This window comes from Mesorhizobium sp. M1307 (genome assembly GCF_040318155.1).
In the GTDB taxonomy this organism is placed as follows: Bacteria; Pseudomonadota; Alphaproteobacteria; order Rhizobiales; family Rhizobiaceae; genus Mesorhizobium.
The window spans coordinates 219,780-277,450 of record NZ_JAMYLR010000003.1; the positions used below are offsets into that span (position 1 = coordinate 219,780).

The following is a 57,671-nucleotide window of genomic DNA, read 5'->3' on the forward strand; positions in this document are numbered from 1 at the left end:
CGGCTGCGTGCCGAGCCCGAGGAAGCTTAAGCCGGCTTCGGTCAGCAGTGCCCAGGCCAGCGCCAGCGTCACCTGAACCGTCAGCGGCGCCACCAGATTGAGCAGCAGATGCCGTGTTACGATATAGCCCGCACTGCTGCCGAACGTGCGGGCCGCGTCGACGAACTCGCGCGCCTTGAGCGACAGAGCCGGACCTCGCACGACGCGCGTGAAGATCGGTGTGTAGACGATGGCGATGGCAATGACGCTGGTCGAGGTTCCCGGTCCCGCAACCGCGACGATCAACAGCGCCAGCAGGATCGCCGGGAACGCCAGCACAACGTCCATGATGCGCATCACCAGGCCGTCCCAGCGGCGCCCGAACCAGGCTGCCGCCAGCCCGAGCACGGTGCCGGCCAGTGTCGCGACGGCGACCGAAAAGAAGGCCACGATGAAGGACTGGCCGATCCCGGTCATCAGCCGACTTGCGACATCGCGGCCGAACAGGTCCGTGCCCATCCAGTAGGTGCCGTCAGGCGCATGCAGTCGCTCGACCCGGTGCTGCGTCAGCGGATTGTGCGGCGTCAGCCCCAGCATGCCAAGCACGGCAAGCAGCAGATAAAGCGCAACGATCGCACCGCCGATGCGGCCGCTGGGATGCGCAAATATAGCCCGCAATGTCGCCATCAGTGCTCGCTTAGCCGGATACGCGGGTCGAGCGCGACATAGGCAAGGTCGACGAGGAGATTGACGATCATGAAGTTGAAGGCGATGAACAGCACGCTCCCCTGCACCAGCGCGTAGTCGCGCTGCAGGATGGCATCCAGCACCATGCGGCCGAGACCGGGCAGCGCATAAATCTGCTCGACGATGACAGCTCCGCCCAGGAGGTAGCCGAACTCTATGCCGCTCAGCGTCACGACCGGGATGAGCGCGTTGGGCAAGGCATGCCGCCAGATGACGCCGCGCGCCGAAACGCCCTTGCTGCGCGCCGTCCTGACATAGTCGTCGCTGAGCACATCGAGCATCGCCGAACGCGATATGCGGGTCACCGAAGCCGCGAAGGCAAATCCAAGCGTGACCGCAGGCAGCAACAGCTGGCCGAGATTGCGCAGCGGATCCTGCCACAGCGGCGAAAACTCGCCCATCGCCGGCAAAACGCCAAACCCCGCCGACAGTGTGTAGATGATCAGCAGGGCAAGGACGAAGTTCGGCGTCGACTGCCCGATCATTGCGACAACGCGCACGCCGAGGTCGGACAGCTTTTCGTTATGGGTGGCGGCAAAGATCCCCGCCGGCATACCGACAAGCAGGGCGATGACCATCGACAGCAGGGCGAGTTCCAACGTTAGCGGGAAACGCTCGAGGATGACGTCGAGCACCGGCCTGCCATAGGTGGACGAAATGCCGAGATTACCTTGGAAAAGACCAAGCAGCCAGCGCCAGTATTGGATGAACCAGGGCTGGTCGATGCCGAAATAAGCTGCAAGCGCATCGCGCTGCTGCGGCGTCAGCAGGCCGGCTTCGGTCCCCAGCATTGCCGTGATCGAATCGCCCGGAACCATCCGGATCGCCAGGAACACCACGATGGACACGCCAAGCAGGACGAGAGGGAAGGTCGCGAGTCGCCGCATCAGATAGTTCACGCGAAGAATATCCTCTCGTCCGGCATCAAAGCAGCTACTGGATCGTCACCTTGGCGAGGCTGAACAGCGAGCCTGTCGGCACCGGTTCGAATCCTGCGATATTCTTCTGCTGTGCCGTGTAGCTGTAGGACGTGTAGAGCCAGATCCAGGGCGACATCTCAGTGATGTGCTTCTCGAAGTCGGCGAAGATCGCTTTGCGCGCTGCCGGGTCGGTCTCGGTGCGGCCCTTCTGCATAAGACTGTCCAGCGTGTCGTCGATATAGTTCGCCACCTTCTGCAGATTGCCCGTCTTGGTCCAGTAGCGGTTGTACATAGTGTAGGGATCGGCCCTGCCGCCGTTCAGCGCGACGGCCATGTCGAAATCGCCCTTCAGCCAGGCGTCGACATAGACGTTGAGCTCCATCATCTTGATGTCGAGCTTGACGCCGATTTCTGCGAGTTGCGATTGGATGACCTGGGCTTCCGCCGCTGCCGTCGGCGGCTCGCCGGTGGCGCCGATCACGGTCGCCGAAAAGCCGTCGGCATAGCCGGCTTCGGCCATCAACTGCTTGGCCTTCTCAATGTCGCGCTTATAGCAGAACAACTGCTTCGGATCGGTCGCCAGTGCCGGGATGGTCAGCGGGCCGGTGACCTTGCCTTCGCCGAGCGAGGCGGTGTCCAGCACTTCCTGCCGGTCGATGGCGCAGGAAATCGCCTGACGCACCTTGAGTTCGGTCATCGGCTTGCGGGAGGGATTGAGCTGCAGCACGTGATAGGCAAGCACCGGCTCACGGTTCAACTGCAGGCTGGCTTCCTTGGGCACCAGCGTGGCGACAAGCGGATCGTTGAGCAGGGCAAAATCGATCTGCTTGGTGCGCATCGCCGCTAGGATCGCCGTCTCGTCCGGCAGCACGCTGATTTCGATGCCGTCGACGCCGGTCGCGCCGCCTGCCCAGTCCTTGTTGGCGACAAGCACTTCCTTGGAATTCGGATCCCATTTTTCGAGCTTGAACGGACCCGAGCCGATCGTTGTCGTGCCGATCGAGCCGGCCGCGATTTCGCTTGCCGGGACGATCGCCGCATTGACGTCGCTCATCGCCGTCAGGATCGGCACGTCCGGCTGCGAGAGGTGGAACACGACGGTGGCGGGATCGGGCGTGTCGATGCTGGCGATCGAGAGAAAGTTGGCGCGCGCCGCAGCACCCGTCTTCTCGTCAAGTATGCGCTCGAACGATGCCTTGACGTCGGCCGAGGTCACGGCGGCGCCGTTCTGGAATTTTGCTTTCGGATTGAGCTTGAAGCTCAGCTCCTTGCCGTCCGGCGAGAACTGCCATGAATCGGCAATCGCGGGCGTGATTTGCAGGTTTGCGTCGAGCCGCACCAGCGGTTCGTAGATCAGCTCCAGCAGCCGCAGTGAGGAGAATGCCGTCTGCTTGTGCGGATCAAGACCGGTGGCGTCCTGCGACCACGCCATATGCAGCGTCGCCGCACTCGCCTGCACCGGTAGCGCGGCGATGGCAACCATTGCCGCGAGCGTCATGCCGGAAAGCAGTTTCTTGCCAATGTGCCGTACCATTGTCGTTCTCCCATTATTGTTAAACCAGATGCCTTGCAGTTCCCCGGACCGCTTCAAAGGGACACACGCCCCGGAACATGGGCCCAGTATCCATGCGGTCTTACACCGTCTTTTCGCCTATCGCCTTGCGCAGGAAACCTCCCGCGTTGGCAAGCGCCTTACGTGCTTCTTCGACACCCATGCCGGTGATCGTCACCAGGATTGCCAGTTTTACATCATTGCCGGTCTGGTCGAGTGCCTGTCGTGCCTGCTGTGCCGCGCAGCCGGTCGTCTGCATCACGATCCTGACCGCCCTTGCTACAAGCTTCTTGTTGCTTGGATTGAGGTCAACCATCAGGTTCTGATAGCTCTTGCCGATGCGGATCATGCTGGCGGTGGACAGCATATTGAGCACCAGCTTTTGCGCGGTTCCCGATTTCAGCCGGGTCGAGCCGGTGAGGACCTCCGGGCCAACCACCGGAGAGATGCCAATATCGGCAATGCCGGCAATGGTCGATCGAGGATTGCAGGACAACGCCACGGTGGTAGCTCCCACTTCCTTGGCATAGGTCAGGCCGCCGATGACATAAGGTGTGCGTCCGCTGACCGCGATGCCGACCACCACGTCGCCAGCGGTCAGCTTGATGTCCTGCAGCGCCTTTATTCCCTGTTTCGGATCGTCCTCGGCGCCTTCCGCAGAGTGCACCAGCGCGTCGACGCCGCCAGCGATCAGGCCCACCACCATGTCCTCGGGTACGCCGAAGGTCGGCGGACATTCCGAGGCGTCGAGGACGCCGAGCCGGCCGCTGGTGCCAGCCCCCATATAGACAAGGCGTGCACCGTTCTGGAACGCGCTCACGATCCGGTCCACGGCCGCAGCAATATCGGGAATGACCTTCTCGACGGCTGCCGCAACGCCTTTGTCCTCGTCATTGATCTTGCGCAGCACCTCGAGGGTCGGCAACAGATCGATGTCCATGGTTTTCGGGTTCCGGTCCTCGGAAACCAGCCGCTCCAGCTCCGACATCAACCCTTGTTCGACCACTTCGCTTACTTTCAAGTGCGACTGCGAGCAGGACTGTGATGCCCGCGGCAAGCGGCGTCCAGTGCCTGCACCTGGCCGTCGGCTCCGTACCGGCTGCGCCGGTTCTGTTTCGTTAACTTTTTAGAATTCGATATTCCCTCTGTCAACGGAAAGTAGGAATATTATATTCCTTGCCGAAGGCCATCACTGGCGGCAGAGGGATTTTCTGGCCAGGATTATGGCTCCCGAAACCGCATCGCCGTCGGCCGGCTTCAGCCGTCGGCGGACGTCGGGAGCGAGCCATGGCTCAAGCGGGCTGGACAACCCTCCGAGCAACGTAACCCGCGGCGCGCCTTTTTCGAACAGCACCCGCACGAAGGTGTCGATCTGCTCGGCAGCGCCTTGCACGATCCGCCGACCGGCCGGATCGCCCTGGTCGGCATGGCGGATCACCATCGGCGCCATGGCGGCATAGTCCGTCGCGCTGGCGCGGTCCATCCAGGCCACCGCCTCGAACGGATCGTCCTTGAAGCGCTGCATCACCTCGGCCAGCAGCGCCGTCCGCTCATGCCGGCCGTCATGGGCTCGCAAGGCAAGCTGCACTGCCTTCAGTCCAAGATCGGCGCCGCTGCCCTCGTCGGAAATCGGAAAACCGTAGCCGCCGACGCGCAGGTCGCGCCCTTCGACAAAGCCGAGCCCGATCGAACCGGTCCCGGCTATGACGATGGCGCCGTCTTGACCCGAATGCGCGCCAAGGCAAGCCGCGACGCCGTCGCTGACGAAGTCGATGCTCGCAAAGGGTTGTTCGATGCCATGAAACGCCTCGAGCGCACCCTTACGGCCGATGCCGGCAACACCGATACCCGCGCGGATCCTGGCGATTTCCGCCGCCGCGAACCCTGCCTCTTCGATCGCCGCGCCAAAGGCTTTGGCAATCGAGGCCCAGGCCACCTCTATACCGAGTCGCGTTGTCGCCGGGCCCGACAGGCCTTGCCCGAGCACGGTTCCTGTCTCGTCTTCGATACGCGCCCGGCAGCCGGTTCCGCCGCCATCGACGCCCAGGAAATAATGCGGAGACGCCCCACCGGCACTCATTGCCTTATTCGTTCGATCTGGGCGCCGCACAGCCGGAGCTTGCGGTCCAACTGCTCGTACCCGCGGTCGAGATGATAGACGCGATTGATCGTCGTCTCGCCCTCCGACACCAGCGCTGCCAGCACCAGCGAGACGGAGGCGCGCAGGTCGGTCGCCATCACTTGCGCGCCCTTCAGCTTCTCGCCTCCGCGCACCAGCGCCATGGTGCCTTGCAGCTTGATATTGGCGCCGAGCCGCATCAGTTCAGGCACATGCATGAAGCGGTTCTCGAAGATCGTCTCGCGCAACAGCGAAGCGCCCTCGGCACAGCACATCAACGCCATGAACTGCGCCTGGAGACGGTCGGAAAGCCCGGATAGGGCTCCGTCGTCACGTCGACCGCCTTGAGCGGCCCGTCTCTCGATACGATCAGCCCGCGGTCGCCCGGCCATATTTTCACACCGGCTGCTTCGAGCAGCTGGACGACGGATGCCATGTGCTCGAGCCGCGCGTGGGTCAGCTCGAGCTGACCGCCGGTGATGGCCGCTGCGACGGCATAGGTGCCGGCCTCTATCCGGTCCGGGATGATGTCGTGCGTGGCGGCGCGCCAGTCTGTGCTGCCCCCGATCAGGATGCGGTGCGTGCCGGCGCCCTCGATCCGCGCGCCCATGTCGTTCAGGCAGGCGGCAAGATCGGCCACCTCCGGCTCGCGGGCCGCGTTGAGGATCTCGGTCTCGCCGTTTGCCGTCGTCGCCGCCATCATCGCCGTTTCGGTCGCGCCGACCGACGGCGAGCTCAAAACGATGCGCGCGCCTTTCAGTCCGCCCGGCGCAGACGCGACGATCAGTCCGTTTTCGATCGCGATATCGGCGCCAAGTGCGGCAAGTGCGGCGACATGCATGTCGACCGGCCGTGCGCCGATCGCGCAGCCGCCAGGCAGCGAGACCCGGGCATGGCCGAAGCGGGCAAGCAGTGGACCGAGAACCAGCACCGTCGCGCGCATGCGCCTGACGGTATCGTAGCTTGTCTCCCTGGAAGCGGCAGCACTGGTATCGATTGTGGCGGCATGCTCCGATCTGGTGACTTCGGCCCCATGAAGGCCGACGACGCCAAGCATGTTGTCGACATCCGTCACCTCAGGCAGGTTGGTCAGCTGCAGCGGATAGGGGCTGAGCAACGCCGCCGCTATTTGCGGCAAGGCCGCGTTCTTTGCGCCGGAGATCGTCACCGCGCCCTCAAGCCTGTGCCCGCCGACGATCCGCAATTTGTCCATGGCTCTGACCTAATCCCGAGCTGTCGGCGAGTCTACGATCTTTCATGTCCGAATCGTCGACATGCCCGAAGGCTGGGCCGCAACCGCACCAGTCGAGATTTGATGGTTCATTCTTGGCTGTCAATCAGAGACGGAATAATTTATTCCTTGGCTTGGCATTGTCGATGACAGGCAATGGAGGAACGCATGTCCGTCCTGAAGAAGATCGAGGCCAAGCTCGAAGTCATGGCGCCCGGCGACCGCGAGATCGGTCGGTATATCGTCGATAATCCCGACCAGATGCTCCGCCTGTCGACGGCGGCGCTTGCCGCCGAGATCGGCCGCAGCCAGTCGAGCGTCGTCAAGTTCAGCCAGAAGCTCGGCTATTCCAGCTATCAGGAGCTTAAGCTCGCCGTCAGTGAGGCCAAGTCGCAGGAATGGCACGTGCCGGCCGGCATGATCCACGGTTCGATCGAGGTCGACGACAGCTATCTGGTCATCTTGCGCAAGCTGATCGGCAGCAAGCTCTTGTCGATGCAACAGACCGTCGCGGCCAACACCGAGCAGGAAATCGGCAAGGCCCTCGAAGCGTTGAACGGTGCGCGCCGCATTCATTTGGCCGGCGTCGGCGCATCCTCGCTGGTGGCGCGCGATTTTTCCTACAAGCTGATGAAGCTCGGCCGCAACGTGCTGCACGACAGCGACAGCCATGTGCAAATGGCCAATGTCTCGACGCTTGGACGAGGTGACGTGCTGTTCGCGCTCTCCTATTCCGGGGCGAGCATCGAAACCCTGCGGATAGCTGAACTTGCCCGCAAACGTGGCACCACCGTTATCGCCGTCACCGGACTTCGCGACAATCCGCTGAGCCGGGTTGCCGACATTCGCCTGCACACGATCGCCGATGAAGAGCGCGCGCGCTCGTCATCGATAACTGCGCGTGATGCACAACTGACGCTGACCGACCTGCTGTTCATCCTGCTCGTGCAGAAGCAGCCTGACGCCAACGAATACGTCCACAACAGCGAATTGGCCGTCTCGGTGCTGAAGGCTTAGCGCTCTTCGCCGTCTCGCGTTAAGGCCTCAGTTCCTCCCTGGCGCTCCACGCCGACAAGAGCAACTTTCGTCCTCCTTGGTGAAATAGCTTTCTTCAATGTGCTCGCCCGCTTTCCTCGTCCGGCTGGCAGGGAGTCGCGGGAGCGCCGATTGATCAAATGCCGCCGGTCGAAACAAATGTTGACAATATCATCTGTTGTTGCGAAAGCGTTCAGCCTCGAATTTGACGGCCGGGTGAGACAATGGACGACCTTGGAGCACAGGAACAAGCGGTTCTCGACCTCATTGCCGCGAACCCATTCGCCGGCCAGCAGGACATAGCAACGGTGCTCGGCATCGCCCGCTCGACGGTTGCGGCCCACATCGTGCAACTCGTCAACAAGGGATACATTCTCGGCCGTGGTTACGTCTTGCCGACGTCCAAGCGCATGGTCTGCGTCGGCGGCGCGGTGCTCGACCGCAAATACCACGCCAAGAAGGATCTGATTTTCGAGACGTCGAACCCGGTCGACGGCTATCGCAGCTTCGGCGGGGTTGCCCGCAACGTCGCCGAAAACCTTGCCCGCCTCGGCGTCGACATAAGCTTCGTCTCGATCGTCGGCGACGATGAAACCGGCCGCTCACTGGTGCGGCATCTGCGCGACCTCGGCGCCGATGTCAGCCAGGTCATCACCACCACGGAACGGCCGACGGCGGAATACGCGGCCATCCTCGACCGCAACAACGACCTCGTGCTCGGCATTGCCGACATGGAGATCTTCGATCTGTTTTCGTCGTCCTATCTCGACCGCTTCTGGCCGCATCTGGCTTCGGCGACATGGGTGTTCATCGACTGCAATCTGCCGGCCGCGACCCTCGCGGCACTGATGTCGCGCAAGCAGGGTGCGCGCTTCAAGCTCGCAGTCGACACGGTATCGGCGCCGAAATCAGCGCGCCTGCCGAAGGACCTGACCGGCATCGATCTTCTGTTCACCAATCATGACGAGGCCAATACGATGCTCGGCATGACGGATGCCGACAGGCGGCTGACGCCGGAGGAAGCAGCGGCAGCGCTGCGCGCGGCCGGCGCCGGCGAGGTGATCGTGACCGTGGGCGCGCATGGATTTGCCGTTGCGACCGAGAGCGGTGTGACGACCATGCACTCCGTCCCGGCGCAGCCCGTCGATATCACCGGCGCCGGTGACGCGATGATCGCCGGCACACTGTACAAGGTGCTTTCGGGTGAGCCGGTCGCTCATGCCGTGCGCACCGGCGCGCTGCTTGCCACACTGACCACCGAGAGCGAATCCAGCGTCCATCCCGATCTGTCGCCGCGCTTCCTTGCCGCCGGCACGTACCGCATTCCTGCCTGAAAGCGAGATGATATGAAACCTTTCCTTGTCCACCTGAACGATGAAGTCGCTGCTGCGCTTGATGAAGGCCGCGCGGTGGTGGCATTGGAATCAACGATTATCACCCACGGCATGCCATATCCGGCCAATCTGGAAACTGCCCGTGGTGTCGAGACCGTAGTGCGTGAAAACGGCGCCGTGCCCGCCACGATCGCAGTGGTCGCCGGCAAGATCAAGGTTGGCCTCGACGACCGTGAACTGGAAGAGCTGGCAGCGGCAAAGGGCGTGGTCAAGGCTTCCGGGCGCGATCTCGCCGCCATCATGGTGCGCGGCGGCTCGGCCGGAACCACCGTCTCGGCGACGATGCGGATCGCCGCTTTAGCCGGGATCGGCATTTTTGCGACCGGCGGCGTGGGCGGCGTGCATCGCGGCGCCGAAGCCACTTTCGATATCTCCGCCGACCTGACCGAACTCGGCCAAACCGGCACGACCGTCGTCTGCGCCGGAGTTAAGTCGATCCTCGATATTGCGAAGACGCTGGAATATCTGGAAACTCAGCGCGTGCCGGTGATCGCCTATGGGAGCGATGATTTTCCGGCTTTCTACACCCGCTCCAGCGGGCTCAAGGCCGATCATCGCCTCGACACGCCCGACGAGATCGCGCGAGCCATGCTGCTGCATGACGAGATGGAATCCGGCACCGGCATTCTCGTCGCCAACCCTATCCCCGAAGCGGACGCGCTCGATCCGGCGTTCATCGACGGCACGATCGCAGCGGCCGTGGCTGAGGCCGAGAAGCGCGGCATCGGGCGCAAGGAACTAACGCCGTTTCTGCTCGCACGCATCAATGAGCTTTCGCAAGGCCGCAGCCTGAAGGCCAACATCGCGCTGGTCCGCAACAACGCCGCGCTTGCTGCCCGCATCGCGGTTGCGCACGCGGAATTGAAGGGCGCGACCAGATAGAGACAGCACCCGGCCAGCGCTACCGGCCTTCGATTTCAGCCCGGCGCGAGGTCGAAGATGCGCCCGGCATTGAGGATGTTGTTCGGGTCGAAGGCTGCTTTCAGGCGGCGCATGGCCGCGATCTCGGCGTCGCTGCGCACAAGGTGCAGCCATTCCTTCTTGTCGAGGCCGATGCCATGTTCGGCCGAAACGCCACCGCCGGCGGTGGCAACACCGCGGTACACGATGCCGTATGCGGCCGCCGGATCCGCGGTGCGGACCTGATAATGCAGATTGCCATCGCCGAGATGGCCGAAGACGTAGATGTCGGCGCCAGGGTCGACGGCCCTGATGGCGGCTTCTGTTTCGCCCAGGAAAGTCGCCATTCTCGCCAGTGGGATGCTGATATCGACGCCGATCAGGCCTGCCATCGAAAACAGGAAACGGTTGGCCTCTTCTCGCACCGCCCAGAGCGCCCGGAATTCGCGCGGCGATTGCGAGACGACCACGTCGTCGATCACGCCATCTTCAACCGCCTGCATCAGCACCGCGGCAAAACGTTCGCCGTCGCGGTCGGGCTCGCTGCCCTGTATCTCGGCAAGCACATAGACGGGCGAGCCGGCGGGCAGCGGCGCCGGCGCCTCCATGCCGGCGATCATGGCGCCATAGAGCGGTGCGAAATTCACCTCATAGGCCGATAGCAAGGGCCCGAGCTTCCGCCTGAGCAGCGCAAGCAACGTGATCGCCGCGTCGAGCGAAGCAAGCGCGCAAAAGGCGTTGATCTCGGTGGCCGGCTTCGGATGCAGCCGCAGGCATGCGCGCGTGACCACGCCGAGCGTGCCTTCGCTGCCGATGAACAATTGGCTGAGGTCGTAGCCGGAGTTGTCCTTCGCCAAACCCTTGAGCGAGGTCAGAATACTGCCGTCGGCAAGCACCGCTTCCAGCCCAAGCACCTGCGCCCGGTACATGCCGTAGCGCAGCACACGGATGCCGCCGGCATTGGTGGCGACATTGCCACCGACGGTGGCCGTGCCGCGCGCTCCGATGTCGACGCCGAACAGCAAGCCGGCCGCATCGGCGGCTTCCTGCACCGCTTGCAGCGGCGCGCCGGCCTCGGCGATGATGGTCGCCGCCTCGCGGTCGAGGGCTTCAACGGAAGTCATGCGCTCCAGCGACAGCACAGCTTCGCCGGGTTGGATGCGAGCGCCGCCGGCAAGCCCGGTCCGGCCACCCTGGATCACAAGCCTCTGCCCCGCCTCATTGCACAGGCGCAGTATGTCCGACACCTCGCCGGCAGTGCGCGGTCGCAGCACGACCTCCGGCCGCGCACCGGTCTTGCCGTCGGGGTCTTCCCTGTAACGCGGCCCGGCCTCATCTGCCGAGACGATCGCCGGCCGATCCAGCCGACCCTCAAGTCGCGACAGAAGCTCGGCGGTTCGTGAGGAGAGGGCGCTCACGGATGCTATTGGCGCGCAGATATCGATGCAGCGCACGCGAAGACCGGCGAGGATTGCAGGCGCGGCTTGACGCGAATTTCGCTGGAAAGAAAACATGCGGAAAACCCGCCAAAAATGCAGTCGGTTGCTGTCGCCATGCACCGCTCCTGTAACAGGTCGACCATTGGCGCGGACCGCGTTTTGTCAAACTGTGGCAGTTGGTGGGTGGCTCGACACCTGCGCTTCGGCGCGGACCAGCTTGATATCGGCGGTCGCCGCCCATGCTCCGATATCCGCACGGCGCAAGGCCGCAGCCATCATGTCCGGAAACAGATCCGGCGTGCAGGCGAAGACGGGAATACCAAGGGCTGCTACCGAGCCTGCCATTGTGGGATCGTAGCCGGGCCGGCCTTGATCGGTCAGCGCCAGAAGCACGACGACATTTACGCCGGATCGAACCAGCGCTGCCAGTCGCCGCAGCAGGTCCTGGCCATTACCGCCTTCATAGAGATCGGTGATCAGCACCAGATGCGACTTGGTGGGCCGTTCGATACGGTCGGCGCAATAGGCGACCGCCTGATTGATGTCCGTGCCGCCGCCAAGCTGCACGCCGAACAGCACCTCGACGGGATCGCTGAGCTCTTCGGTCAGGTCGACGATCGCCGTATCGAAGCAGACAAGCTTCGTGCGCACAACCGGCAGCGAGGCCATCACCGCCGCGAAGATCGAGGCGTAGACCACCGAGCTTGCCATCGAGCCGGACTGGTCGACGCAGAGAACGACCTCATCCAGATCGACAAGCCGGCGCTGCTTGCGCATGAAGCCGACCAGTTTCTCCGGCACGATGGTCCTATGCTCGGGTTGATAGTGGCGAAGGTTCGCCGAAATAGTGCGCTGCCAGTCGATATCGCGTGCACGCGGGCGGTTGGTGCGTCTCGATCGATCGAGAGCGCCGCGTATCGCCTCGGCGGTCTTCTGCTCCAGCTTCTGCATCAGCTTGCCGACGATATCGGCAATGATCGTCCGGGCAATGTCCTTGGTCTTGGCCGGCATGACCGAGCGCAGCGAAATCAGGTCGGCGACGAGATTGACGTCCGCCTCGATCGCCTTGAGGAATTCCGGTTCCATCAGCATCTGCTTCAGGTCCAGCCGTTCGAAGGCGTCCTTCTGGACGATCTGGACGACCTGCGCCGGAAAGAAGGAGCGGATGTCGCTCATCCATTGTGCAACGCGCGGCGCCGACCGGCCAAGGCCGCCACGCCGCTTGCGTGGGTCGGCAGAAGCGGCGCTAACGCCGTCGCCGTAGAGAGCGTCGAGTGCCGCCGAAAGCCGTTTATCGTCGCTGGAAAGTGCCCCAGACGTTTCGTCATCGGCGCCGATCGCCAGTCGCCAGCGGCGCTCCCTTCCGCCATCGGAAGTGAGCGGGCCGGGTTCGTTCATTTCGGCCTCGTCATCCATTGCCGGTTTCTCCGTTGAGCAACGGTCCAAGCAGCCCCAGGTGCCGGCGCCATGCCTCGCCGCCATCCGGCGTCGGCGTCACGCCAGCCGGCAAGCGCGCCGCGCGGCCGAGGACCGCTTCGATCAGCCGGCGGCGTTCCATGCTGTCCAGATTGGAAAAGACACGGCGCAGCAGCGGTAGATGCGCAATGAAAGCATCTTCGTCCAGGGATCTGAGCCACCCATCGACCGCACCGCGCAGACCCTCGTCATAAATCAGCCGTTGACCGGCTGTGCTGAAGAAGCCTTCGAAGAACCCGGCCGCGTCAGTGACAGGCGTCCCCGGTGACAGGCGTCGCCCGAGCAGCCCGGCAGCGACTTCGGCGGACAGGCGACCAGCTTCATACAGCAGGTGTGCGGCGCACCCGGCCAGCAGCGCCGTCGACCGTGACGCCTCCAGTACGGCCGCCAGCCCGTTGCGCCATCCGTCCAGCACGTCTTGGCCGGGTTCGACCAGCCTGATCGCCTCATCGGCCTTGCGCATCGCACCAACCAGTGTCGCGGCGGCCTGCTCATCCAGATCGCGCGCAGCGTAGGGAAGCGCGATCGCACCTTCGACGATCAGCCGCTCCATGAGGCCGGACAGCCGGTCCGTTTGCGTTTTGCGGGCCTCGCCGTAGCGGACAATGTCGGCGAGCGGCGGCACCGACGCCAGGATCTCCAGGCATTCACTGCTGCGCGCCGCGCGTGCCTCCAACGCCGTGAGGCCGGCAGTCGATGCTTCCGACAGGCCTGCAGTGATGGCGCTCTGGACCAGTGCCGCAAGCGTATCGAGCGTCGCCGCCGTTTCGATCATCTGGATCAGGCGGCCATTGGCAGCCTTTTCGATGGTCGGCCCGTAGATCAGGTTCTCGACCAGACGAACGGCATATTCCGGTTCCCACGCTAGGGTCCACCGCTCGCGGAAGGTGCCACGGCTGCGACCGGCATCGGTCAGTCTGCCCCAATGCACACCAAGCACGTGCAGCCGATGCAGCAATGTCGAGCGAAACAGCCCGCTCTCGCTTCGCAGGTCGACCGACAGTTCCCGCTCCAGCGCCTCGGATTTTAGGCGCGCCGCCTTTTGGCTACGCTGCAGATCCTCGATCAGCGGCGCCAGCGGTGTGTCGGGCGGAATTTCGCCGACGTCCGAACCCAGAAGCAGCTCGGCCTCAACCAACCTCCACAGCAACGCTTCGCCGTTGAAGAGGGCGGCGATCGCGGCGTCGCGCAATTCCTCAAATCCGGGTTTCGGTCGTTCGCGAATCGCGGCAAGCGTCCGGGCGAGCCGCTCCGCTTCGATCAACGAAGCGGTCGAGATCAGGTGACCCTTCGCCCGCAGCACGGCGGCGATCGTCGCAAGCCACAGGGTCGCCGCATCGCGCCGGCCGCGCGTGCGCCAGAGATGCTTGCACCAGCCCGGTGCGACGACGCCTGCGCCATAGCCGTATCCCAGCGCCAGGCGCGGTCCCGTCCACGGTGCCCATGTCATTGTGCTCTTGCGCCGGGCAATTCCCTTGATCAGGACCTGATCGTTTTTCTGAGTGTGGGTGGCCTGCAGCGCCGGCACATGCCATGCCCCGCAGACGACGGCGATCGGTCCGTCGAACTGCTTACGCGCCTTGGCGATTTCGAGCCGCATATGCGCCTCGCGCTTGGCTTCGAACTGCGCGATCGGACCCTCACCATTCCGCAGTGTCGTCATCGCATCGGCGATGGCCGCAAATATGGGGCCGGGTTCCGGGTTCTGTTCAATGATATCCGACCACCAGCTTTCGCCGTCCTCATAACCGGCGGCGTGTGCCAGCATGGCTATCGGATCACGCGGAAGCGGAGCCGCGTCACCATCCTCGGGGGCTTGGGTAGCTTCGGTCGCATCGGTTTCCTCCGCGCCACCGATCGCAGCAGTGGTGAACCGTGCCGATGACGGCAGGTCGATAAACTGCAACGTCGCCTTATTGCCCACAGCCCAAAGCGCCGCCTGGTATTCGGGCGAGAACTCGGCAAAAGGCCAGAAGCTTGTCGAAGCCGGATCGTCCTCCGGATAGCAAAGGAGCGCCACAGGCGGCTGCATTTCGGGGCGGGCCAGCATGGGCAGAAGCTCAGAGGCGTCGATCGGCCCCTCGATCAGCACGGCGACCGGGTTCAAATCCTGCAGTGCCTGCACCAGGCTGTCGGCGGAACCCGGCCCGTGATGGCGTATCCCGAAATAGGCAATGTCGCCGTGGCCCATGGCGTCAGATCGCTGCGTTCAGCGCCGCGTAATAGCCGGCATAGTCGGCCCGCTTCTTGAGCACTGTTTCCAGATATTCCTCCAGCACCACCTTGTCCTGCACCGGATCCTTCACGATCGCGCCGACAAGGCTGGCGGCGAGACCTTCGGCGCCGAGCTTGCCACTGTCGAACCACGCCGCCTGGCTGAGCCCGCCAACCATCGTGGCGATCGCTTCTGCGGTCGACAGCGAGCCGGAAGGCGTCTTCAGCGTCACCTTGCCGTCGGCAGTCGCGCCGGAGCGCAATTCGCGGAAGATGGTCAGCACACGGGCGATCTCCTCGCCGACATTTTTCGGCACCGGCAGGTCGAGTCCGCCAGCCATCTCGTCGACCCGTTTGGAGACGATCGCCACCTCTTCGGCCAGGTCTTCCGGCAATGGCAGCACCACGACATTGAAGCGACGCTTGAGCGCCGAGGAGAGCTCGTTGACACCTTTGTCGCGGTTGTTTGCCGTGGCGATAATGTTGAAGCCGCGCTGGGCGACGGTGATCAGCGTGTCCTGCACGTCTGAGCCCATGCGGGTCAGTTCCTCCAGCCGGCAGAGCTTGCCGTTCTGCATGGCTCGGTAGAGCGGCGTCGGCACCAACGCTTCCTGGCTCGGGCCCTTTGCCAGTAGCTGCGCATAGTTCCAGCCATAGCGGATCTGGTTCTCGTCGGTGCCGGCCGTGCACTGCACGATCAGCGTCGAGTCGCCCATAATGGCGGCGGCAAGATGTTCAGACACCCAGGACTTGGCGGTTCCGGGAACGCCGAGCAGCAAGAGTGCACGGTCGGTGGCGAGCGTCGCTACCGCGGTTTCCATCAACCGGCGGCGACCGACATATTTTGGCGTTACCAAGGTGCCGTCACCGGCCTTCCCGCCTAGCAAATAGGTCAGCACAGCCTGTGGCGACAGGCTCCAGCCGGCAGGCCTCTGCCGGTCGTCATCGCGCGCCAGCGCCTGCAATTCCGAAGCGTAGGCCTGCTCGACCGGGAGGCGGATGGCTGCGTTCATTTTGCTGTTCTCCGGATTGGTCATGTGTTGGTTCCAGGCCCCGCCAGTGATGCGTTGAGACGTAGAAGCCCGAGTGAAGGAGCCGCGGGCGGCACGCCCGCCGCGACCATGTCGTCGATCAATTTCGCTGCCGTGGTCGCGGTGGCAAGGAAGCCGATCGTCTCCAGTACATCGTCGAGACCCCGCCGCGCGGCGTCGTCTTTTCCGCCGGCGGCGGAACGCAGTGCGGCGAGCGCCTGTCCATTCGTCAGGTCGTCCCATTCCAGCCAGTCGACATCGATGCCTTCCGCCAGGTTGATCATGCCAAGATAAGTTGTCTCCTTGAGGATCAGCCTGATGAGGACACGCTTTCTGCGGTTGTCCAGGCGCGGCATGAGGTGAAGCACGAACAGCGCCGGTTTGCCGCCTTCGGCGATAAGCGTATCCGCCATCTGCGTAAGGGCGGCTTCGCTCCCTGAGGCGGCGACCATTCGTGCGATCAGGATGTCGGCTTTATTGTCGGCACCGAATTGCCAGCCTCCTATGAATTCGGCTTCCGTAGTGTTGAACCGTTCGGTAAGGTCGACGAGGTTGCATATCTCGAACAGTTCGGCGCGGCGTTGCTCCTGCGCTTGGGATTTTAGTTTTGCTGGAGTGTAGATCGTCCGGCGGCGGATGAAGCCGGATCTGCCTTCAGTGATAAAGGCGGCGAGTTCGGCTACGGGATCGTCCGGTCCACCGTCGCTCGGGCGAACGTGCTCTCCTAATCTTGCCAGCAGCCGGCCAGCCAGTTCGCGCACCTTGCCGGACCTGTCGGCGGAAAGGCTTTTCAGGAAAGGCACGTCCTCGGCACTCAGGCCGAAGCGCATAAGCTCGACCAGCACAAGCCTGACTTCCGCCGGTTCGCCCGAGGCCTTGGCTTCGATCAACATTCGAGCCGATGTCGGGTCGGTACGGCGCATATCGGCAAGGGCCAAGCGTCGCGCGGCGGGATAGAACTCATCCCAGTTTTCCGCAGTCAGTTTCTCTTGTGGGGCAAGCCTTTCCCCGTTCATGCTTGCTTGCCAGTCTATCCATGGTGCGTAGACGTCCGGGCTGTTCTGATCCGAGGGCATCCAGTCCATGGGATGGAGCACAAAGCCGCGGCTGGCGACGAGCGCCGCCACGCGTGCCTTTCGCCTCGCGTCGGCGGCGTGCTTCAGAGCGGCTCTCAACAACGGCCGAAATCGTGGCGGCAGAATGGGCAGGGCAAGTCTGGGCAGCAGCGGACGACGCTTGAGTGTCGTCGGCGCGGCCGGCCGCAGCGCGACGTCGAGCGCTTGTGCTGCGATTGCCAGGAGCCGGCGCTCCTGTTCGTCGGGACTTGCACCGCCGGCGATTGCTTTCCATCCGGCCGGAGCCAGATCGAATGTAGCACCGCCGGTGATCCAGCAATCGCGCATTGCCGCCAGGCCTGTTTGCTCGCTTTCGTTCACGCCAGATCAAGCCTCCCGAACTCACTTTGCGCCGCCAGAAGCTCAAGCCGCGCGCCGTTCCAGAGCGCTGCCGTGGCCGCAAGGCCGAGGCCGAGCAAGGTTTGATCTAACGCGCCGGCGATCGGCAATGCGATCCCCTGCGGTTCATCCTCCGCCTGCCACCATGCCGTGCCCCGATCGTCGAGCAGGATAGCGCCGGGCGGCAGCATGAGGGGACAATCAGCGATCCAGGGCGCGGCGTCCTGATGGGAAGCATGCGTGGCGAGCGGATCCTTCGCGGTGCCAAAAGCAAAATCGGGCCACGCGCCGGGCGCAACCTCCCCCATGCGCTCCACCACGAGGGCGCGGAGCGGCATGCGTGATGGATAAAACACCAGTCGGGCATTGAAACGGTCGCCTGGTGCAAAAGCGTTGGACCGGCGCCCGGCCGAAGCCGGGAAAAAGTCGAGCAGCACGGCAAATTGCGGGGTGGCGCTTTTCAAATCGAGCAGCCACGTCGAATGGCTGACCAGACCATCGCGGCGGCTCTCGATCTTCTCGCCGAGAACTTCCCAGAGGCTTTCAACCTGTCTTGCATCCGGACTGCTGAGAACCTGTTCGCGGGGTTCAGACGTTGATACGAGGCGCTTCAGCTCGGGGTCGTCGGGCTCCGACCGCCACGCCTTGGCCAGCAGCACGAGCTTGCCGAGTTCACGGATTGCGGCATCAGACCGTTCCTCGCTGCGCAGCGCCATCAGCCGCGACGGAATCTCGTCGATACGGCCGGCGAGCGCGGCTGCCTTCATATCGACTAGCCGCGCAGCAATCCGCCGGCAACGGTCGCTGCTGGCGTCGACAAACCCGGACAGACCGAGCCGTAACTGGTCGGCTATCCACTGATCAAGCTCATCGAGCCCAGCCGACACTGCTTCTCGTGTGCTTTCCGCCCGCTTGCGCTGCGCCGCCTCGCGACGCTCCAGCGCCGCGATGTCTTCAACGGCGGTGCTCTCGTCGGCTCGTGCGGCTTCGCCAATGCGCTTGGCTTCCGCGCCGGGTACTGGTTGCGCCGGCTGTGGCGTTGTCTTCCTGCGTCGGCCAAGCCAGTCATTCACCCATTCCGGCGTGGTATTGGCAGCGGCAAAACTGGCTGGCGCGGTGGCGGCAATCCACATCAAGGCCAGCGTGTGCTTGCATGGGAATTTGCGCGAGGGGCAGGTGCATTTGTAGCCGTGATCACCCGTGTCGACCACCACTCGATAAGGATTGGAGCCGGAGCCCTGGCATTCGCCCCAGATGAGCGCCTGCTGCTCATGCTTTTCGAGCCGCGGCCAGTTCGTTCGTTTGGTGAGGTTGGAGGCGGCGCTCAGCGACGCCTGATCGGGAGCAAGCGCCTCAATGGTTTTCAGATCGAATTCCAAGCCGCGCTTCTCCCCGCCCCGGCGCAGTATAGATAGCGGTTTGTGAAGAATTATTATAGCTCTGGCATGGTGAAGATTGGCATGCCTTGGCCCTGTTTTGATGGACCAGGACGTGCCTCAGACGCAAATAGTATCGACTGTTATTCGGCGGACAGAACGGGCTTTGGTAGCCGGCGGCCTAGGCGGAAGCGTTCAGGCTCTGCCCTTCAGGAACTCGATCACCATTGCCGCGGTCCAGGTGAAGCGATTGCCGCCGAGCGGCTCGCCGTTGAGGGGATCGTAATATTCGGCAAAACCGCTCTCGGCGATCAGCTCGAGACTGGATTGCGTGATGCGCTGTGCGATTTGGCTGCGGCCGGCGACGGCAAGGCCGTCGGCGATCATGTAGTTGACCACCAGCCAGACCGGGCCGCGCCAGTAGCGCTTTGGGTCGAAGCGCCCATCCTCAGGATCGTGCGACGGGACGATGTAACGCGTTTTGCCGGCGATGCGCTCGATCGTTGCAGCGATGGTCGCTGCCCGGCTTTCCGGGATGGCCGAAAATACCGACAGAATGCCGCCGACCGACGCGCTGTCAACATGCTTTCCGGCCACTCGGTCGAAACAAATGTACTGGCCATGCGCGTCGCTCCACAGCCGTTCCATTGCCGAAAGCCCCTTTTCGGCACGGGCGCGATTGGCTTCTGCGATTTCGGTTTCGCCAAGTGCCTCGGCGAGATCGGCAAGGTCGGCGGCGGAACGGATCAGGATGGCGTTGAAGCCGGGATCGACGACCTGGAATGGCGAGGCATCGTGCAGCCGGGCATTATCCCAGCCAAGCCCGCGGAAATGCTGCAACAGCCAGACATAGCGGTCATACTGTGCCTTGGTTGGACGATGCGCCGGATCGGCGTGCAGGATGTCGCGGCGGGTGTAGGGCTCGACGCCTTCGGTCGGCACGCGCTCGAACGCCTCGTCCCAATCGATCGAGTTGTCGCGGCCGGACTCCCATGGGTGGATTATGGCGACCAGCCCTTCGCCGTCCGGGTCGCGATTTTCGTAGAACCAGCGGTGCCAGGCATCGATTTTCGGCAACAGCGCGCGGGCGCGCTCGGCCGCCAGGGTCTTGTCCTTGGCCTGGTCGAACAAGCGGCGCACGGCAAAACCGGCGACCGCCGGCTGGGTGATGCCGGAGGTGGCAGTCGGGCGGTTGGTTCGCCAGACCTCCGGCCCGGGGAAATAGCCGTCGCTCCAGACATGGAAGACGATGTGCGGCACCATGCCGTCTGGCCATTGGTGGGCGAACAGCGTGTCGATCTCGGTCCAGGCGCGCGCCTCGTCATAGTGGGCAAGGCCGAGCGCGGTCAGGCAGGAATCCCAGTTCCACTGAAACGGGTAGAGCCCCTTGGTCGGTATGGTATAGGTGCCTTGGTCATTTTCCCTGAGCACCTCGACGGCGCGGGCGATGGTTTCGTCGACAGCAAGAGATATCATCGGAGCGTTCGTACTTTCAGAATCGAAGGGGATCAAAGGGCGTTGGTGGTTTCGGGATCGAACCAGCGGACGCGATCGGGTTTGGGCGAAAGCCGCAAGTGATCGCCGACGGCGACCGTGGCATTCGATTCGAGGATGGCGCGGAACAGGCCGCCCTCGACGTCGCAGCTGACCAGCGTGTGCGGTCCGAGCGGCTCGACAACGCGCACGGTGGCGTTAATACCTTCGTTGCCGGCGTCCACATCCTCGGGGCGAATGGCGAATTCTATCGTCTGCTTGTCCGATTTGGGGCCGGGCAGCGTCAGCCCGGCGACGGTCCAACTGCCGTCGGCCGTCTTCGTCGCCGGGATGAAATTCATCGGCGGGTTGCCGATGAAGGAGCCGACGAAGCGGGCCGCCGGATTGCGGTAGACCTCTACCGGCGAGGCGGCCTGGACGATACGGCCCTGATGCATGACGGCGATGCGGTCGGCGAGGCTCATCGCCTCGACCTGGTCGTGGGTAACGTAGATGGTGGTGGTCTTGGACGCCGCGAGCACACCTTTGAGCTCGGCGCGCATTTCGAGCCGCAGCAGCGCGTCTAGGTTGGACAGCGGCTCGTCCATCAAGATCACGTCAGGCTCCATCGCCAGGGCCCGGGCCACAGCCACGCGTTGGCGCTGACCGCCGGAAAGCTGGCCCGAATAGCGCTTCAAAAGCTGTTCGATGTGCATGAGCTCGGCGGTGCGGTTGACGCGCCCGTCGACCTCCTGCTGCGGCAGCTTCTTCATGCGCAGGCCGAAGGCGATATTCTCGAATACCGTCAGGTGCGGAAACACGGCGTAATTCTGGAACACCATAGCGATGCCGCGTTCGCGCGGCGGCAGATGGTCGACGCGACGGCCGCCGATCCAGACCTCGCCCTGGCTTGGCGTTTCCAGCCCGGCGATGATCCTCAGCAGCGTGGTCTTGCCGCAACCCGAGGCGCCAAGCAGCACCATGAATTCCTGGTCGGCGATGGTCAGGTCGATCGAATGCAGCGCGGTGAAGCCGCCGAAGCGTTTTGCCACCTGCTTGATGACGATCTCAGCCATCGGCGTTCTCTTTTGTGCGCGTCATCGGTTGGCGATCCCCCACATGGCGAACAGATATTTGCGAACGGCGAAGATGAAGATCAGCGCCGGAATGACCAGTGCCGCGCCACCGGCAAATTTGAGGTAGAGCGGCGATTCGCCGAGGCTCTGCAACAGGAAGGCGGTCAGCGTCCGGTTCTCTATGGTGAGCACTGCGGCAGCAAACACCTCGTTCCAGGAGATGGTGAAGGCAAACACCGCCGACGCCGCGATGCCCGGCAGCGCCAGCGGCAGAATGACTTTTCGGAATGCCTGCAATCTCGTGCAGCCGAGCGTCCAGGCCGCCTCCTCCAGCTCGACGGGAATGCCGGAGAACAGCGAGAAGGTGATCAGCACCGCAAACGGCAGCGCCAGCGTGGTGTGGACCAGCGCCAGCCCGATCGCGGTGTCGTCGAGGCCGGTGCGGATGAACATCACCGCCAGCGGCAGCGCCAGCAGCGGCAGCGGGAAGGCGCGGGTCATCAGCACAACGAAACGGAACGTTTCCTTGCCCGGGAATTCGAAGCGCGACAGCGCGTAGCCCGCGGGTGCGCCGAAGCCGATCGAGAGGAGCATCGTCAGCGTGGCGACGAGAACGGAGTTCCACAGCGCCTTGGCGACGCCGGCGAATTTGATGAAGAAAGAAAGGCTGCCGAAATCGAATGACGGGAAGAAGCGCTTGGGAAAGGCGGTCACCTCTTCCGGCGACGACAGCGCGTTGACGATCAACAGATAGATCGGCAGCAGCACCCAGACGCAAAGCAGGATGACCGTTGCGACCAGCAACCAATTGCCGGCTTTGCGGGCCTCAGGCGCGGCGATCGAGAGCTCCGCGACAGTGCTCATATGCGAGTCTCCTTCGGCACACGCAGCACCCGCAGGAAGAACAGCGTGAAGCCGATCGAGATGGCGAGGATGAACAGCGCCATGGCGGCGGCGACATTGTGGTCCTGCAGCGTGAACTGCCAATTGTAGGTCTCGCCCATCAGCACCGGCAGATTGGTGCCGCCGAGTGCTGCAACCACGGCAAAGACCTCAAAGGCAAGGATGACGCGCAGAATGATCGCCGTCTGCAGGCTTGGGCGCAGCAGAGGCAGCGTGATCTTGATGAAGCGCTTCCACGGGCTAGCGCCAAAAACCTCCGCCGCCTCGTAGTATTCCCGGGGGATCAGCCCCATGCCGGCGACCAGAATGACCATCATGATGGCGGTCGCGCGCCAGATCTCGGCCAGCGCCACGGCGATGAAGATCGTCAGCTTGCTCTGGTAGCCGAGGAACATGACCGGCCTGTCGATGACGCCGAGATTGGAGAGCAAGGTGTTCAGGAAGCCGGACTGGTCGAAGATGGCGAGCCAGATCAGCCCGGCGGCGAGATCGGAGATGCCGAGCGGAATAGCGAAGATGTAAAGCGCAGCGCTGCGCCCGGTTTCAAGCCGCGACACCACCGTTGCCATCAGCAGCGCCATCACCAGTTGGATCGGCACGACGATGGCGCTCAGCAGCAGCGTATTGCGGACAGTGACCGGAAACTTCCAGCTGCCCGCCATGGTGCGGAAATTGTCGAGCGTAAAGCCGCCGTCGCGGGTGAACGCCTCGAAGGCGACCAACACGAACGGGTAGAGGAAAAAGACACAGAGGAACAGCGTCGCCGGCGTCAGCAGCAGATAGGGCAGGGCCTTGCTGTGCATGGAGCGCTCTCTATTCGAAGCTTCAAAAGGGGTGGGCGCCCGGCGCGCTGGAAATCCGGACGCCCGGGAGGATTCTTAATCGACCGGGCAGGCGCCTTGCGAGGGCTTGTCGGGCGCCCAGCATGGCGCCTTCGCCTGGTCGATGATCGCCTTCAGCGCCGTCGCCTGTTCGTCGAGCACGCCGTGGACATCCTCGCCGCCGAGCACGATGCGCTCGAAGCTGTCGGTGTAGATCTGATTGAACTTGCCGCCGACGCCGCCAAGTCCCATCGGCAGCAGCGCCGGCAACGCATCGGGAGCTCCGGTCATGGTGGCGATCACTGGGCTGAAGGCCTTCACCGAGGCCGGCATGTCGTCGGGCAGCTTGACGTCGACGATGGGGAAGAAGTTTGTCGCCTTCAGCGTCGCGATCTGGGTTTCCGGTTTCAGCATATAGGCGACCAGCGCCTTGGCCTTGTCCATGTCAGGCGAGGTCTTCGGGATAGCGACACCGGCCACCACCGGCATGTAGCCGCGGCCTGCCGGGCCAGCCGGCGCCGGGAAGGCGACAAACTCGTCGGGTTTCTGGTTGAAGGCGTCGGCGAGGCGCGCCACGTGATCGAATGCCACCCAGACTTCGCTGGTCAGCAGCGGCTCCTGCATGAAGGCATAGTTGGTCGAATTCGGGTTGGTGTATTGCCACAATTCCTTGAACTTATTCCACGCCGTCTCGGCCTCCGCCGAGCGGAACTTCGTCACCATCGAGCCGGTATACGATGGAAGGAGAAAACCCTCGAAGAAACGGTGCTTCAGCCCTTTCGGGCCGGCCGGAAAACCGAATTTGGGCGAGCCGGTCTTTTCAGCGATGTTTTTCGCCCACTCGATCAGTTGGTCATAAGTGATGGTGTTGAGATCGGTGCCGGCCGGCAGATATTGCAGCGCCTGTTTGTTGGCCGCCATCAGGAAGGTGGCCTGCATCCATGGCAGGTACTTCTGCTCGCCGGTGCCGAGCATGCCGAGCTTCTTGTAGGTCTCGTTGACCTTGACGCCACCGAGATCGACGCCGGAGAGATCGACAAGGTTCGCGCCGACGGTGGAGAAGTCTCCGTGCAGGCCGCCGAGCACGCCTATGGTGCCGGAGCCGGCCTGCAGTTCGGCCTGAAGGCGGGTGAGCCAGGGCCCGTCCTCGGCGACCTGATAGTCGACCTGGCCGTCAAACCCCTTCAGCACTTCGCTGCGCATCTTCTGTGTCTCTTCCACTGGTCGCGCCTGTGTCGACCAGAACAACACCTGCTGGGCTTGTGCTGCGCCGGCAGCAAGCGACAACGCCAGCACCGCACCTGCCAATGTCCTCAACGCATTCATCGTCGTCTTCCTCCCTGGTTGTGCGCCGCTAAGGCGTCAGTTCCGTCCTGTGGGTGCCGGGCCATGGCTTGCCCGCGAGACAAGTGTCGGCCGGACCAGCCGCGTCAGTGGCGCGTCCGGCCTGTCGCCGATGACGGTCAGCAGCATCTCGCCGATCTCGCGCGCGCACCGGCGGATCGAGGCGTCGAAAGTGGTCAGCCCCGGCGGCGCATAGGCGGAGGCGGCTATGTTGTCGAAGCCGATCACCGAAAGGTCGCGAGGAATGGCAAGTCCGGCGCGCCCCGCCTCTTCCATCACAGTCAGCGCCAGCTCGTCGAACAGCGCGACAATCGCCGTCGGCCGCTCGGTGGCGTGCAGAAGCCGGATGATTGCCTGGATGCGGGCACCGCGATCGAAACGCGGCGCCGTCGCCACATCGAGCCTGACGGACGGATCGCCCCGGCGGGCGATCGCGGCGGCGAGCCCGTCCTGTCTGAGATGGCGAAATGTCATCGGCTCGGAAATCGTCACCAGGCCGAAATGGCGGTGTCCGAGATCGTAGAGCATGTCGAAGGCCTCGCCGAATGCGTGCGCGCCATCGGTATCGAGCCAATGGTAGGCAAAGTCGCCGTCGAGCAGCCGGCCATGCGCGACGAACGGGAAATTGCGGTGACGCAGATAGGCAAGCCGCTCGTCGACCTCGGCGATGCGGGTGACGACGACGCCGTCGGCGCGCCCGGATTCGACGACATGGCGAAGCACGGAAAGTTCCGACTGGCCTTGCGCTGCTGCGGCCAGGATCAGGTCGGAGCCGTGCGAAACCAGCCCTTCGCCCAATCCGGTGACGAATTCGCCGAGGAAGGAATCGACCAGATTGGGACCGCGGATCGGCAGTACCATGCCGACGAAGCCGCTTCGGCCGGAGACCAGCGTGCGGGCTGCGGTGTTCGGCACGTAGCCGGCCTGGCGCGCGGCCTCGGTGACACGTTGGCGCGTTTTCAAGGCGATCTGCTCGTGGCCGGCAAGGGCGCGCGAAACGGTCGTGATCGACAGGCCGAGCTGCGCAGCAAGTTCCTTGAGGGTCGTAACGCGGGCCGGCATCGTTCCTCCCGAACGAAGTTTGAAACGTTTGTAATCACTTCAAGCGAAATTGCAAACGTTTTAAATGGCGCGCGGTCGGTGTTGTTTCTTGCCCGTTGGTTAGCGCGGCTCTATTCGGCCCCGGCCGGCAAGCTCCTGGCCGGAGATTTAAACGCAGCGGTTGCTTGACTCGGGCGACGCCTTGTGAAAAATTTTGCAGCAATTGATAAAAATATCAAAGGGCGGAAATGGTTGGTTTTGGCAACGGCCTGCTGCGCGACGATGAGACCGGCATGGCAGCCCGTGCCGCCTGGCTTCACTATGCCGGCGGCCTGACCCAGTCGGAGGTCGCCAAACGGCTTGGCCTGACCAGTCTCAAGGCGCATCGCCTGATCACCAAGGCCAATCAGGAAGGCCTGGTCAAAGTCTACATCGACGGCGAAGTCTCAGAATGCGTGGAGCTTGAGGATGAGTTGTCCGGCCGGTACGGCCTCGACTACTGCGAGGTTGTTCCGGACTTCGATGCCGAAGACCTGCCGCTCAAGGCGCTCGGCATTGCTGGCGCGCAGTTTCTCAAGCGCGAGATCGAACGCGGCGAAGAGGCGCTGATCGGCGTCGGCCACGGCCGCACGCTTGCCGCCTGCGTGGAATATCTGCCGCGCATATCGGCCGGCAGGATCCGTTTCGTCTCGCTGCTTGGCGGCCTGACGCGCAAGTTCTCGGCCAACCCCCATGACGTCATCCACCGCGTCGCCGAGCGGACTGGTGCGGAGGCCTATGTGATGCCCGTACCGATGTTCGCCAACACGGTCGAGGATCGAACAGTATTGCTCGGGCAGAAAGGCGTCAGCGATGTCTTCGACCTCGCCAAGTCCGCCGACTTGCTCATCGCCGGCATCGGCACCGCCGAACGTGAGGCCTCGCTTGTCGCCACCGGCATGATCGAGAAGGGCGAGATGGAGGAGATCCGCCGCAACGGCGGTGTCGGCGAACTGCTCGGCCATTTCTTCGACGATGCCGGAAAGGCCGTTGCGACGACGCTTTCCGACCGGGCGCTGGCACTGGCGCGCGAAGACATCAGCAACCGCAGGATTGTCGCCGTCGCCGGCGGCAAGGTGAAGGTTCGCGCCATCAAGTCAGTGCTGGAGGGCCGTTATCTCAAAGGCTTGATAACCGACGAGCGGACGGCGCGATCGCTCGTGGAACAGACGCCGGTCGGGTAGCCGGCAACCATTTCGTTGAAACTACCCTGTGGAGGAGAAGAGAAATGCATGAGAAAGAGAAAGACCTCATCGACGCATTCCTGCGTGGACAAGTCGACCGCCGTGGGCTGATCAAGGGCCTCGGTGCAATGGGCCTTGCCGCCAGCACCGCCGGCACACTGCTCAATTTCGGGCAGACCCGCGCCCTGGCGGCTGATTTCGACTGGCAGGCGCATAAGGGCAAGACCATCAAGCTGCTGCTCAACAAGCATCCTTACGCCGATGCGATGATTGCCAACCTCGACAATTTCAAGAAGCTGACCGGCATGGAAGTCGTCTATGACGTGTTCCCCGAAGACGTCTATTTCGACAAGGTTACCGCCGCGCTGTCGGCCAGCTCGCCCGAATACGATGCCTTCATGACCGGCGCCTACATGACCTGGACCTACGGTCCGGCCGGCTGGATCACCGACCTCAACGAATGGATCAAGGATCCGGCCAAGACCAACCCGAAATATGCCTGGGACGACTTCCTGCCCGGCGTCAAGAACTCCTGCGCCTGGAACGGCCAGCCGGGCGGCGCCCTCGGTTCGGCGGACGCCAAGCAATGGTGCATTCCGTGGGGCTTCGAGCAGAACAACATCACCTACAACAAGGGCATGTTCGACAAGGTCGGCGTCAGCGTTCCCGGCAATATGGATGAGATGGTCGCTACGGCGGCGAAGCTCACCAAGGACGTCGGCGGTGGCGTCTACGGCATCGGCGTGCGCGGCTCGCGCTCCTGGGCAACGATCCACCCGGGCTTCCTGTCGGCCTACGCCAATTTCGACCAGAAGGACCTGAACGTCTCGGCTGACGGCAAGCTGTCGGCCGCTATGAACACCGCCGAATCCAAGGCTTTCCACAAGCAGTGGGTCCAGATGATCCAGGAGAGCGGCCCGAAGGACTGGTCGACCTACACCTGGTACCAGGTCGGCACCGATCTCGGTGCAGGTGCTTCGGCGATGATTTACGACGCCGACATCCTTGGCTACTTCATGAATGGCGGCGACAACAAGATGGCCGGCAAGCTCGCCTTTTCGGCATTCAAGGCCAATCCTGCCGCCAAGGCGCCGACGCCCAATATCTGGATCTGGTCGCTGTCGATGTCCAACTTCTCCAAGGACAAGGACGCCACCTGGTACTTCATGCAATGGGCATCCGGACCCGAGCATGCATTGTTCGGTGCGACCAAGATGGACTTCGTCAATCCGGTTCGTCAGTCGGTCTGGAACGACGAGATGTTCCGCGAGAAGCTGAACAAGAGCTATCCGGGTTATGTCGAGATGTTCGACGTCTCGGCGCCGGGCGCCAGCATCAAGTTCACCCCGCAGCCGCTGTTCTTCGATCTCACCACCGAATGGGCGGCGACGCTGCAGAAGATGGTGGCCAAGGAAGTGCCGGTCGACGAGGGCCTCGACAAGCTGGCCGAGAGCATCAACAGCCAGCTCAAGGAAGCCGGGCTCGGCTAAGCCGCGGCCAAGGCTGACCCGTCCGCGGGCCAGCCTTTGAGATGTGATACGTTTGCGACGCGGTCCCGAAAGGTGCCGCCTGCTCGCCCGACCGGCCGCCTTGCTCCCTTGGGCGGCCGGGACGGCGAAGCAACAGGATGACGGAGCAGCCGATGACTGCGGCGACAATACAAAGAAACAGGCCGTCGGGCTTCAGGATCAGCAAGCGGGTGCTGCCCTATCTCCTCAGCCTGCCGGCTCTGCTGGTCTGCATCGGCATCCTGATCCCGTTCCTGACGTCGGTGGTCTATTCGTTCCAGCGCTACCGGTTGAGCCAACCCTGGGCGCGGCAGTTCAACTGGGGCGACAACTATATCTCCTTCTTCACCGACCCGAAGTTCTGGAACACGCTGGAGATCTCGCTGCTCTACGCCGGCATCACCGTTGTGCTTGAACTGCTTCTCGGTCTCGGCATCGCCATGCTGCTGCAAAAGCGCTCGACGCTGAACAACTTCATCTCGATCATGCTGCTGATGCCGCTGATGACGGCGCCGGCGCTCGCCGCGTTGATGTGGAAGCTGATGACCAATCCCGGTTTCGGCGTGCTCAGCTATCTCGCCAGCCTGATCGGGTTGCAGGATTTCCGCTGGGCCTCGTCTCCGTCGACGGCGCTGCTCACCGTCGTGCTCGTCGACATTTGGGTCTACACGCCCTTCATCATGATCCTGCTGCTTGCAGGCCTGCGCAGCCTGCCGACGCAGCCCTTCGAGGCGGCAGCACTCGACGGCGTGCCACGCAGCTTCGTCTTCTTCCGCATCACACTGCCGATGCTGACCCCCTACATCCTGACGGCGACCCTGTTCCGCCTGCTTGATTCCATCCAGCAGTTCGACATCATCTACGCCATGACGCAGGGCGGTCCGGGCGACACGCTGACCGTGTTCCAGGTCGAGGCCTATCTCAATTTCTTCCAGTCGACCAATGTCGGCCGCTCGGCGGCACTGATGATCATCCTGTGGGCGATCACCTATTTCCTCTCGAACATTTTCATCAAGAACTGGCTGCGGCTGCGCGAACGCGCCCGCGGCCAGGCATAGGAGGCTGGCGTGGAACACACCTCGCTTCTCGAACGCATCCTGCGCGGCATTGCCCTGGCGCTGGTCGTGATCTTCTTCATGTTCCCGATCGTCTGGATCCTGATGATGTCGTTCCAGACCAACGAGACAATCCTGCGGATTCCGCCGCAGCTTGTCTTCGAGCCGACGCTCGCCAACTACACTGCCTTGATCACCGGCAAGCTGATGACGGCGGCCGGCACGCTCGACATCGCCTTCATGCGCAACCTCTGGAATTCCGTCTTCCTGTCGGTCACCTCGGTTGCCGTCGCGTTGCTGCTCGGCGTTCCGGCGGCCTACGCCTTTGCGCGGCACAAATTCCGCGGCTCGGAGGACATTGCCTTTACGCTGCTGTCGTTCCGGTTTGCGCCGGCGCTGCTGGTGCTCCTGCCGCTCACCCTCTATTTCCAGAAGCTCGGGCTGGCCAACACCTATATCGGGCTGATCTGGGTCTATCAGTTGATCTGCCTGCCGTTGATCCTGTGGATCGTGCGCGGCTATTTCGAGGACATTCCCGCCGACATCGAATACGCCTACCGCATCGCCGGACATTCCTGGTTTGCCACCTTCCGCAAGATCGCGCTGCCGCTCGCCGGCCCAGGCATTGCCGCTGCCGGTCTGCTCGCCTTCATCTTTGCCTGGAACAACTTCGTCTTTGCGCTGGTGCTCGCCTCGGCCGACAAGCAGCCGGTGACGGTCGGCGCGCTCGCCTTCATCACCTCCTCGGGCATCCAGTATGGCCAGATCTCGGCGGCGATCGTGCTGTCGATCACGCCAACGCTGGCGCTCGCGCTCTATGCGCAACGCTATCTCGTCGAAGGCCTGTCGCTTGGCGCGGTGAAAGGATAGTCCGATGGCAAGCCTCGAACTGCGAAACATCGTCAAGCGCTATAAAAGCCAGACTGTTCTCGACAATCTGTCGCTAACCGTCGCCGACGGCGAAACGCTGGTCCTGTTCGGGCCGTCCGGCGCCGGCAAGACCGTGCTGCTGCGGCTGGTGGCCGGCGTCATCGACCCCGACGAGGGAAAGATACTCATCGGCGGCGAGGACATGACCGATCTCGACGCCGAGTTCCGCGGCGTCGGCATGGCATTTCAGAACTTCGCGCTGTTCCCGCATATGACGGCGTTCGATAACATTGCGACGCCGCTGCAGGCGAAGCACTCATCGCAAGGCACGATAAAGACCGGCGTCGAGAGCGTCGCCAAGCTGTTGAAAATCGGCCATGTGCTCAGCCACAAGCCGCGGGCGCTGTCCAATGGCCAGAAGCAACGCACCGCGCTTGCCCGCGCCCTGGTCGGCTCGCCGCCGCTGCTGCTGCTCGATGATCCCTTGCGCAACGTCGATGCCAAATTGCGCTTCGAAATGCGGCTGGAATTGCCAAGACTGCTGGCGGATCGTGGCGCGACCGTCATCTACGTCACCCAGGACTACAAGGAAGCGATGGCGCTCGGCGACCGCATCGCGGTGATGTCGCAGGGCGTCGTCAAACAGCTCGGCACGCCCGAGCAGATCTATCGCGAGCCGGCCAATGTCGAAATTGCCCGGCTGTTCGGCGACCCGACCATCAACCTTCTGGACGTCAAGCCGGCGCGGGACGCCAAGGGCATCTATGTCGGCCTGTCCAACGTGCAGGTCCATCTTGCCGGCGCTCATGAGGCGGCGGTCGGCCGCGACTGCGTGATCGGTTTGCGGCCGGAGGCGCTGGCGTTTGTCGATGAACGCACGCCCGGCGCCATCCCGGTGACGGTCGAGGCTGAGACGCCGCTCAACGAGAAGATCGTCACGCTGGTGCGCACCGTGCGCGGCCGTGAAATCCTGGTTTCGCGTCCTTCCGGGACACCGGGCCAATCCGAGGGCAAGGTCTACATCGCCGTCGACAGTAAAAGCGCCCTTTTGTTCGATCGCACAAGCGGCGAGCGCATCGGCTCGAAAAACGTCGTCAATTTGCGCAGCGGAGAAGCGGCATGAGCCCGACCGCAATCACCATTTCGGGCATCGACAAGTTCTACGGTCCGATCGACCGTGGCGTACACGCCGTCAAGAACCTGACGATGGAAATCGCCAAGGGCGAGATCGTGGCGCTGCTCGGCTCGTCCGGCTGCGGCAAGACCTCGACATTGCGCATGATCGCAGGCTTCGAAGAGGTCTCGCGGGGTAGCATCTCGGTTGCCGGCCGCAAGGTGCACACGTTGCCGCCGGTCAGGCGCAACGTCGCAATGGCCTTCGAGGGCTATTCGCTCTACCCGCCGCTGACCGTGCGCGAGAACATGGCCTTCGCCCTCAAGGCCGCCAGGCTGGCGAAGAGTGCGGTCGATGCAAAGGTTGCCAACATCGCCAAGCTGCTCGAGATCGAGGACATTCTCGAGCGCTATCCGAGCTCGATCTCCGGCGGCCAGCAGCAGCGCGCCAGCCTCGGCCGGGCGCTGATCCGCGAGGCCGACCTGCATCTGCTGGACGAGCCGATGGGCCAGCTCGAGCCGCAGCTTCGCGCCGTGCTGCGCGGCCGCATCAAGCATTTCATCAAGGAGCGTGGCCTGACCGCGATTCTGGTCACCCACGACCAGACCGAGGCCAATGCGCTGGCCGATCGCATCGCTGTCATGGAGGGCGGCGTGCTGCAGCAGTTCGATACGCCTGACAGGCTCAAGGAGCGGCCGGCAAACCTGTTCACCGGCACCTTCGTTGGCGAGCCGCCGATGAATGTCTTCGAGGCCTATGTCGGCACGGCTGCCGGCAAGATCAGTCTCAAGCTGCCCGACGGGCTTTCGCTCGACTACGACAAGGATGCGTTCAGCGGCCCGGTTCGCGACGAATTGCTCAACCGGCAGCGCGTCGTCATCGGCGTCAGGCCCTATGCGGTCCGCCGCTCGAAGGATGGTGTGCCGGCGACGGTTTCGGCCAATCAATGGCTCGGCGACCAGACCCATATCGCCGCCGATTTCGCCGGCGGTTCGCTGGTCCTGGTCGAACATGACCGAACCCGCTTGGAGCTTGGCGCGCCGATCAAGATCAGCATCGATCCGAAAAACCTTCACGTCTTCGATCAGGCGAGCGGCAATGCCATTTCGCACGGCACGGAGCTTGCTTGATGCAGGATGTGCTGATCGGCATCGACGCCGGCACGTCTGTCATAAAATCCGTCGCCTTTGACACGGCGGGCAGGCAGATCGCGTCCGCCGCGCTGCCCAATAAATACGAGACACTGCCGGGCGGCGGCGCCGAGCAGGACCTGACACGCACCTGGGCCGATACCGCGACGACCTTGCGCGAGCTTGCCGACAAGGTGCCGGATCTCGCCAGCCGGACCATTGCCATCGCCGTGACCGGGCAGGGCGACGGTACCTGGCTGATCGACAAGGATGGCGAGCCGGTTGCCAAGGGCTGGCTGTGGCTCGACGCGCGCGCTGCCGCGGTCGTCGAGGAGATCCGCGCGCGGCCGGAGGACCGGCTGCGCTTCGAAAAGACCGGCAGCGGACTCGCTGCCTGCCAGCAGGGATCGCAGTTCGTGTTCATGAAGCGCCACATGCCCGCGATGCTTGCCAATGCAGCGACGGCGTTCCACTGCAAGGACTGGCTCTATTTCAAGTTGACCGGCCATCGCGCCACCGACCCGTCCGAGGGCACCTTCACCTTCGGCGACTTCCGCACGCGCGGCTATTGCGATGATGTGCTCGAGGTACTCGGCGTCACCGATCTCCGGCATCTGTTGCCGCCCATCGTCGATGGCACCAGGCAAAGCACCTCGCTGTCGGTGGCAGCAGCCGATGCGACTGGCCTGCTCGCCGGCACACCGGTCGTTCTGGCCTATGTCGATGTCGCCTGCACGGCGCTCGGCGCCGGCCTGTTCGATCGCGAACGCAAGCCGGGATGCTCGATCATCGGCTCCACCGGAATGCATATGCGGCTTGCCGAAACGCCGGACGAGGTTCTGCTCAACGAGGCTGCAACCGGCTACACGATGACGATGCCGGCACCCGGCGTCTTTGCGCAGATGCAGTCGAACATGGCGGCAACGCTCAATATCGACTGGGTCCTTGGCCTCGCCTCCGGCATTCTCGCCTCGCAAGGTATTACGCGGACCAATGGCGAGATGATCGCGCTGGTCGACCAGTGGATATCGTCGTCCGAGCCAGGCTCGCTGCTCTACCAGCCCTATGTCTCGGAGGCCGGCGAGCGCGGCCCGTTCGTCGATGCCAATGCCAGGGCCGGCTTCATCGGCATTTCGTCCAGGCACGGCTATGCCGACATGGTCCGCGCGGTGTTCGAGGGGCTGGCTTTCGCGGCACGCGATTGCTACGCCGCCATGGGGCCACTGCCCAAGGAAATCCGCCTGACCGGCGGAGCGGCCAGGAGCCCGGCTCTGCGCGAGATCCTGGGTGCTGCGGTCGGAGCCGACATTCGCACCAGCGAACGCGAGGAGGCCGGTGCTGCGGGCGCCGCAATGATTGCTGCGGTCTGCGTCGGCCAATACGCATCGATGGACGATTGCGTCAGCGAATGGGTCACGCCTTTGCTCCGGACGGCCGAACCCAGCGATCGGAAACTTGCCGCTGCCTATGAGGCGATGGCTCCGTCCTACACATTGGCGCATGAGGCGCTGCGGCCGGTCTGGCGCTCGATGGCCGCGTCCAGGCAAACCGACGTGAATTGAGAAGAGCATGCCCAAGAAAATTGCGATCATCGGCGACCGCTTCATGCTTCCGGAAGTGTTTCGCGAGAAAATCGAGGCGGCCTGCGGCGACAATCTCGACATCCGCAGCATTGAGACCGCTTGGCCCGACGAGCCGATGCAATTCGGCAATGCCGCGCTTGGTCTGGACAAGGTCCAGGAGTATTTCGGCGATCCCGACGAGGTGGTGGATTTCATCGGCGACGCCGAAATCTTCGTCACCCAGCTTGCGCCGCTCTCCGAAAGCATGATGCAGCGCCTGCCCACGCTCAAGCTGGTTGCGGTCTCGCGCGGCGGACCGATCAACATCGACATGGCCGCCGCCAAGGCCCACGACATCACCGTGGTCAATGTGCCCGGCCGCAACGCCAGCGCCGTGGCCGAGTTCACCATCGGCGCCATTCTCGCTGAAACGCGGCTGATCCGCGTCGGTCACGAAGCCTTGCGCAAGGGCGAATGGCGCGGCGATCTCTACCGCGCCGATCGCACCGGCCGCGAGCTCAACGAAATGACCGTCGGCGTCATCGGCTACGGCAATATCGGCACCAGGCTGGTTCGCCTGCTGCGCGCCTTCGGCTGCCGCATCCTGGTTTGCGATCCCTATGTGCAATTGAGCGCCGAGGACCGCAATGCCGGCGTCGAACTGGTTGCGCTGGACGATCTGCTGTCGCGCTCCGATGTGGTCACGCTGCATTCCCGGGTCACCGAGGAGACGCGCGGCCTGATCGGCAAGAACGCCATCGCCCGGATGAAACCCGGCGTAATCTTCGTCAATACCGCGCGCGGACCGCTGGTCGACTACGATGCGCTCTACGAGGCGCTCGTCTCGGGGCAGATCGGCAGCGCTATGCTGGAGACGTTCGCCGTCGAGCCGGTGCCTGCCGACTGGCCGCTGTTGCAACTGCCGAACGTGACGCTGACGCCGCATATCGCCGGCGCGTCGGTACGCACCGTGACCTACGCGGCCGAGCAGGCGGCCGAGGAAGTGCGCCGCTACATCGCCGGGCTGCCTCCGGTCAATCCATGCTGACGACAGGGCATAGAGCGAGATGAACGGTGAAACCGAAATCGTCGACCTCTTCGTCATCGGCGGCGGTGTCAATGGCGCCGGAATCGCGCGCGATGCGGCCGGCCGGGGCCTGTCGGTCATTCTTTGCGAAAAGGACGATCTTGCCGAGGGCACCAGTTCGCGATCGGGAAAGCTCGTTCATGGCGGTTTGCGCTATCTCGAATATTACGAGTTCCGCCTGGTGCGGGAGGCGCTGATCGAACGCGAGGTGCTGCTCGAATCCGCGCCGCACATCATCTGGCCGATGCGCTTCGTGCTGCCACACAGCCCCGATGACCGGCCGGCCTGGCTGGTCCGGCTCGGCCTGTTCCTCTACGACCATCTTGGCGGCCGCAAGCGGCTGCCGGCCACGCGTACGCTCGACCTGCGCGCCGCGCCCGAAGGCGCGCCGATCAAGGACGCCTTCAAGCGCGGCTTCGAATATTCCGACTGTTGGGTCGATGACGCTCGCCTGGTCGTCATCGACGCGCTCGACGCCGCCGAGCGCGGAGCCAGGATATTCACCCGCACCGCCTGCACAGCCGCCCGTCGCGAAAACGGCCTGTGGTCGGTGGAGATGCGCGACGGTCGAACCGGCGTCAGGACCACAGTCCGGGCACGGGCGCTGATCAACGCCGCCGGACCCTGGGTCAACGACGTCATCAACCGCGTCGCCGGCCAGAATTCCAGGCGCAACGTGCGCCTGGTCAAGGGCAGCCACATCGTTGTGCCGAAATTCTGGGAAGGGCGGCAGGCCTATCTCGTTCAGAACAGCGACAAGCGGGTGATCTTCATCAATCCCTATCAGAACGATCTGGCGCTGATCGGCACCACTGACATTCCCTATGAAGGGCGACCGGAGGACGTGACCGCCGATGCGAGCGAGATCGATTACCTGATCAAGGCAGTCAATCGCTACTTCAAGCGCCAGCTCGCACGAAGCGACGTCGTCTACTCGTTTTCCGGCGTCAGGCCGCTCTATGACGACAATGCCGACAATCCGAGCGCGGTGACCCGCGATTACATATTCGAACTCGACGCACCGGCTGGGCAGGCGCCGCTGCTTTCGGTCTTCGGCGGCAAGATCACCACCTTCCGCAAATTGGCCGAGCACGCGCTCGACCGTATCGCCCCGTTCTTGCCGAAAATGGGCAAGCCGTGGACCTCGAAAGGGCACCTGCCGGGCGGCGATATCGCCAATGCCGATTTCGAGCAGTTTCTGGGCGACCTCGGCCATGAATTTCCCTGGATGCCGGCATCGCTGGTCAAGCATTACGGCAGGCTCTACGGCACAAGGACGCGCGATCTGGTCGGCGCGGCCACCTCGCTCGCCGAACTGGGCCGGCGCTTCGGCAAGGATTTTTTCGAGCGCGAAGCCAATTACCTGTTCGAGCATGAATGGGCCGAGACCGCCGCCGATATTCTCGAAAGGCGCACCAAGCACGGCCTGCATCTGTCCGCCGCGGAAAGAACCGCCTTCGAGGACTGGTGCTCGAGCCGGCTGGCAAAGGCCGGCTGATGGCCTTTACGCTTTCGCTCAACACCAATCCGCTGGTCAACCGCTTTGCGGAGCCGGACGACCTGATCGACGCGATCGCCTATCAGATCGGTATCAGGGACGTCCAACTCACCCATGAATTCGTCAATCCCGGCTGGCCGGCGGCGACGATCGCCAAATTCGTCCGCCTGTTCCGCTCCGCGCTCAACCGCACCGGTGTGCGCGTGACCTCCGCGATGACCGGCCCTTACGGCCGGCTCAATCATTTCGGCCATCCCGATGCCGACGTGCGGCGCTACTACGTCGACTGGTTCAAGACCTTTTCAGAAGTTTCGGCCGAGCTCGGCGCCGCGGGCATGGGCACGCAATTCGCGATCTTCACCCACCGGGATTACGACAATCCGGAGCGTCGCGCGCGGCTTTTCGACATCGCGCTGGAATGCTGGCGCGAGGTCGCCGAGCATGCCAAAGCAGCCGGCTTGACCTACCTGTTCTGGGAGCCGATGTCGGTCGGCCGCGAATTCGGCCATACGATCGAAAGCTGCCGTGCACTGCAGCGCGAGATCGAAGCGGCCGGCATGGCCGTCCCGTTCAAGATGATGGTCGACATCGACCATGGCGACGTGACCTCGAGCAATCCGGCGGACACCGACCCTTATGCCTGGGCCGAAGCCTTTCCCAGGAAATCGCCGATCATCCACGTCAAGCAGTCGTCGATGAACAAGGGTGGTCACTGGCCGTTCATTGCCGCTCACAACAAGGACGGCCGCATCACGCCGGAAAAGCTGCTGGAGACGGTTCGCCGTGGCGGCGGCGTCGACAACGAGATCTGCCTCGAATTGTCGTTCCGCGAGCGCGAGCCCGTCGACCACGAGGTCATCGCCATGATCCGCGAGTCGGTCGACTACTGGGCACCATTTATAGAGACCGGCAGGGCCGATCTCTTGCCGCGAGCATGATCGGATGAGCAGGAGCTGAGGCAGCTCCTGCTCAGAACCGGAATACGTCAGCCAAATTTCGGATCGAGGCTTCCGGACTTGTAGCGCTTGGCCATTTCCGACAGCGGCAGCGGCTTGATCTTCGGTGCGTTGCCGGCGGTGCCGAATTGCTCGAAGCGCTCCTTGCACAGCTTCCGCATCGCGGCCATTGCCGGCGTCAAATATTTGCGCGGATCGAATTCGCTCGGGTTCTCGGTCAGCACCTTGCGGATTGCGCCGGTCAGCGCCATGCGGTTGTCGGTATCGATATTGATCTTGCGCACCCCGTGCTTGATGCCGCGCTGGATCTCTTCGACCGGCACGCCCCATGTCGGCTTCATCTGGCCGCCATATTTGTTGATGATCTCCTGCAACTCCTCTGGCACCGAGGACGAGCCGTGCATGACGAGATGCATGCTCGGCAGACGGCGGTGGATTTCCTCGATGACGTTCATGGCCAGTACAGCGCCGTCCGGCTTGCGGCTGAACTTGTAGGCGCCGTGGCTGGTGCCCATGGCGACGGCCAGCGCATCGACACGGGTGTCGCGCACGAATTGTTCGGCCTGCACCGGGTCGGTCAGCAGCTGGTCGTGGCTGATGACGCCCTCGACACCATGGCCGTCTTCCTGCTCGCCGCCGCCCATCTCAAGCGATCCAAGGACGCCGATCTCGCCTTCCACCGAGACGCCGCCCCAATGCGCCATGTCGACGACGCGGCGGGTGATGCCGGAATTATAGGCGTAGTCGGCCGGCGTCTTGCCGTCTTCCCTCAGCGATCCGTCCATCATCACGGAGGTGAAGCCGTGCTGGATCGCGGTGACGCAGGTCGCTTCGTTGTTGCCATGGTCGAGATGCATGCAGACCGGGATATCGGGATGGATTTCGACCAGCGCGTCGATCAGCTTGGCCAGCACCACATCGTTGGCGTAGGCTCGCGCGCCGCGGCTCGCCTGCAGGATAACCGGCGATTTGGTCTCCTCGGCTGCCTCCATGATGGCGAGGCCCTGTTCCATATTGTTCATGTTGAAGGCAGGCACGCCATAGCCGTATTCGGCGGCATGATCGAGCAATTGTCTCAGTGTGATGCGAGCCACTCAGTAGTCTCCCGTATCCGGTTTCGAGCCAGTGTTTGCGGGCCGTTCGGTTGTCGTCGAGCCCCTGATGCTTCTGGCCGGATTTCCGCGCCACCGCAACCGCTGGGCGCTCGGCCGGCAGCAATTCTTGTTACAGGACGCGACCAGAAGCGTCATGATATCCCATAGAGATATAACATTATCACAAAAATTTGGTGGCTTGTGCGACGTTTGCTGTTATATCTCGGAACCGGATTGCCCGAGGAAGCCGCGGAAATGAAGAGCGACGGCCGTCGCCAAGGCATCATGGATTTTCTGATGGACATCGGCACCGCCAGTGTCGACGATCTTGCCTCACGCTTCGGCGTGTCAAAGATGACTGTCCACCGCGACCTCGACGAGCTCGAGGAAAGCGGCTTCCTGCGCAAGGTGCGCGGCGGCGCCTCGATCCAGCCGAGCAGCCTTTTCGAGAGCGATTTCCGCTACCGCCAGCGGCTGGCCGGCGACGAGAAGAAGCGCATCGCCGCCGCTGCCGTGACGATGATCGAACCGGGTCAGACGGTGATCATCGACGACGGCTCAACCGCGGGCGGCGTTGCTCGGCATCTTGCCGATCTGCGTCCGCTGACGGTGATCTCGAACAATCTGGCTGTCATCCAGGATTTGGCGGGCGTTGCCGGCATCAACTTGATTGCGCTCGGCGGCCAATACAACAAGAAGTTTCACGGCTTCTTCGGCCTGCTCGCCGAGGACACGCTGAAATCATTGCGCGCCGATGTCGCGTTCCTGTCGTCATCGGCCATCCATGGTGCCTCTGCCTTTCACCAGGATCAGGAAGTGGTCCAGACCAAACGGCTGATGATGGCCGCAGCAGCGCGCAAATATCTGCTGGTCGATCATGGGAAATTCGGCCGCACTGCCTTGCACTTCCTGACAGATCTCAAGGCCTTTGACACGGTCTTCACCGGCCGCGAGCCGCAGCCGCAGATGCGCGCCGCGCTGGATGGTGCCGGCGTTTCGCTGACAGTGATCGCAGAATAGGAGGGCACGTATGGTTTATTGGGTCGGCACCAGCTGGAAAATGAACAAGACGCTCGCCGAGGCGTTGGCTTTCGCCGAGGCGCTGGCGGAGTTCGTCCCCGGTTTCGACGAGCGCATCCAGCCTTTCGTCATCCCGCCCTTCACGGCGATCCGCGAGGTCAAGAAAGCGCTGTCGCCGACGCGCATCAAGGTCGGCGCGCAGAACATGCATTGGGCCGACGCCGGTGCCTGGACCGGCGAGATCTCGCCGGTCATGCTGAAAGACTGCGGGCTCGACATGGTCGAGCTCGGCCACAGCGAACGGCGCGAGCATTTCGGCGAGACCGACAAGGCTGTCGGGCTGAAGACTGCGGCGGCGGTGAAGCACGGTCTCGTGCCACTCATCTGCGTCGGCGAGACCTTGGCTCAACGCGACAGCGGGCAGGCCGCTGCGGTGCTGGCCTTGCAGGTGCACGGCGCGCTGCAGTTTCTCGAAGGCGCGGCGAAGGCGGCGACGATCCTGTTTGCCTATGAGCCCGTCTGGGCGATCGGCGACAAGGGCGTGCCGGCCAGTTCGGACTATGCCGACAGGCAGCAGGCGCTAATCAAGAAAATCGCACGCGACCTGCTGCCGGTGGTGCCGCCGGTGCTTTATGGCGGCAGCGTCAATCCGCAAAATGCCGCCGAACTGGTCGGCCAGCCCAACATCGACGGCTTGTTCATCGGCCGCTCGGCCTGGCAGGCGGACGGCTATATCGACATCCTCAAGCGCGCCTCGGCGGCGATCTGAATCATCAAACAGGAAGGAAACGGAACATGAAAATTGCCATTGGAGCTGATAGCGCCGGCAAGCCGCTGCTCGACGTCATTGCCGCTCACCTCGCTACCAAGCCCGGCCTCACGGTTAGCGACCTCAGCCAGTCGGGCTACTATGCCGACCTGTCACAGAAGCTCGCGCAGACCATCCTGGACGGCGAAAACGATCGCGGCATCCTGTTTTGCGGCACCGGCATCGGCGTATCCATATCCGCCAACAAGGTGCCCGGCATTCGCGCCGCACTCACCCACGACACCTATTCGGCCGAGCGCGCGGCAAAATCCAACAACGCCCAGATCATCACCATGGGCGCCCGCGTCATCGGCCCGGAACTGGCTAAGTCGATCGTCGATGCATGGCTTGCATCGGAATTCGATGAGAAGGGACCATCGGCCGGCAATGTCCAGGCGATCGACAGGCTCGACGCGGCGAAGCGGGGTTAAGCCAGACTGTTCCAGATCGCTCTGATGATCGTCACGGCCGATACGGCGCCGGGGTCCATATGCCCGAGCGAGCGCTCGCCGAGCCGCGATGAGCGGCCCTTGGCGGCGATCATGTCCTTGGTCGCCTCGGCACCTCGTTCGGCCGCTGCAAGTGCAGCCTCCAGGCTCTCGGACAGGCTCTTGCCGGCTTCCTGCGCGGCACCCGCTGCTTGCGCCGCCGGCAGCCAGGCGTCGACCATGGTCTTTTCGCCGAGCTCGGCCTTGCCGCGATCCTGGATGCCTTGCGCCATCGCCCGGAGCATGGCGATGATGTCAGCGTCCTCCAGAATTGCCTTGCCTTTGACGGCGGCGGCACCGCGCATGAAGGCGGTCGCATAGAGCGGGCCCGACGAGGCGCCGACCGCGTTGAGGAAGGATTTCGCCGCAGTGTTGAGCAGCGCCGTCGGCTCGGTCGCCGCGAGGTCAAGTTGCGCTAGTGCATCGCGCGCAGCAGTGAAGCCTAGTGCCATGGCGATGCCATGGTCGGCGTCGCCGATGACGCCGTCGAGTTGGCAGAGCCTTCCCTTGTCGGCGTCGATCGCCGCCGCGATCTCATCGAACATTCTTTTCAAGCCGACTGAATCGATCGAGGTCATGATGCTTTCTCAGCCGGCGCGGAACATGGCGCAGTCGCAAGGATGATCGAGCATCGCCTGCAACTCGCCGTCGAGATGCATCAGCGTCACCGAGGCGCCGGCCATTTCGAGAGAGGTGCAGTAATTGCCGACCCAGGTCGCGTGGACGGAAACGCCGATCTCGTCGAGCCTCTGCTTGACGCGTCGGTTCATGATGTAGAGCTCCATCAGCGGCGTCGAGCCGAGCGAATTGACCAGCACCGCGACCTTATCGCCGCGCGCCGGCGCCATCTCGTCGAGGATACTGTCCAGCATCTCGTCTGTGATCTCGTCGGCGGTTTTCAATTTTCCGCGCGCGATGCCTGGCTCGCCATGGATGCCCATGCCGATCTCCATCTCGTCCGGTCCGATCTCGAAATTGGGCCGGCGGGTCTGCGGCAGCGAGCAGGGCGACAGGGCCACGCCCATGGTGAAGGTGTGATCGTTGGCCTTCCTGGCGATACGCTCGCATTCATCGAATGACAGCATCTGGTCGCATGCGGCACCGGCGGCCTTGAAGATGAAGAAATTGCCGGCGACGCCGCGCCGCTTCTGCCTCTGGTCGCGCGGCGCCGAGGCGACATCGTCGGTGGTCAGCACGGTGCGCACCTCAATGTCGTCCATTGCCGCCATTTCGGCGGCCATGTCGAAGTTCATCACGTCGCCGGCATAGTTGCCGTACATGAACAGCACGCCGGCGCCACCGCTGGCCGCCTTGGCGCATTCGAGGATCGGGTCCGGCGGCGGCGAGGCGAAGACATTGCCGATCGCGGCGGCGTCGGCCAGCCCCTTGCCGACGAAGCCGAGGAAGGTCGGCTCATGGCCCGAGCCGCCGCCGATGACAAGGCCGACCTTGTCTGGGCGCGGTCCGTCGCGGGCGATAATGGCGCGCGGACTGCCGTCCGCGCTTCTGAGGTGGCGCGGATGCGCGGCCAGAATACCCTCCAGCATCTCGTCGACGGAGCGATTGCCGTCATTGATGATCTTCTTGGTCTGCACCGGCATCCTCCTGCTTCGTGAGATACTACAGCGCCTTACCGGGATTTCCACCCGGCGGTGGAGGTTTCACGCCGCGATGTGTTCGCGTGCTGCCAGCAGTTGCACGCAGGCACTGGCCGCCTCTTTGCCTTTGACCCTGAAATGCTCGAAGAAGAAGCGGTGATGGTCCGCGCTGTCATGGTAATTATGCGGCGTCAGCACCGCCGAAAGCACCGGCACGCCAGTCGACAATTGCACATTCATCATGCCGTCGATGACCGCGCTTGCAACAAACTCGTGCCGGTAGATGCCGCCATTGACGACGAACGCGGCGCCGAGGATAGCGGCATAGCGGCCGGTCACGGCAAGCGTCTTTGCATGCAGGGGAATCTCATAAGCGCCAGGCACATCGAAGACATCGACGGCAAAGCGTTTCTCTCCGAGAACCGCCAGTTCCGCCTCGAATGCTTCAACGCATTGGTCGACGATATCGGCGTGCCAACGCGCGCGAATGACGGCAACGCGGATCGTTTTATAGTCGTTGTGGGAATGCTGATTCATGGGTCCATCCTTCCGTTTCGAACCAGAATCAGGACGCACGATAGGGAGTCCGAACCGCGAAAGCGGACCGTCTTCCATTTCGTTCTCTTCCATCCGGACTGTGACCGTCGGCTCCGGAATCACACCGGATCTGCTGACCCCTCCGGCTAACCGGAAAGCGCTCGCGGGCTTGGGCCGAGACCCTTACCGCCGGTGGGGACTTTCACCCCGCCCTGAGAACATTGACGGCGTTTGTATGGAAGGGCCGGAAAGCGCTGTCAACCACCGGCGTCGTCGTCGATGGCGCAGAAATAGCGATTCGTTTCGACCTGGTCACCGTTGAGGGCGAGGGAGGAGAGCGTCAAATGGCGATCACCGGTAAGGCAGGCAGCACCTTGTCCAAGGTGATGGGAAATTCACGCACTCGCACGCCGGCCGCGTTGTAAACGGCGTTGGCGACAGCAGCCCCCGCACCGCACACGCCGAGCTCGCCGAGACCCTTTGCGCCAAGCGGGTTGGCCTTGTCGTCGTCTTCCTCGAGGAAGGCGACCTCCATATCGGGGACATCGCCATTGACCGGCACATGATACTCGGCAAGATCGTGATTGACGAAGTGGCCGTAGCGCGGGTCGAGCACCGTCTGCTCCATCAGCGCTGCACCGATCCCCCAGGTCATACCGCCGATGATTTGCGAGCGCGCGGTCTTGGCGTTGAGGATACGGCCCGCGCCGATCACAGCCAGCATCCGGCGCATGCGGATTTCACCGGTATCGCAATCGACAGCGACCTCTGCGAAATGCGCGCCATAGGAATGCTGCGAATAGGTCTTGTATGACTGGGTGGTGGCGCCCGCGGCTACGGAGCCTTCGGCTTCGAGCCCGTCGGGAGAGATCCCTCGGATAAGATCGGTCAGGCTCGCCGATCGCTGGCCGACCCTGACCTCGCCGTCGGCAAAGCTTGCCTCGGTGGCGTTCGCGCCGCGCAACGGCGAGGCTTCGTTCGACTGCGCCGCCTCCAGGATCTGTTTCTTGAGGACGTTGCATGCATTATGCAAGGCCGAACCCGCGCTTGCTGCGCCCCAGGATCCGCCGGAGCCGGCGGTACGCGGGAAGCGGCTGTCGCCGAGCTCCACCTTGACGGACGAGATCGGCAGGCCGAGGCTCTCGGCGGCAATCTGGGTCAGGATCGTATAGGTGCCGGTCCCAATATCGGTCATGTCGAGCCGCGCCGTCACCCGACCGTCCCGGTCGATCGCAACCCGCGCCGTCGCCGCGCCGATATAGTTCGGACGGATCGCCGCCGCCATGCCGTGGCCGATAAACTTGCGGCCCTCCCGAGTTCGGCCCGGTGTCGGGTTTCTCCGCTCCCAGCCGAAACGGCGGGCGCCTTCCTCCATGCAGGCGACGAGATTGCGGGTGGAGAACGGCACGCCGCGCTCGGGATCCTGTGCCGGTTCGTTGCGGATCCTGAGTTCGATCGGGTCCAGACCGGCGCGCTCGGCGAGCTCATCCATGGCGCATTCGAAAGCCAGCATGCCGGGCGCTTCGCCGGGCGAGCGCATCCATTCGCCGCGGTTGATGTCCAGCGGAACCAGGCGATGGCGGGTGAGACGGTTCGGCGCCGCGTAGAGCGAGCGCGCAAAAACTGCCGTTTGTTCGCAGTACTCCTCGAAGCTGGACGTTGCGGACCAGACATCGTGCGCGATCCCGGTGAGCCGCCCGTCAGTGTCCGCGCCGAGACGTACCTGTTGGACCATCTCTGCGCGATGACCGGCATTGGCGAACATCTGTTGTCGCGTCAGCGCGATCTTCACGGGGCGCTGCAGCACCTGCGCTGCAAGTGCGGCCAGGATCGTGTCGGCATGGGCAATCAGCTTGGAGCCGAAGCCTCCGCCGATGAAGGGGCTGACGATGCGCACTCGCTCGAGCGGGATGCGAAGCGTGCTGGCGACCCCGGCCCGGAAGTTCGCGAGGGTCTGCGCCGATGTACGGATCGTCAGCTCGTTGCCTGACCAGGCAGCAAGCGTCGCATGCGGCTCCATCGGATTGTGATGTTCGAAGGGGGTCCCGTAAGTGGCATCGATCTTGATCGGCGCCGTCGCAAAGGCGCGCTCGAAGTCGCCGACCACGCTGTCGGTCTCGAAGCCGGCATTGGTCCGCTTTGGCGCGTAGGCGTCGGCGATATGTCCCGGTAGATCGTAGAGGCCCGGCTCCTCGTCGTAGCGTACTCTGATGAGGCCCGCAGCAGCGCGCGCCGCCTCGAACGTCTCCGCAACGACCAGCGCGACCGGCTCGTCGTAATACCGTACCCGATCGCTGTTGAGCGCGGGCCGGGGGCGCGTGAAGACCTCCGGCACCGTTGGCGTGACCGTTGGGCCGAAATCCGGCTGGGCCGGCGCATTGCGGTGCGTCATGACGAGCAGCACTGCCGGCGCCCGTTCGGCTTCGGTCGTGTCGATCTCGGCGATGCGGCCCTTGGCGACGGAGGCGCCGAGAATGTAGCCATAGGCTGTACCATCCAGCTCATTCTCGTAAGCGTATGTGGCGCCGCCCGTCACTTTGAGCGGACCGTCGATGCGGTCGATCGGCCTCCCGATGATGCCAGCATCGGGACGAGGTTTCACCCTTGAATGGGTGGCGGAGCCGGGCAGTCCGGGTATGGTCTCGTTCATAAGTCACCTAAAGATTTTCATCTGGAGTTCGGAAGCATCGAGGCCGCGACGACGCCTCTTCCTCGCACCTTCATGTTCGTCGCGCGGCGGGCCGGAGCTCACGCGGCGATCTCGCCGAAATACTCGCGAAACTCGACCAGCCTCCCTGTCGGGCCGGCCCGCATGAGGATCGCATGCAGGCCAGTGTAGGGCGCGCCACTGATTGTTCCGCTCCCGCGGTCGCAAACGATGACCCAGTCGGCGGCGAAGAGCTTGAGATCGACGGTCGATTTCGTGATCCTGTTTCCCTGCGCTTGATGCGCGGCGGTCCAGGCTGCGAGTGCCCGCTTGCCTTCCGGCGGTCCGTGTCGGCCTCGTTGCTCGCCGACAGGGAATTGGAAGGTCATCGTCTCATCGCAACAATCAAGGAATGCCGTCCAGTCGCCAGAGGCCCAGCCGGCAAAGAAGGCGTCGACGGCGGCCTCGAGCCCGTGACGAGCTCCCGGGTCGGATGTGGCGCCCCAGGCTGCGGCGGCAGAAACAAAAAGGCCGCCACCCGCGGCGGTAACGGCGCGTCGCGTGAGTTTCATATCGATCTCCTGCTCGTCGCCTGCATCTGGGAACCGCTGTTCGGGGTCGTCGTCTCTGTCATCGTGTCACCTCACGCACTCTCGACGGCAGCAGCGAGCGTGTGCCGCATCGTCCGTTTCGCCAGCGGGATCTTGAAATCATTGGCGCCATGCCCGACAGCTCCGGCGAGCGCTGCTTCGGCCGCGTCGATAAAGGCACCGTCGGACGCCGACGCTCCTGCGAGCGTGCGCTCCGCCTCCGTCGCGCGCCAGGGCTTCGCTGCCACGCCGCCCATGGCGATCCGAGCGCCTCGGATACGGTCGCCGGTTTTCTCGAGGATTGCTGCCACCGACACCAGCGCGAAGGCGTAGGAAGCACGGTCGCGCACCTTGCGGTAAAGCTGCCGGCCGGGTGGCGGCGGCGGCAGGACAACCGCGACGACCATTTCGCCGTGGCCGAGCACGGTCTCCACCTGGGGCGTCGCCTCGGGCAATCGATGGAAATCGCTGATCGGGATCGTGCGGGTCTCGCCGCCGGGCGAGACGGTCTCGATCCTGGCGTCGAGCCCGGACATGGCGACCGCCATGTCGGAGGGATGGACCGCGATGCAGGCTTCGCTCGCGCCGAGTACGGCGTGCATGCGATTGAAGCCCTGAAGTGCCGCGCAGCCCGAACCCGGCTGGCGCTTGTTGCAGGGCATGTTGCGGTCGTAGAAATAGGGGCAGCGCGTGCGCTGCAGGAGATTGCCGCTGGTCGAGGCCTTGTTGCGTATCTGTCCGGACGCTCCCGCCAGCAGCGCTTGCGTGAGCATCGGGTAGCGCGACCTTACCCGCGGGTCGGCGGCAAGATCGCTATTGCGGACCTGGGCACCGATCCGAAGCCCGCCTTCCGCCGTCTGCTCGATCCGATCAAGCGGCAGCCGGCTGATGTCGACGAGATGCGCTGGGCGCTCGATCTCGAGCTTCATCAGGTCGAGCAGGTTGGTGCCGCCGCTGATGAACTTCGCGTCCGGCCGGGCCGCAACCGCGGCCGCCGCCTGCTCAGCACTCGCCGCACGTTCATAAGTGAAGGACTGCATTGCTCATGCCTCCTCTGCCGCGTCGCGGATTGCAGCGACAATGTTCGGATAGGCGGCGCAACGGCAGATGTTGCCGCTCATCCGCTCGCGGATCTCGGCATCGGTGAGAGCGACGGAAGCCGCTGCCACGTCGGCGCTCGCATGGCTTGGCCAGCCGGCCCGCGCCTCGCCCAGCATGCCAACCGCCGAGCAGATCTGGCCTGGCGTACAGTAGCCGCACTGGAAACCGTCGCGGGCGACGAAGGCAGCCTGGACCGGATGCAGCCGGTCACCCTCGGCAAGGCCCTCGACCGTGGTGATCTCGTCGCCTTCATGCATTGCGGCAAGCGTCAGGCAGGAATTGATCCGGCGCCCATCAACGAGCACCGTGCATGCGCCGCACTGGCCGTGGTCGCAGCCCTTCTTCGAGCCGGTGAGGCCGAGATGGTTGCGCAGGGCGTCGAGCAGCGTCGTCCGCGGGTCGAGCTCGATGGCAAGATCCTTCGCGTTGATCCGTAACGACATCGTCATCGTCGGTAGCGGTGAGGACGACGCAGCCGCCGTGACGGTCTCGGCCGGCTCGGCGTCAACCGGTAGTCCGGTAGCCAGGAGCACCCCGGTCGCAACACCGCCTTCCAATACCATCCGACGCGTCGGCCCGCTCCTGTTGTCCGTTTTGGCCATGCATGATCTCCCAGTCGCAATGAAGCGCAGACGGCAACTTGACCCAGAGAACCCTCGGGTTCTGTCACCCAACGACACCGGAGGTGGGAGTGCGGGCGGCGGCTTTCTTTCAAGAAACCGGCGGCACTATCAGGATTCTGGAGAAGAATTCACCCGATAGGCACGAGGCGTCATGCCCCTCAGACGCCGGAAGGTCGTGGTGAAGTGGCTCTGGCTTGAGAAGCCGAGCCGAAAGGCAATGACACCGATCGACAAACCCGTTTCGCGCAGCAGCGCCTCCGCTCGCCGCACCCGTTCCTCGATCACATAGGCGTAGGGTGCAAGACCGGTCGTCGCCTTGAAGCGACGCGCAAAACTGTCGACGGCCATGCCCGCGGCGGCTGCCAGCTCGCTTAGCGAAATGTCGGCATTCATATGCGCATCGATGTAATCCCGAACGCGACCAATTGCCCGGCGGCTGAGACAGCCGTGACGTACAAACCGCGGTTGCTCCCGGCTCAGGTTGGCCACGCGGAGACTGACGAGGGCGACCAGATGCTCGACATAGGCAGTGTCTGGCTTGTGGCCGAGTGCCATCTCGTCACGAAGCGAACTCAGCAGCGTGGCGACGACCGCGTCTTTCTTGTTTACCAGTATAGGCAGGTTCCTCAGGCGTTCGCATCCGGGAAGCCCGATATCGGGATCGATCCACAGGGCTGAATAGGAGAGGTTTACATCGCGATAGAAGCCCTGTCGTTCCGCGCCTGCCGGGACGAAGGTGAGGGCTCCGGGACGGTCCATTCCGTCGTAAAGGGATCGTGCCTCGTGCCGGATGGATGTATGGGACGTGCCGCCTTCTTCGGTCAGCACGATCAGATGATGAGGGGCTGTCCAGCGGAGCTCCGCCTCCCGGCACGCCCACCGCCGGTTGTCGAAGACGATCGAGGAGCTGACCCATGACGCGGTTTGCAGGGGCTCCGACTTCTCGTCCTGGCTCCGAACCCGTCCGTCACCAAGCAACGGTCTGAATGACATCGCGGTATCCCGCTGGTTCACTCGCCGAGCCGTGGGCAACCCCGGCTTCGAGCGTTGGGCGCCGCCCCGCCGCTACGCATACGGCCGTGCATGTGGGACAGGCAACGGGCGTTTTTAACCGTGCCGTGTTCAAGAAATCGTGAGATCAGGCAAATCCGGAGCGCCCTCTCGGCAAAGCGGATCATCCGCGCTCGGGAAACATCGCCCTCAGGCCTTCGCGCGAGGCCGTAGCGACACCGCGTTCGGTAATCAAGCCGGTGACCAGCCGCGCCGGCGTCACGTCGAAGGCCGGATTGGCCGCCGGCGTGGCTTCCGGCGATACGCGGACCTGGGCGATCTCGCCGGAAGCGGTCTTGCCCCAGACCAGTGAGACCTCGTCGGGCGAGCGCTGTTCGATCGGGATGTCGGCCAGCCCGTCGCCCACGGTCCAGTCGATCGTCGGCGACGGCAGCGCGACATAGAACGGCACGTCGTTGTCGTCGGCGGCGAGCGCCTTGAGATAGGTACCGATCTTATTGCAGACATCGCCGTCGGCGGTGGTCCTGTCGGTGCCGACGACGACCATGTCGATCTGGCCGCGCTGCATCAGATGGCCGCCGGCATTGTCGACGATCAGCGTATGCGGCACGCCGTGGCCGGCCATCTCCCAGGCGGTCAATTGGGCACCCTGGTTGCGGGGTCGTGTTTCGTCGACATAGACATGGACTGGAATGCCGGCTTCCGTCGCCAGATAGATCGGCGCGGTGGCGGTGCCGTAGTCGACCGTGGCCAGCCACCCGGCGTTGCAGTGGGTCAGGATATTGACCGGTTCGCCCGGCTGCTTGCGCGCCGCGATCGCCTTGATGATTTCGAGCCCATGGGCGCCGATGGCACGGTTGAGGCCGACATCCTCGTCGGCGATCTCGCCGGCACGCCGATAGGCAGCCGCGGCACGTTCTGCCAGGGGAAGCGTCAGCAGGAAGCGCTGCATTTCGTTCAGCGCCCAGCGCAAATTGATCGCCGTCGGGCGCGTTTCGTGCAAGGTTGCCCAGACGGCGTCGAGTGCTGCATCCGACGGATCGTCGGCCATCTGCATGGCGACGCCATAGGCCGCGGTGACGCCGATCAGCGGCGCCCCGCGCACCCACATGTCGCGGATTGCCGTGGCGATGCCGGCGACGGTATCGATCTTTTCGATGCGGAAATCATGCGGCAGCCAGCGCTGGTCGATGATCTCCACCGAACGCCCGTCGTCACTCGGCCAGATGGTGCGGTAGTGGCGGTCGCCGACGTTCAAATCCTGCTCTCCCGTTCGATCAGCGCGGCCAACCGGTTGACCTCGTCGATGCTGTGGATCTGGCGCCGGTTGACGGCGAGGTGGCGGCCGAATTTCAGCGCCTTTGCTTCACATCTGGCGCGCAGATCCGGATCGGCAATGGTCTCGAAATCGGCATTGTGGGCAAGGCCGAGAATTCGCCGGTGAACCTCGACGCCGGCAAAGCCGAGCAGATCGGTCCAGATCGAATGCAGCATATGGTCTAGCGCCTGCTCGGCGCCAAGCCTGTCGTCCTGATCTTCGAACAGGCTCTTCTGGTAGAGCATGCCGGTACGCTCGGTTCGCCACAGATGCGAGAACTCGGCGCGAAACACCGACCATGTCTCGACCGTAACGCCGAGCAGATAGTCACGCATGGCGTCGCGGCTTCCGTCCTGTTCATGGCCGCGCTGGGAGAAGAACGCCATCCAGAAATTGGCGAGCAGCATGCCGACGTCGAAGGCGATCGGCCCGTAGAAGGCGAATTCGGGGTCGATCATCCGCGTTTCGGTGTCGGTGACCATGATCGAGCCGGAATGCAGGTCGCCATGCAGCAGCGTCTCGGCATTGGCAGCGAAGATGTGCTTCATGCGCTGCGCCTCGACCTTGAGGTCGCGGTCGGCGCGCAGCTCGGCGACAATGCCATCGAGCTGCGGGCTGGTGTGCCGGTTCATCTTGGCATCGAAATACGGATCCGAGAAAACCAGGTTCTCGGTGATGTCGCAGAGTTCGACATTATCGGCGAACAGTGCCAGATCGGCCTTGCGGTCCTTGGTCGCCATATGCAGGTCGGAGCCGCGAAACAACGTGCGGGCCATGAACAAGCCGATGTCTGTCGCGATGTTGGGCAATTGCCGGCCTTCGATCAGCGCCCGCCGCAGGATAATGTGCGGCGACAGATACTCCATGATGATCAGCGCCTGGCCTTCGTCGAAGTGATAGATATCGGGCACCGAACCCGGCGCCCGCGCCTGTTGCCGCGTCAGCGCATGGTATTCGAAGAAAGAGCGCTTTAGCGGCAGCGGCCAGCTGTCGCCGACCAGCCGGACGTAGGGCAGGGCCTGCTTGACGACGGCCGCACCCTCAGCACCCTCGACGATGAACACCAGGTTCAGATTGCCGTCGCCGACTTCACGAACCTTCCACTGGCTCGTATCCTTGCCGATCTGCGAACACAGGGGCTCGTTGGCACCGAGACGGCCCGCCAGTGTCTCGACCGACAGTGCTTCGAACGGCGATTTCCCAGTCATCCTCACCTCCCGCTCATGTGCTCCGATGATAGCGGAGCCAACGCGGTCGGGCCAAGCTAGGAAGCCTGCTGGCAATTGTCAATCGTGTTGACAATTGCCGATATAGCCCATAGCGTCATGGTCAGGGAGGAACGAATGGGCAATGATGCCGTGTTCCGCGTCGACGGCCTGAGGAAATCCTTTGGCCATATCGAGGTGCTTGGCGGCGTCTCGCTCGAGTTGCATGCCGGCGAAGTGACCGTGCTGATGGGCGCCAACGGCGCCGGCAAATCCACCCTCGTCAAGATCATCAGTGGCGTCTACGACCATGGCGGCGGCTCGATGTCGCTTGCCGGTCATGAGTTCGACCCGAAAACGCCGGCGGAGGCGATCCGCGCCGGCGTCGTTACCGTCCACCAGAACATCAATGACGGTGTCGTCGCCGACCTTGACGTCGCCACCAATCTTACCCTCGACAGGTTGAGCGGCAGCGGCGTGCCGACGCTGTTTAATCCAGGTCGGGTGCGTCGCGAGGCAAAGGCGGTGGCCGACCGCATGGGACTGGCCATCGACCTCAAGGCCCGGATCAGCGATCTCTCTCTGGCCGACCGCCAGATGGTGGCGATCGCCCGCGCCATGGCGCACCGGCCGAAAGTGCTGATCCTCGACGAGCCGACTTCCTCGCTGTCCAGCGCCGAGGCCGACCGGCTGTTCGCATTGCTCGACCGGCTCCGCCAGCAAGGCGTGGCGATCCTCTACATTTCGCACCGTATGTCGGACATCAGGCGGCTTGCCGATCGCATCATTTCGATGCGCGACGGGGTCATCTCAGGCATCTTCGACAAGAAGCCGCTGGATTACGAAGGTGCGGTCAATGCCATGCTCGGCCGTAAGATCCAGCTCGAGCGGATCGTCGCCAGGAATTCGGCCAAAGCAATTTTCACTGCCGACGCGCTGCGGATTGCTGAAGGCGCCAGGCCGATCTCGCTGACGCTCGGCGATGGCGAGGTCGTTGCCATCACCGGCCTTGTCGGTGTCGGCAAGACCGCGCTCGCCGAGACGCTGTTCGGCCTGCGCCAGCCGCTGGCCGGGACCATGGTGCTGAACGGGAAACCCTATGCGCCGGCATCGACCGGCGAAGCGATTGCCGCCGGTGTGTTTCTCGTCGCCAAGGACCGAGGCGAAAACGGCATCGTCGGCGACTTCAACATCCAGGAGAATATCAGCCTGCCGTTCCACAGCCGCATGTCGCGTCTCGGTGTTCTCAAACGCCGTATCGAACGCGCCATTGCCCGCCAGCAGATCCAGGAGCTCGGCATCGTCTGCCGCTCGGAGAGGGACGAGATGGCGTCCCTTTCCGGCGGCAATCAGCAGAAGGTGATGGTCGCCCGCTGGATGTCGCAGGCGGCAAGGCTTTTCATCCTCGACGAGCCCTTTCAGGGTGTCGACATTTCGGCCAGGCGCGACATCGCCGCCAAGCTGCGGGCCAGCGCCCACGGCCGCGCGACGCTGCTGTTCGTCACCGAACTCGACGAAGCCCTGGAGACGGCCGATCGCATCATGGTGATGTCGGAGCAGACGATCGTCGGCGAGCACCGCAATACCGATGTCGATCTCGAGCGTCTGCTGGCCGAAGTGGCGGGCGGGCCGTTGCACAGCGCAGCCTGACGGCGGGAAGACGATGAGAATTGGAATGGAGAGGGCATGAATTCGGGTTGGATAAAGACGGTGCCAGCGTGCGGGAGCGCTGAATGATCCTGCGCGACAATGCTATTCGCTACGGCTTCATCGTTCTGTTGTTCGGGCTGATCGCCTATTTCGCCGTCGCCGCCGATGGTTTCGTCTCGCCGCAAAGTGCTGTCTTCATCTTCCAGTCGGTCGCCATCACCGGCGTTCTGGCGCTCGGCGTCACGGCCACGCTGGTCGTCGGCGGCTTCGACCTGTCGATCGGCTCGGTCGCCACCAGCGCCATGATGGCGGCTGCCTATGTCATGGTGGTGCTGGAGCAGAACGCCGTCATGGCGGTCGTCGTCTGTCTTGTGATCGGCGCCGTCGTCGGCCTGATCAATGGCTGGCTGATCGTCTATATGCGGGTTCCGGACCTTTTGGCGACGCTCGGCATGATGTTCCTGCTTGTCGGCCTGCAGCGCATCCCGACCGAAGGCCGTTCGATCGCCACCGGCATGACCATGCCCGACGGCTCGGTCGCCAACGGCAGCTTCGGCGCCGCGTTCCTGGCGCTTGGCCGCCATCGCTTCGATTTCTTCATCCCGAACCTCATTCCGGTGTCGGTCGTCGTCCTGCTCGTGCTGGCGGTGCTGATCTGGTTCTTTCTCGAATACACCCGTTTCGGCCGCATGATGTACGCCGTCGGCAGCAACGAACGCGCAGCAGAACTCGCCGGCGCGCCTGTCAAGGCATACAAAATCTGGGCCTATGTGATTTCGGGAGTTTTTGCCTCGATCGGCGGCATTTTGCTCGCTGCCCGGCTTGGACGCGGCGACATCGCCTCGGGTAATAATCTGTTGCTCGACGCGGTGGCTGCGGCACTCATCGGTTACGCGGTTCTCGGCGCGGCCAAGCCGAACGCCTTCGGCACGGCTGTCGGCGCGGTGTTTGTCGGCGTGCTGCTGCAGGGCCTGACGATGATGAACGCGCCTTACTACACGCAGGATTTCGTCAAGGGCGTGGTTCTCGTGGTCGCCCTTGTCTTTACCTTCGCCCTGTCCGGCAGGGGCAGGAGATAGGGTTCGACCGGGTCACATTTTGGGTTCAACAAGTGGAGGAAGCGACGTGAACATCACAAGAAGACTTTTGGGGAAGGCAGCGCTCGGGCTTGCCGGCGCAACATTGCTGATGCAGATGCCGGCAATGGCGCAGGACAGGCCGGCGCCGTTCGACAAGCCGGGTGCCGTCAAGATCGCGCTGGTCCGCTATCTCTCGACCGGCGACTTCTTCCAGGCCTATCTTTCCGGAGTCGAGGCGCAGGCCAAGGCGCTCGGCGTCGACCTGCGCGTGCTCGACAGCCGCCAGGACGCAGCCCTTCAGGCGGACATGGTCGACCAGGCCATCGCGCTCGGCGTCCAGGGCATCATCATCCAGCACGGCCTGACGGAATCGATGAAGGACGCCGCCCAGCGCGCGGTCGACGCCGGCATCAAGGTCGTCGCCTTCGACGTCAATGTCGAAAACCCCAAGATCCCGCAGATCGAACAGTCCGACCGCGACCTCGCCCGCCTGGCGCTCGAACAGGCGGTCAAGGACAATGGCGAGAGCTGGAAGGCCGGCTATGTCTATGTCGCCGGCATCGCCCCACTCGACCGCCGCAACGAGACCTGGGTCGAATTCAAGAAGAAATATTCGGGCATCGATGAAGTTGCCATGTTCGGCACGCTCGACAACCCGATCGCCAATTCGGTCGCCAACCAGGCCCGTTCGGTGCTATCGGCCCATCCCGACATCAAGGTGATGTTCGCGCCCTATGACGAATTCGCCAAAGGTGTGAAGATCGCCGTCGACGAGGCCGGGTTGAACAAGGACATCAAGATCTATTCGGCCGACATCTCTACCTCGGACATCGCCGCGATGCGCGAGCCGGACAGCGCCTGGGCGGCAACCGCCGCCACCAACCCGGCCGTCGTCGGCCAGGTCTCGGTGCGTGCGCTGGCGCAGCTGTTGGCCGGTGAAGATCCCGGCCACAACGTCATTGTGCCGCCGACGCTGATCACCCAGAAGGACCTCGTCGACAAGGACATCAAGAACATGGAAGACCTCTCGGCCAAGCTGCCGCAATTCGCCCATGCCGACGTCGCGATGCCGGCCTGGATGCCGAACCCGAACGCGAAGTAATTTTCGCTATAGGCAAAGGAAAAGAGCGGCTCGCGGGCCGCTCTTTTTGTTGGTCCGGTGTTTAGATCTACCTCAACGCCGCCGCGATGTTGCCGCCATCGACCGTCGTCACATCGGCGGTGGTCCGCTCGGCCAGCGCCTGATGCAGAAAGGCCTGGGCGACGTCTTCGGCCGTCACTTCCTGTCCGAGCAGGTTGCCGGACATGTACTCCTTTTCAGACACGCCGCGCGCGCCCGAGCGGCTGGCGATCATGGCGTCGGTCAACAGCCCCGAACGGATGCGGTCGGCGTTGACGGCATTGGAGCGGATGCCATGCGCGCCGTAGTCGAGCGCATATTGCCTGGACAAAAACAACGTTGCCGCCTTGGGAATGCCATAGGCGCCGAACTTCGGCCCCGGATTGACCGCCTGCTTGGAAGTGTTGAACAACAGCACGCCGCCGGTGCCCTGTTCCAGCATGATGCGCACGGCATTCTGCGCCGCCGACTGATGGGCGAAGAAATTGAGTTCGAAGCTTTTGCGCAAGGTGGCGTCGTCGAGCTCGCCGATCCGGCCCTCCCAGGCAGCACCGGCATTTGACACGAGAATGTCGAGGCCGCCGTAGACGTCGACCGCTTTGTCGAAGGCGGCGCGCATCTGCACCGGATCGGTGATGTCGGCACCAATGCCGATCGAATTGTTACCGGCCTTTTTTGCCGCCTCGGCAGCCCTTGCCGCATCGAGATCGACGACGACGGCATGGGCACCGTTGTCGGCGAACAGCTTTGCCGTGGCAGCACCGATCGCGCCGGCGCCGCCGGTGACCAGCAACACCTGGCCGGTCAGCGGCTTCGGCTTGTTGGCTGCGAGCTTGGCCTGTTCCAGCGACCAGTATTCGAGCGGGAACAGATCGCTTTTGGAGAGCGGGCGGAAATCGCCGACGGCTTCGGCGCCGCGCACCGCCTCGATCCACATTTCGCCGACGTCGGACGCTATCTTCGCATCCTTGAGCGTGCGGCCGTGGCCGAACATGCCGAGGCCGGGCACCAGCGTCAGCCGCGGCATCGGGTCGAGCATGGTGCGCTTCACATCGTCGAGCGCATCATTGGTTTCGAAATAGGCGCGATAGTCCTTGGCGAATTTCTCGACATGCTGGCGGATGACGGATTTGTAGTCGCCGACCTTGTCCGCGTCGGGCGCCGGCAGTGCCATCGGTCCGGTCTTGATGCGGATCGACAGGTCGGGTGTCGACACGCCGCGCCCGGCATAGTCGGCAATTTTTGCCGAATTGATGAAATCGACGATCGCATCCGAGGTGCGGAAATCGCTGATCATCCGGTCGAAGCGGCCTTCGCCGCGTGCCACCGCCACTGCGCCGCGCAGCATCGGCGCAATCTCCGCGGGCTTCGCCAGCCTGGCCGGCAGTGCCACCTTTTCGGTGCGCGGCTTGCCGTTCCCGGCGATGAAATCCTCGGCGACGTTCACATAATGGATCATCCGGTCATAGGCCTGCCTGGCATTGTCGCCGAAGGTGAAGATGCCGTGCTTGTCGAGGATCAGGCCTTCGACCGTCGGATCGGCGTCGAATACATCGGCGGCCGCCTTGGCCAGATCGAAGCCCGGCATGATGTAAGGCACGAAGCCCATTTTCTCGCCGAACACCTTCCGGCTCAGCGCCTCGCTATCCTCCTGGTCGACGATGGCCAGGATCGCTGTCGAATGCGTGTGGTCGACGAATTTGTGCGGCAGGAAGGCGTGCAGCAGCGTCTCGACCGAAGGGTTGGGCGAGGACGGATCGATGAGGTTCGCCCGCTGCAGCGCGACCATGTCCTCGTCGGAGAGCTTCTTCAGCGACCGCGCCTTCAACAGCGCGCCGAGCTTGACCGCCGGCAGGCCCTGCGGCTCGATGACGCCCATGTCCCAGCCGCTGCCCTTGACGCAGAGCACGTCCCATTCGTCGCCGACGAGATCGGTGGCCCTGGTCTTGCAGGAGGTGTTGCCGCCGCCATGCAGGACGAGCCGCGGTTCGCCGCCCAGCAGCCTGGTCGTATAGACGCGCAGCGCCAGGTCGCGGGCCACACCCTTTTTAGCATAGTCGGCGACCAGCTTCTCCGCCTCGCCGTCATTCCAAAGGTTCTTCATGTCAGCTTCGTCCAATTTCTCTTTGTTGTGAACAGGAATGCCGCGACGCCTTGATGACAACGCGCCGGCGGCTGGAATTAGCTATCAGGCGACCTTTTCTGCTGCCGCTCCGGCATGGTCGAGCAGCCGTCGCGCCATGCGCGCGCCGAC

50 protein-coding genes, 1 pseudogene and 1 riboswitch (2 of these 52 cut by a window edge) are annotated in these 57,671 nt (G+C 63.6%); of the genes and pseudogenes, 19 read left to right on the forward strand and 32 right to left on the reverse strand.

Translation table 11 applies throughout. The features are described 5' to 3' along the window. The 6 genes and pseudogenes from NKH16_RS06835 to murA all read right to left on the reverse strand — a co-directional run. Positions 1-666, reverse strand: partial view of an ABC transporter permease gene (locus tag NKH16_RS06835; RefSeq protein WP_352452396.1) — the 5' portion only. The gene continues 174 nt to the left of window position 1, outside the view; the window shows 666 of its 840 coding nt (coding positions 1-666); it begins with the start codon at positions 664-666; the stop codon falls past the left edge of the window. Continuing rightward, complete coding sequence (locus NKH16_RS06840; RefSeq protein WP_352452397.1) at positions 666-1,625, reverse strand: ABC transporter permease; 960 nt, start codon at positions 1,623-1,625, stop codon at positions 666-668. The genes NKH16_RS06835 and NKH16_RS06840 overlap by 1 nt, the downstream gene beginning before the upstream one ends. Before the next feature lie 34 nt (positions 1,626-1,659). Continuing rightward, positions 1,660-3,180: an ABC transporter substrate-binding protein gene (locus tag NKH16_RS06845; RefSeq protein WP_352876028.1), complete on the reverse strand. Its 1,521-nt coding sequence runs from the start codon at positions 3,178-3,180 to the stop codon at positions 1,660-1,662. A 100-nt stretch (positions 3,181-3,280) separates the two neighbouring features. Beyond that, a complete protein-coding gene (gene murQ / locus NKH16_RS06850; RefSeq protein WP_352455307.1) occupies positions 3,281-4,204 on the reverse strand; it encodes an N-acetylmuramic acid 6-phosphate etherase in 924 nt (307 codons plus the stop codon). A 183-nt stretch (positions 4,205-4,387) separates the two neighbouring features. After that, positions 4,388-5,278 carry a glucosamine kinase nucleotide-binding domain-containing protein gene (locus NKH16_RS06855; protein WP_352876025.1) on the reverse strand — a complete coding sequence of 297 codons (891 nt, stop codon included), beginning with the start codon at positions 5,276-5,278 and terminating at the stop codon, positions 4,388-4,390. Further along, positions 5,275-6,530: pseudogene (murA, locus tag NKH16_RS06860) on the reverse strand (UDP-N-acetylglucosamine 1-carboxyvinyltransferase). The gene NKH16_RS06855 and the pseudogene murA overlap by 4 nt, the downstream one beginning before the upstream one ends. A gap of 186 nt (positions 6,531-6,716) precedes the next feature. Between murA and NKH16_RS06865 the strand changes: the two are divergent. From NKH16_RS06865 to NKH16_RS06875, 3 genes are all read left to right on the forward strand, one after another. Beyond that, positions 6,717-7,565 carry a MurR/RpiR family transcriptional regulator gene (locus NKH16_RS06865; protein ID WP_352876020.1) on the forward strand — a complete coding sequence of 283 codons (849 nt, stop codon included), beginning with the start codon at positions 6,717-6,719 and terminating at the stop codon, positions 7,563-7,565. Between the two features lie 242 nt (positions 7,566-7,807). Then, positions 7,808-8,917, forward strand: a complete 1,110-nt coding sequence (locus tag NKH16_RS06870; RefSeq protein WP_352876018.1) for a carbohydrate kinase — start codon at positions 7,808-7,810, stop codon at positions 8,915-8,917. Positions 8,918-8,929: 12 nt separating this feature from the next. Beyond that, complete coding sequence (locus tag NKH16_RS06875; RefSeq protein ID WP_352502990.1) at positions 8,930-9,859, forward strand: pseudouridine-5'-phosphate glycosidase; 930 nt, start codon at positions 8,930-8,932, stop codon at positions 9,857-9,859. Positions 9,860-9,894: 35 nt separating this feature from the next. On the opposite strand, the gene NKH16_RS06880 is transcribed toward NKH16_RS06875, so the two are convergent. The 13 genes from NKH16_RS06880 to NKH16_RS06940 all read right to left on the reverse strand — a co-directional run bounded on the left by NKH16_RS06880 (position 9,895) and on the right by NKH16_RS06940 (position 25,546). Continuing rightward, the gene (locus NKH16_RS06880; RefSeq protein WP_502894955.1) at positions 9,895-11,295 is read right to left on the reverse strand and encodes an FAD-binding oxidoreductase; all 1,401 of its coding nucleotides are present in this window, start codon (positions 11,293-11,295) and stop codon (positions 9,895-9,897) included. Positions 11,296-11,300: 5 nt separating this feature from the next. Then, the gene (locus NKH16_RS06885; protein ID WP_352701817.1) at positions 11,301-11,432 is read right to left on the reverse strand and encodes a hypothetical protein; all 132 of its coding nucleotides are present in this window, start codon (positions 11,430-11,432) and stop codon (positions 11,301-11,303) included. 46 nt (positions 11,433-11,478) lie between these two features. Next, the gene (locus NKH16_RS06890) at positions 11,479-12,732 is read right to left on the reverse strand and encodes a VWA domain-containing protein (protein ID WP_352746056.1); all 1,254 of its coding nucleotides are present in this window, start codon (positions 12,730-12,732) and stop codon (positions 11,479-11,481) included. Next, positions 12,725-14,983 carry a DUF5682 family protein gene (locus NKH16_RS06895; RefSeq protein WP_352876014.1) on the reverse strand — a complete coding sequence of 753 codons (2,259 nt, stop codon included), beginning with the start codon at positions 14,981-14,983 and terminating at the stop codon, positions 12,725-12,727. The genes NKH16_RS06890 and NKH16_RS06895 overlap by 8 nt, the downstream gene beginning before the upstream one ends. Before the next feature lie 4 nt (positions 14,984-14,987). Then, positions 14,988-16,019: an ATP-binding protein gene (locus NKH16_RS06900; RefSeq protein WP_352898769.1), complete on the reverse strand. Its 1,032-nt coding sequence runs from the start codon at positions 16,017-16,019 to the stop codon at positions 14,988-14,990. 20 nt (positions 16,020-16,039) lie between these two features. Beyond that, positions 16,040-17,473, reverse strand: coding sequence for a DUF5691 domain-containing protein (locus NKH16_RS06905; protein ID WP_352876008.1), 1,434 nt, complete (start codon positions 17,471-17,473; stop codon positions 16,040-16,042). Beyond that, positions 17,470-18,870: an SWIM zinc finger family protein gene (locus NKH16_RS06910; protein WP_352898772.1), complete on the reverse strand. Its 1,401-nt coding sequence runs from the start codon at positions 18,868-18,870 to the stop codon at positions 17,470-17,472. The genes NKH16_RS06905 and NKH16_RS06910 overlap by 4 nt, the downstream gene beginning before the upstream one ends. Positions 18,871-19,062: 192 nt before the next feature. Then, positions 19,063-20,343, reverse strand: a complete 1,281-nt coding sequence (locus NKH16_RS06915; protein ID WP_352452407.1) for an amylo-alpha-1,6-glucosidase — start codon at positions 20,341-20,343, stop codon at positions 19,063-19,065. Positions 20,344-20,375: 32 nt separating this feature from the next. Continuing rightward, positions 20,376-21,416 (reverse strand): ABC transporter ATP-binding protein, encoded by a 1,041-nt coding sequence (locus tag NKH16_RS06920; protein ID WP_352452408.1) that lies wholly within the window; start codon positions 21,414-21,416, stop codon positions 20,376-20,378. Positions 21,417-21,437: 21 nt separating this feature from the next. Further along, positions 21,438-22,280 carry a carbohydrate ABC transporter permease gene (locus tag NKH16_RS06925; RefSeq protein ID WP_352452409.1) on the reverse strand — a complete coding sequence of 281 codons (843 nt, stop codon included), beginning with the start codon at positions 22,278-22,280 and terminating at the stop codon, positions 21,438-21,440. Further along, a complete protein-coding gene (locus NKH16_RS06930; protein ID WP_352452410.1) occupies positions 22,277-23,122 on the reverse strand; it encodes a carbohydrate ABC transporter permease in 846 nt (281 codons plus the stop codon). Before NKH16_RS06930 ends, NKH16_RS06925 begins: the two co-directional genes overlap by 4 nt. Positions 23,123-23,197: 75 nt before the next feature. Then, a complete protein-coding gene (locus NKH16_RS06935; RefSeq protein WP_352452411.1) occupies positions 23,198-24,466 on the reverse strand; it encodes an ABC transporter substrate-binding protein in 1,269 nt (422 codons plus the stop codon). Positions 24,467-24,502: 36 nt separating this feature from the next. Further along, complete coding sequence (locus NKH16_RS06940; RefSeq protein WP_352452412.1) at positions 24,503-25,546, reverse strand: LacI family DNA-binding transcriptional regulator; 1,044 nt, start codon at positions 25,544-25,546, stop codon at positions 24,503-24,505. A 227-nt stretch (positions 25,547-25,773) separates the two neighbouring features. Here NKH16_RS06940 and NKH16_RS06945 point away from each other — a divergent pair, with 227 nt between their 5' ends. From NKH16_RS06945 to NKH16_RS06990, 10 genes are all read left to right on the forward strand, one after another. Then, positions 25,774-26,748: a sugar-binding transcriptional regulator gene (locus tag NKH16_RS06945; protein WP_023676028.1), complete on the forward strand. Its 975-nt coding sequence runs from the start codon at positions 25,774-25,776 to the stop codon at positions 26,746-26,748. A gap of 44 nt (positions 26,749-26,792) precedes the next feature. Next, a complete protein-coding gene (locus tag NKH16_RS06950; RefSeq protein WP_023676027.1) occupies positions 26,793-28,238 on the forward strand; it encodes an ABC transporter substrate-binding protein in 1,446 nt (481 codons plus the stop codon). 152 nt (positions 28,239-28,390) lie between these two features. Continuing rightward, positions 28,391-29,314 carry a carbohydrate ABC transporter permease gene (locus NKH16_RS06955; protein WP_352452414.1) on the forward strand — a complete coding sequence of 308 codons (924 nt, stop codon included), beginning with the start codon at positions 28,391-28,393 and terminating at the stop codon, positions 29,312-29,314. A gap of 9 nt (positions 29,315-29,323) precedes the next feature. Then, a complete protein-coding gene (locus NKH16_RS06960) occupies positions 29,324-30,181 on the forward strand; it encodes a carbohydrate ABC transporter permease (RefSeq protein WP_023676025.1) in 858 nt (285 codons plus the stop codon). A gap of 4 nt (positions 30,182-30,185) precedes the next feature. Next, on the forward strand, positions 30,186-31,304 hold the full coding sequence (locus tag NKH16_RS06965; RefSeq protein WP_023676024.1) for an ABC transporter ATP-binding protein: 1,119 nt from the start codon (positions 30,186-30,188) through the stop codon (positions 31,302-31,304). Further along, positions 31,301-32,425 carry an ABC transporter ATP-binding protein gene (locus tag NKH16_RS06970; RefSeq protein ID WP_352746075.1) on the forward strand — a complete coding sequence of 375 codons (1,125 nt, stop codon included), beginning with the start codon at positions 31,301-31,303 and terminating at the stop codon, positions 32,423-32,425. Before NKH16_RS06965 ends, NKH16_RS06970 begins: the two co-directional genes overlap by 4 nt. Next, on the forward strand, positions 32,425-33,987 hold the full coding sequence (locus NKH16_RS06975) for an FGGY-family carbohydrate kinase (protein ID WP_352746078.1): 1,563 nt from the start codon (positions 32,425-32,427) through the stop codon (positions 33,985-33,987). Before NKH16_RS06970 ends, NKH16_RS06975 begins: the two co-directional genes overlap by 1 nt. A 7-nt stretch (positions 33,988-33,994) precedes the next feature. After that, positions 33,995-35,035, forward strand: a complete 1,041-nt coding sequence (locus NKH16_RS06980) for a 2-hydroxyacid dehydrogenase (RefSeq protein WP_352898777.1) — start codon at positions 33,995-33,997, stop codon at positions 35,033-35,035. 19 nt (positions 35,036-35,054) lie between these two features. Further along, complete coding sequence (locus NKH16_RS06985) at positions 35,055-36,572, forward strand: glycerol-3-phosphate dehydrogenase (protein WP_352876003.1); 1,518 nt, start codon at positions 35,055-35,057, stop codon at positions 36,570-36,572. Further along, positions 36,572-37,510 carry a sugar phosphate isomerase/epimerase family protein gene (locus tag NKH16_RS06990; RefSeq protein WP_352746251.1) on the forward strand — a complete coding sequence of 313 codons (939 nt, stop codon included), beginning with the start codon at positions 36,572-36,574 and terminating at the stop codon, positions 37,508-37,510. The genes NKH16_RS06985 and NKH16_RS06990 overlap by 1 nt, the downstream gene beginning before the upstream one ends. A gap of 47 nt (positions 37,511-37,557) precedes the next feature. Here NKH16_RS06990 and fba read toward each other — a convergent pair whose 3' ends face one another. Then, complete coding sequence (gene fba / locus NKH16_RS06995; RefSeq protein ID WP_023676018.1) at positions 37,558-38,622, reverse strand: class II fructose-bisphosphate aldolase; 1,065 nt, start codon at positions 38,620-38,622, stop codon at positions 37,558-37,560. A 255-nt stretch (positions 38,623-38,877) separates the two neighbouring features. On the opposite strand from fba, the gene NKH16_RS07000 reads away from it, so the two are divergent. Genes NKH16_RS07000 through derI form a run of 3 tightly spaced genes read left to right on the forward strand, consistent with a single transcriptional unit; the run spans position 38,878 to position 40,881 of the window. Next, on the forward strand, positions 38,878-39,642 hold the full coding sequence (locus NKH16_RS07000) for a DeoR/GlpR family DNA-binding transcription regulator (protein WP_023676017.1): 765 nt from the start codon (positions 38,878-38,880) through the stop codon (positions 39,640-39,642). 10 nt (positions 39,643-39,652) lie between these two features. Continuing rightward, positions 39,653-40,411 (forward strand): triose-phosphate isomerase, encoded by a 759-nt coding sequence (locus NKH16_RS07005; protein WP_352575574.1) that lies wholly within the window; start codon positions 39,653-39,655, stop codon positions 40,409-40,411. 26 nt (positions 40,412-40,437) lie between these two features. Beyond that, positions 40,438-40,881 carry a D-erythrulose-4-phosphate isomerase gene (derI, locus tag NKH16_RS07010; RefSeq protein WP_023676015.1) on the forward strand — a complete coding sequence of 148 codons (444 nt, stop codon included), beginning with the start codon at positions 40,438-40,440 and terminating at the stop codon, positions 40,879-40,881. Here the strand turns inward: derI and dhaL are convergent. The 10 genes from dhaL to mtnK all read right to left on the reverse strand — a co-directional run bounded on the left by dhaL (position 40,878) and on the right by mtnK (position 51,571). Further along, positions 40,878-41,516, reverse strand: coding sequence for a dihydroxyacetone kinase subunit DhaL (dhaL, locus tag NKH16_RS07015; RefSeq protein WP_352875992.1), 639 nt, complete (start codon positions 41,514-41,516; stop codon positions 40,878-40,880). The two genes, derI and dhaL, sit on opposite strands and share 4 nt — an antisense overlap. Before the next feature lie 9 nt (positions 41,517-41,525). Beyond that, positions 41,526-42,533 carry a dihydroxyacetone kinase subunit DhaK gene (locus NKH16_RS07020; RefSeq protein WP_352875990.1) on the reverse strand — a complete coding sequence of 336 codons (1,008 nt, stop codon included), beginning with the start codon at positions 42,531-42,533 and terminating at the stop codon, positions 41,526-41,528. Positions 42,534-42,599: 66 nt separating this feature from the next. Then, positions 42,600-43,073 carry a 6,7-dimethyl-8-ribityllumazine synthase gene (locus tag NKH16_RS07025; protein ID WP_352875987.1) on the reverse strand — a complete coding sequence of 158 codons (474 nt, stop codon included), beginning with the start codon at positions 43,071-43,073 and terminating at the stop codon, positions 42,600-42,602. 77 nt (positions 43,074-43,150) lie between these two features. Next, a riboswitch (FMN riboswitch) is annotated at positions 43,151-43,297 on the reverse strand. A gap of 116 nt (positions 43,298-43,413) precedes the next feature. Then, the gene (locus tag NKH16_RS07030) at positions 43,414-45,723 is read right to left on the reverse strand and encodes a xanthine dehydrogenase family protein molybdopterin-binding subunit (RefSeq protein ID WP_352875984.1); all 2,310 of its coding nucleotides are present in this window, start codon (positions 45,721-45,723) and stop codon (positions 43,414-43,416) included. 98 nt (positions 45,724-45,821) lie between these two features. Next, positions 45,822-46,292 carry a nuclear transport factor 2 family protein gene (locus NKH16_RS07035; protein WP_352875982.1) on the reverse strand — a complete coding sequence of 157 codons (471 nt, stop codon included), beginning with the start codon at positions 46,290-46,292 and terminating at the stop codon, positions 45,822-45,824. Positions 46,293-46,363: 71 nt separating this feature from the next. Then, positions 46,364-47,350 (reverse strand): FAD binding domain-containing protein, encoded by a 987-nt coding sequence (locus NKH16_RS07040; RefSeq protein WP_352875979.1) that lies wholly within the window; start codon positions 47,348-47,350, stop codon positions 46,364-46,366. Positions 47,351-47,353: 3 nt separating this feature from the next. Then, entirely contained in the window at positions 47,354-48,013 is a 660-nt protein-coding gene (locus NKH16_RS07045; RefSeq protein WP_352453241.1) for a 2Fe-2S iron-sulfur cluster-binding protein, read from the reverse strand. Between the two features lie 129 nt (positions 48,014-48,142). After that, positions 48,143-49,027, reverse strand: coding sequence for a helix-turn-helix domain-containing protein (locus NKH16_RS07050; RefSeq protein WP_352876069.1), 885 nt, complete (start codon positions 49,025-49,027; stop codon positions 48,143-48,145). 181 nt (positions 49,028-49,208) lie between these two features. Continuing rightward, on the reverse strand, positions 49,209-50,303 hold the full coding sequence (gene mtnA / locus NKH16_RS07055) for an S-methyl-5-thioribose-1-phosphate isomerase (protein ID WP_352455228.1): 1,095 nt from the start codon (positions 50,301-50,303) through the stop codon (positions 49,209-49,211). Next, positions 50,300-51,571 carry an S-methyl-5-thioribose kinase gene (mtnK, locus tag NKH16_RS07060; RefSeq protein ID WP_352875974.1) on the reverse strand — a complete coding sequence of 424 codons (1,272 nt, stop codon included), beginning with the start codon at positions 51,569-51,571 and terminating at the stop codon, positions 50,300-50,302. Before mtnK ends, mtnA begins: the two co-directional genes overlap by 4 nt. A 135-nt stretch (positions 51,572-51,706) precedes the next feature. Between mtnK and NKH16_RS07065 the strand changes: the two genes are divergently transcribed. The 3 genes from NKH16_RS07065 to NKH16_RS07075 all read left to right on the forward strand — a co-directional run bounded on the left by NKH16_RS07065 (position 51,707) and on the right by NKH16_RS07075 (position 55,399). Further along, on the forward strand, positions 51,707-53,218 hold the full coding sequence (locus tag NKH16_RS07065) for a sugar ABC transporter ATP-binding protein (RefSeq protein ID WP_352875971.1): 1,512 nt from the start codon (positions 51,707-51,709) through the stop codon (positions 53,216-53,218). A gap of 83 nt (positions 53,219-53,301) precedes the next feature. Continuing rightward, a complete protein-coding gene (locus tag NKH16_RS07070; RefSeq protein ID WP_352615088.1) occupies positions 53,302-54,297 on the forward strand; it encodes an ABC transporter permease in 996 nt (331 codons plus the stop codon). A 46-nt stretch (positions 54,298-54,343) separates the two neighbouring features. Continuing rightward, positions 54,344-55,399 (forward strand): substrate-binding domain-containing protein, encoded by a 1,056-nt coding sequence (locus NKH16_RS07075; protein WP_352875967.1) that lies wholly within the window; start codon positions 54,344-54,346, stop codon positions 55,397-55,399. 67 nt (positions 55,400-55,466) lie between these two features. On the opposite strand, the gene NKH16_RS07080 is transcribed toward NKH16_RS07075, so the two are convergent. Together NKH16_RS07080 and NKH16_RS07085 are read right to left on the reverse strand one after the other, a co-directional pair. Then, positions 55,467-57,521, reverse strand: coding sequence for a bifunctional aldolase/short-chain dehydrogenase (locus NKH16_RS07080; RefSeq protein WP_352875964.1), 2,055 nt, complete (start codon positions 57,519-57,521; stop codon positions 55,467-55,469). Between the two features lie 84 nt (positions 57,522-57,605). Beyond that, a protein-coding gene (locus NKH16_RS07085; RefSeq protein WP_352875961.1) for a sugar-binding transcriptional regulator crosses the window boundary here: on the reverse strand, positions 57,606-57,671 show its final stretch. The gene runs 900 nt beyond the window's last position; the window shows 66 of its 966 coding nt (coding positions 901-966); its start codon lies off the right edge, out of view — the gene reads right to left on this strand; its stop codon occupies positions 57,606-57,608.

Excerpts from the sequence above, each read along its gene's own strand:
- NKH16_RS06845 (WP_352876028.1), bottom strand. The coding sequence starts at position 3,180 with ATGGTACGGCACATTGGCAAGAAACTGCTTTCCGGCATGACGCTCGCG.
- NKH16_RS06855 (WP_352876025.1), bottom strand. The coding sequence starts at position 5,278 with ATGAGTGCCGGTGGGGCGTCTCCGCATTATTTCCTGGGCGTCGATGGC.
- NKH16_RS06865 (WP_352876020.1), top strand. The coding sequence starts at position 6,717 with ATGTCCGTCCTGAAGAAGATCGAGGCCAAGCTCGAAGTCATGGCGCCC.
- NKH16_RS06870 (WP_352876018.1), top strand. The coding sequence starts at position 7,808 with ATGGACGACCTTGGAGCACAGGAACAAGCGGTTCTCGACCTCATTGCC.
- NKH16_RS06875 (WP_352502990.1), top strand. The coding sequence starts at position 8,930 with ATGAAACCTTTCCTTGTCCACCTGAACGATGAAGTCGCTGCTGCGCTT.
- NKH16_RS06885 (WP_352701817.1), bottom strand. The coding sequence starts at position 11,432 with ATGGCGACAGCAACCGACTGCATTTTTGGCGGGTTTTCCGCATGTTTT.
- NKH16_RS06890 (WP_352746056.1), bottom strand. The coding sequence starts at position 12,732 with ATGGATGACGAGGCCGAAATGAACGAACCCGGCCCGCTCACTTCCGAT.
- NKH16_RS06895 (WP_352876014.1), bottom strand. The coding sequence starts at position 14,983 with ATGGGCCACGGCGACATTGCCTATTTCGGGATACGCCATCACGGGCCG.
- NKH16_RS06900 (WP_352898769.1), bottom strand. The coding sequence starts at position 16,019 with ATGAACGCAGCCATCCGCCTCCCGGTCGAGCAGGCCTACGCTTCGGAA.
- NKH16_RS06915 (WP_352452407.1), bottom strand. The coding sequence starts at position 20,343 with ATGATATCTCTTGCTGTCGACGAAACCATCGCCCGCGCCGTCGAGGTG.
- NKH16_RS06920 (WP_352452408.1), bottom strand. The coding sequence starts at position 21,416 with ATGGCTGAGATCGTCATCAAGCAGGTGGCAAAACGCTTCGGCGGCTTC.
- NKH16_RS06925 (WP_352452409.1), bottom strand. The coding sequence starts at position 22,280 with ATGAGCACTGTCGCGGAGCTCTCGATCGCCGCGCCTGAGGCCCGCAAA.
- NKH16_RS06930 (WP_352452410.1), bottom strand. The coding sequence starts at position 23,122 with ATGCACAGCAAGGCCCTGCCCTATCTGCTGCTGACGCCGGCGACGCTG.
- NKH16_RS06935 (WP_352452411.1), bottom strand. The coding sequence starts at position 24,466 with ATGAATGCGTTGAGGACATTGGCAGGTGCGGTGCTGGCGTTGTCGCTT.
- NKH16_RS06940 (WP_352452412.1), bottom strand. The coding sequence starts at position 25,546 with ATGCCGGCCCGCGTTACGACCCTCAAGGAACTTGCTGCGCAGCTCGGC.
- NKH16_RS06945 (WP_023676028.1), top strand. The coding sequence starts at position 25,774 with ATGGTTGGTTTTGGCAACGGCCTGCTGCGCGACGATGAGACCGGCATG.
- NKH16_RS06950 (WP_023676027.1), top strand. The coding sequence starts at position 26,793 with ATGCATGAGAAAGAGAAAGACCTCATCGACGCATTCCTGCGTGGACAA.
- NKH16_RS06955 (WP_352452414.1), top strand. The coding sequence starts at position 28,391 with ATGACTGCGGCGACAATACAAAGAAACAGGCCGTCGGGCTTCAGGATC.
- NKH16_RS06965 (WP_023676024.1), top strand. The coding sequence starts at position 30,186 with ATGGCAAGCCTCGAACTGCGAAACATCGTCAAGCGCTATAAAAGCCAG.
- NKH16_RS06970 (WP_352746075.1), top strand. The coding sequence starts at position 31,301 with ATGAGCCCGACCGCAATCACCATTTCGGGCATCGACAAGTTCTACGGT.
- NKH16_RS06975 (WP_352746078.1), top strand. The coding sequence starts at position 32,425 with ATGCAGGATGTGCTGATCGGCATCGACGCCGGCACGTCTGTCATAAAA.
- NKH16_RS06980 (WP_352898777.1), top strand. The coding sequence starts at position 33,995 with ATGCCCAAGAAAATTGCGATCATCGGCGACCGCTTCATGCTTCCGGAA.
- NKH16_RS06985 (WP_352876003.1), top strand. The coding sequence starts at position 35,055 with ATGAACGGTGAAACCGAAATCGTCGACCTCTTCGTCATCGGCGGCGGT.
- NKH16_RS06990 (WP_352746251.1), top strand. The coding sequence starts at position 36,572 with ATGGCCTTTACGCTTTCGCTCAACACCAATCCGCTGGTCAACCGCTTT.
- NKH16_RS07000 (WP_023676017.1), top strand. The coding sequence starts at position 38,878 with ATGAAGAGCGACGGCCGTCGCCAAGGCATCATGGATTTTCTGATGGAC.
- NKH16_RS07005 (WP_352575574.1), top strand. The coding sequence starts at position 39,653 with ATGGTTTATTGGGTCGGCACCAGCTGGAAAATGAACAAGACGCTCGCC.
- derI (WP_023676015.1), top strand. The coding sequence starts at position 40,438 with ATGAAAATTGCCATTGGAGCTGATAGCGCCGGCAAGCCGCTGCTCGAC.
- dhaL (WP_352875992.1), bottom strand. The coding sequence starts at position 41,516 with ATGACCTCGATCGATTCAGTCGGCTTGAAAAGAATGTTCGATGAGATC.
- NKH16_RS07025 (WP_352875987.1), bottom strand. The coding sequence starts at position 43,073 with ATGAATCAGCATTCCCACAACGACTATAAAACGATCCGCGTTGCCGTC.
- NKH16_RS07030 (WP_352875984.1), bottom strand. The coding sequence starts at position 45,723 with ATGAACGAGACCATACCCGGACTGCCCGGCTCCGCCACCCATTCAAGG.
- NKH16_RS07035 (WP_352875982.1), bottom strand. The coding sequence starts at position 46,292 with ATGAAACTCACGCGACGCGCCGTTACCGCCGCGGGTGGCGGCCTTTTT.
- NKH16_RS07040 (WP_352875979.1), bottom strand. The coding sequence starts at position 47,350 with ATGCAGTCCTTCACTTATGAACGTGCGGCGAGTGCTGAGCAGGCGGCG.
- NKH16_RS07045 (WP_352453241.1), bottom strand. The coding sequence starts at position 48,013 with ATGGCCAAAACGGACAACAGGAGCGGGCCGACGCGTCGGATGGTATTG.
- NKH16_RS07050 (WP_352876069.1), bottom strand. The coding sequence starts at position 49,027 with ATGTCATTCAGACCGTTGCTTGGTGACGGACGGGTTCGGAGCCAGGAC.
- mtnK (WP_352875974.1), bottom strand. The coding sequence starts at position 51,571 with ATGACTGGGAAATCGCCGTTCGAAGCACTGTCGGTCGAGACACTGGCG.
- NKH16_RS07065 (WP_352875971.1), top strand. The coding sequence starts at position 51,707 with ATGGGCAATGATGCCGTGTTCCGCGTCGACGGCCTGAGGAAATCCTTT.
- NKH16_RS07070 (WP_352615088.1), top strand. The coding sequence starts at position 53,302 with ATGATCCTGCGCGACAATGCTATTCGCTACGGCTTCATCGTTCTGTTG.
- NKH16_RS07080 (WP_352875964.1), bottom strand. The coding sequence starts at position 57,521 with ATGAAGAACCTTTGGAATGACGGCGAGGCGGAGAAGCTGGTCGCCGAC.